The organism is candidate division WOR-3 bacterium (genome assembly GCA_016926475.1).
In the GTDB taxonomy this organism is placed as follows: domain Bacteria; phylum SDB-A; class SDB-A; order SDB-A; family SDB-A; genus JAFGIG01.
On the sequence record JAFGON010000093.1, the window covers coordinates 1 to 40903 of the forward strand.

General features: G+C 42.7%; 40 protein-coding genes and 1 tRNA gene. 35 read left to right on the top strand and 6 right to left on the bottom strand.

Annotated features, from left to right (window positions below):
* The 14 genes from JXA84_09045 to mreC all read left to right on the top strand — a co-directional run.
* Positions 1-1128, top strand: a 1128-nt coding sequence (locus JXA84_09045; GenBank protein MBN1151350.1) for a radical SAM protein, incomplete at its 5' end; no start/stop codon positions are given.
* Positions 1129-1244: 116 nt separating this feature from the next.
* A complete protein-coding gene (locus tag JXA84_09050; GenBank protein MBN1151351.1) occupies positions 1245-2465 on the top strand; it encodes a MiaB/RimO family radical SAM methylthiotransferase in 1221 nt (406 codons plus the stop codon).
* Positions 2449-5007, top strand: a complete 2559-nt coding sequence (mutS, locus tag JXA84_09055) for a DNA mismatch repair protein MutS (protein MBN1151352.1) — start codon at positions 2449-2451, stop codon at positions 5005-5007. Before JXA84_09050 ends, mutS begins: the two co-directional genes overlap by 17 nt.
* A 1-nt stretch (position 5008) precedes the next feature.
* On the top strand, positions 5009-5908 hold the full coding sequence (locus JXA84_09060) for a hypothetical protein (GenBank protein MBN1151353.1): 900 nt from the start codon (positions 5009-5011) through the stop codon (positions 5906-5908).
* A gap of 4 nt (positions 5909-5912) precedes the next feature.
* Positions 5913-7157 (top strand): hypothetical protein, encoded by a 1245-nt coding sequence (locus tag JXA84_09065; GenBank protein MBN1151354.1) that lies wholly within the window; start codon positions 5913-5915, stop codon positions 7155-7157.
* 26 nt (positions 7158-7183) lie between these two features.
* On the top strand, positions 7184-7402 hold the full coding sequence (gene xseB, locus JXA84_09070; protein ID MBN1151355.1) for an exodeoxyribonuclease VII small subunit: 219 nt from the start codon (positions 7184-7186) through the stop codon (positions 7400-7402).
* On the top strand, positions 7399-8280 hold the full coding sequence (locus JXA84_09075) for a polyprenyl synthetase family protein (GenBank protein ID MBN1151356.1): 882 nt from the start codon (positions 7399-7401) through the stop codon (positions 8278-8280). The genes xseB and JXA84_09075 overlap by 4 nt, the downstream gene beginning before the upstream one ends.
* A gap of 20 nt (positions 8281-8300) precedes the next feature.
* Positions 8301-8753 carry a divergent PAP2 family protein gene (locus tag JXA84_09080; protein MBN1151357.1) on the top strand — a complete coding sequence of 151 codons (453 nt, stop codon included), beginning with the start codon at positions 8301-8303 and terminating at the stop codon, positions 8751-8753.
* Positions 8750-10648 carry a 1-deoxy-D-xylulose-5-phosphate synthase gene (locus JXA84_09085; protein MBN1151358.1) on the top strand — a complete coding sequence of 633 codons (1899 nt, stop codon included), beginning with the start codon at positions 8750-8752 and terminating at the stop codon, positions 10646-10648. The genes JXA84_09080 and JXA84_09085 overlap by 4 nt, the downstream gene beginning before the upstream one ends.
* Entirely contained in the window at positions 10645-12717 is a 2073-nt protein-coding gene (locus tag JXA84_09090) for a diguanylate cyclase (GenBank protein MBN1151359.1), read from the top strand. The genes JXA84_09085 and JXA84_09090 overlap by 4 nt, the downstream gene beginning before the upstream one ends.
* Before the next feature lie 13 nt (positions 12718-12730).
* The gene (locus JXA84_09095) at positions 12731-13420 is read left to right on the top strand and encodes a hypothetical protein (GenBank protein ID MBN1151360.1); all 690 of its coding nucleotides are present in this window, start codon (positions 12731-12733) and stop codon (positions 13418-13420) included.
* Complete coding sequence (udp, locus tag JXA84_09100; GenBank protein ID MBN1151361.1) at positions 13417-14178, top strand: uridine phosphorylase; 762 nt, start codon at positions 13417-13419, stop codon at positions 14176-14178. Before JXA84_09095 ends, udp begins: the two co-directional genes overlap by 4 nt.
* Positions 14179-14303: 125 nt before the next feature.
* A complete protein-coding gene (locus JXA84_09105; protein ID MBN1151362.1) occupies positions 14304-15317 on the top strand; it encodes a rod shape-determining protein in 1014 nt (337 codons plus the stop codon).
* Positions 15318-15370: 53 nt separating this feature from the next.
* Positions 15371-16186 (top strand): rod shape-determining protein MreC, encoded by an 816-nt coding sequence (mreC, locus tag JXA84_09110; GenBank protein ID MBN1151363.1) that lies wholly within the window; start codon positions 15371-15373, stop codon positions 16184-16186.
* Here mreC and JXA84_09115 read toward each other — a convergent pair whose 3' ends face one another.
* Positions 16187-16774, bottom strand: a complete 588-nt coding sequence (locus JXA84_09115; protein ID MBN1151364.1) for a class I SAM-dependent methyltransferase — start codon at positions 16772-16774, stop codon at positions 16187-16189. It abuts the gene before it with no gap.
* The gene (locus JXA84_09120) at positions 16771-17532 is read right to left on the bottom strand and encodes a hypothetical protein (GenBank protein ID MBN1151365.1); all 762 of its coding nucleotides are present in this window, start codon (positions 17530-17532) and stop codon (positions 16771-16773) included. Before JXA84_09120 ends, JXA84_09115 begins: the two co-directional genes overlap by 4 nt.
* Positions 17533-17642: 110 nt before the next feature.
* Between JXA84_09120 and recJ the strand changes: the two genes are divergently transcribed.
* Genes recJ through JXA84_09140 form a run of 4 tightly spaced genes read left to right on the top strand, consistent with a single transcriptional unit; the run spans position 17643 to position 21465 of the window.
* Entirely contained in the window at positions 17643-19334 is a 1692-nt protein-coding gene (gene recJ / locus JXA84_09125) for a single-stranded-DNA-specific exonuclease RecJ (protein ID MBN1151366.1), read from the top strand.
* The gene (gene pgeF, locus JXA84_09130; protein ID MBN1151367.1) at positions 19331-19969 is read left to right on the top strand and encodes a peptidoglycan editing factor PgeF; all 639 of its coding nucleotides are present in this window, start codon (positions 19331-19333) and stop codon (positions 19967-19969) included. Before recJ ends, pgeF begins: the two co-directional genes overlap by 4 nt.
* Positions 19966-21252 (top strand): TonB family protein, encoded by a 1287-nt coding sequence (locus tag JXA84_09135; protein ID MBN1151368.1) that lies wholly within the window; start codon positions 19966-19968, stop codon positions 21250-21252. Before pgeF ends, JXA84_09135 begins: the two co-directional genes overlap by 4 nt.
* 27 nt (positions 21253-21279) lie before the next feature.
* Positions 21280-21465 (top strand): 4-oxalocrotonate tautomerase family protein, encoded by a 186-nt coding sequence (locus JXA84_09140; GenBank protein MBN1151369.1) that lies wholly within the window; start codon positions 21280-21282, stop codon positions 21463-21465.
* An 8-nt stretch (positions 21466-21473) separates the two neighbouring features.
* Here JXA84_09140 and JXA84_09145 read toward each other — a convergent pair whose 3' ends face one another.
* The 4 genes from JXA84_09145 to trmFO form a co-directional block, all read right to left on the bottom strand.
* Entirely contained in the window at positions 21474-22901 is a 1428-nt protein-coding gene (locus JXA84_09145; GenBank protein MBN1151370.1) for a transglutaminase domain-containing protein, read from the bottom strand.
* A complete protein-coding gene (locus JXA84_09150) occupies positions 22898-24172 on the bottom strand; it encodes a serine hydroxymethyltransferase (GenBank protein MBN1151371.1) in 1275 nt (424 codons plus the stop codon). Before JXA84_09150 ends, JXA84_09145 begins: the two co-directional genes overlap by 4 nt.
* Position 24173: 1 nt before the next feature.
* Complete coding sequence (gene rpiB, locus JXA84_09155) at positions 24174-24620, bottom strand: ribose 5-phosphate isomerase B (protein ID MBN1151372.1); 447 nt, start codon at positions 24618-24620, stop codon at positions 24174-24176.
* Positions 24621-24723: 103 nt separating this feature from the next.
* Complete coding sequence (gene trmFO / locus JXA84_09160; GenBank protein ID MBN1151373.1) at positions 24724-26052, bottom strand: methylenetetrahydrofolate--tRNA-(uracil(54)-C(5))-methyltransferase (FADH(2)-oxidizing) TrmFO; 1329 nt, start codon at positions 26050-26052, stop codon at positions 24724-24726.
* Positions 26053-26345: 293 nt separating this feature from the next.
* Here trmFO and JXA84_09165 point away from each other — a divergent pair, with 293 nt between their 5' ends.
* The 17 genes from JXA84_09165 to JXA84_09245 form a co-directional block, all read left to right on the top strand.
* Complete coding sequence (locus JXA84_09165) at positions 26346-27050, top strand: tyrosine-type recombinase/integrase (protein MBN1151374.1); 705 nt, start codon at positions 26346-26348, stop codon at positions 27048-27050.
* 40 nt (positions 27051-27090) lie between these two features.
* The gene (locus JXA84_09170; protein ID MBN1151375.1) at positions 27091-27903 is read left to right on the top strand and encodes a rhomboid family intramembrane serine protease; all 813 of its coding nucleotides are present in this window, start codon (positions 27091-27093) and stop codon (positions 27901-27903) included.
* A 73-nt stretch (positions 27904-27976) separates the two neighbouring features.
* Positions 27977-28903, top strand: coding sequence for an AAA family ATPase (locus JXA84_09175; GenBank protein ID MBN1151376.1), 927 nt, complete (start codon positions 27977-27979; stop codon positions 28901-28903).
* Between the two features lie 2 nt (positions 28904-28905).
* Positions 28906-29622, top strand: a complete 717-nt coding sequence (locus JXA84_09180; protein MBN1151377.1) for a DUF3108 domain-containing protein — start codon at positions 28906-28908, stop codon at positions 29620-29622.
* Entirely contained in the window at positions 29622-30665 is a 1044-nt protein-coding gene (locus JXA84_09185) for a mannose-1-phosphate guanylyltransferase (GenBank protein MBN1151378.1), read from the top strand. The genes JXA84_09180 and JXA84_09185 overlap by 1 nt, the downstream gene beginning before the upstream one ends.
* The gene (gene rdgB / locus JXA84_09190; GenBank protein MBN1151379.1) at positions 30640-31248 is read left to right on the top strand and encodes an RdgB/HAM1 family non-canonical purine NTP pyrophosphatase; all 609 of its coding nucleotides are present in this window, start codon (positions 30640-30642) and stop codon (positions 31246-31248) included. The genes JXA84_09185 and rdgB overlap by 26 nt, the downstream gene beginning before the upstream one ends.
* An 11-nt stretch (positions 31249-31259) precedes the next feature.
* A tRNA-Pro gene (locus tag JXA84_09195) sits at positions 31260-31332 on the top strand.
* Between the two features lie 30 nt (positions 31333-31362).
* Positions 31363-31767, top strand: a complete 405-nt coding sequence (locus JXA84_09200) for a hypothetical protein (protein MBN1151380.1) — start codon at positions 31363-31365, stop codon at positions 31765-31767.
* A 2-nt stretch (positions 31768-31769) separates the two neighbouring features.
* Positions 31770-33833, top strand: a complete 2064-nt coding sequence (locus JXA84_09205; protein MBN1151381.1) for a DUF1926 domain-containing protein — start codon at positions 31770-31772, stop codon at positions 33831-33833.
* 13 nt (positions 33834-33846) lie between these two features.
* Positions 33847-34611: a HEAT repeat domain-containing protein gene (locus JXA84_09210; protein ID MBN1151382.1), complete on the top strand. Its 765-nt coding sequence runs from the start codon at positions 33847-33849 to the stop codon at positions 34609-34611.
* Positions 34612-34735: 124 nt separating this feature from the next.
* The gene (locus tag JXA84_09215) at positions 34736-34894 is read left to right on the top strand and encodes a hypothetical protein (GenBank protein ID MBN1151383.1); all 159 of its coding nucleotides are present in this window, start codon (positions 34736-34738) and stop codon (positions 34892-34894) included.
* A gap of 260 nt (positions 34895-35154) precedes the next feature.
* On the top strand, positions 35155-35862 hold the full coding sequence (locus JXA84_09220; GenBank protein ID MBN1151384.1) for a hypothetical protein: 708 nt from the start codon (positions 35155-35157) through the stop codon (positions 35860-35862).
* 16 nt (positions 35863-35878) lie between these two features.
* The gene (locus JXA84_09225; protein ID MBN1151385.1) at positions 35879-37117 is read left to right on the top strand and encodes an amidohydrolase family protein; all 1239 of its coding nucleotides are present in this window, start codon (positions 35879-35881) and stop codon (positions 37115-37117) included.
* On the top strand, positions 37117-37866 hold the full coding sequence (locus tag JXA84_09230) for a L,D-transpeptidase (protein MBN1151386.1): 750 nt from the start codon (positions 37117-37119) through the stop codon (positions 37864-37866). Before JXA84_09225 ends, JXA84_09230 begins: the two co-directional genes overlap by 1 nt.
* A gap of 1 nt (position 37867) precedes the next feature.
* Positions 37868-39022, top strand: a complete 1155-nt coding sequence (locus JXA84_09235) for a CapA family protein (GenBank protein ID MBN1151387.1) — start codon at positions 37868-37870, stop codon at positions 39020-39022.
* Positions 39019-39582 (top strand): VTT domain-containing protein, encoded by a 564-nt coding sequence (locus JXA84_09240; protein MBN1151388.1) that lies wholly within the window; start codon positions 39019-39021, stop codon positions 39580-39582. Before JXA84_09235 ends, JXA84_09240 begins: the two co-directional genes overlap by 4 nt.
* A gap of 78 nt (positions 39583-39660) precedes the next feature.
* On the top strand, positions 39661-40903 hold a 1243-nt coding region (locus tag JXA84_09245), incomplete at its 3' end, for a hypothetical protein (GenBank protein ID MBN1151389.1).

Consider the following 40903-nt stretch of genomic DNA (forward strand, 5'->3'; position numbering starts at 1 on the left):
AACGCTGAGAAGGTAGAAAACGCGCTCTTATCCGCTGGTTTTGAAAAGACAGAAGGGCAATCCGATTTTTCCATAATCTTCGCCTGTTCCGTGACCGAACAAGCTCAAAATGAATCGGAAGCTTGGATCAGAAAAATGGGCAAGACTTCAAAAAAAGTATTTGTAAGCGGTTGTCATGGGAAAAAAGCCGGGGATGGCAATGAAATTTTAGCAGAACTCGCGGTTTCGTCGCCCTCGACGTTTTCAAAGCGGAAAAGAGCCAGACCCGTCGTTTCAATACAAGAGGGGTGCAATTCGTTTTGCTCTTTCTGCGTGATAAACAGTTTGAGAGGAAGACCAATTTCGCGAGATGTCGATGATGTGGCTTGTGAAGTGCAAAGCCTCGAAAAATCAGGATATTCTGAAGTCGTATTGTCGGGTATTAGTCTTGGAAAAATTAAAAATGGACTGGGCCGTTTTCTGAAAGAGCTTCTTTTAAAAACCGGCAATATCCGTTTTAGACTGGGTTCACTTAACCCCCAGGATATAAAAGAAGACGGGGATTTTATCGAGGTTTTCGCTCAAAACAGGATAATGCCTTATGTTCACCTATCACTGCAGAGCGGTTCTGACCGAGTTCTTAAAGATATGATGAGGCGTTACAATACTTCCGAAGTATGGGAATTATTGAGTGTTTTCAGAAAAAACCGATCAAAGCCGGGCATCGGAGTGGATGTAATTGCCGGCTTCCCGACTGAAACAATGGAGAATCACATGGAGACAGTCCGTTTTCTGGAGAAAACCCAGCCGTCTTTCGCTCATGTCTTTCCTTATTCAGCGAGAAAAGGCACCCTCTCTAATCTTTACCCGGATGAAGTAGGCAAAGATGACAGAAACCTGAGAGCGTTTCATTTGCGTGATTTTATGCGAAAATCAAATTTGGTTTTTCTAAAAAACCTTGTCGGGGAAGAAAGAACCGCGATTGTAGAGAGAAAAAACGGGGAAAGTTACGTTTTAAGAGTCGACAACTTCGCTGTCGCAGAAACTTTCACGAAAGAGAAAGTCAAAGTTTCTTCCGCAGTCAGAATCAAGATATTTTCTTTTGATGAAAAGACAAATACTCTCAAAGCGGAGATACTCGGTTTTTAAAAAGTTCCTCCGAACTCGACATAAAATAATACTCATTTCAGAGTTTCGGAAAATTCGGCTTTTTATGGTAATAATTTTATTAGAACAGCAGGGATATTTTGCTATAATCTTCTCTCATGAAATTTTACATCAAGACATACGGTTGCCAGATGAATTTCGCAGAATCAAGGTATGTTGAGGAAAAATTGCTCGGGATGGGTTATGAGGAGAGTAAAAGCGCCGAAGATGCAGACCTGGTTGTAGTCAACGGTTGTTCGGTTAGAGAACACGCTCAAGAGAGGACTCTTGGATGGCTGAAATCACTTTCGAAAGAGAGGAAGAAAGTTTTAGCGATGGGGTGCCTTGCTGCTCATGTCCCGCAAAAGTTGTATGAAACGGGAGCCGATACGGTTTCATACATCATAGACTTTTCCGAATTTGAAATTTCAGATGGTCAAAAAACAAGGGTAAATCCGAAAATACCCGAAGACCGACTTGAATACGAAATCCCTATTGTCCGGGGCTGCGACAGATTCTGCACTTATTGCATTGTGCCTTACCTGAGGGGTAAAGTCGTCTCCAGAAGACCGGAAGAGATCTTGAGAGAGATAGAGTCCTGCGTCCTGAAGGGAGGGGCGGTTTTCAATTTGCTGGGCCAGAATGTCAACAGGTATGATTACGGGGGGTACAAATTGTCAGACCTTCTTAGAGACGTGTCCGATATTTCGGGTGTCATGGGCTTGACTTTTACGACTTCGCATCCTGCGGATCTAACCGAGGGGACAGTTCGGGTCGTGGCCGAAAAAGACAATATTTTTAAGTATTTTCATCTGCCTTTTCAAAGCGCTTCCGACAGGCTTTTAAAGAGAATGGCTAGGGGTTACGACTCAAAAAAATACCTGGCTGACATAGAAATGATAAGGGATATATATCCAAAAATGAGGATTTCAACCGATGTAATGGTCGGTTTGCCTGGAGAAACTCAGGAAGATTTTATCCAGACGATAGGTTTCGTTGAAAGATTGAGGTTCGATGAAGCTTATATGTACGCGTACTCTCCGAGAAAAGGCACTCTTGACAACCTGGCCCCTGATCTTGTGGAAAAGAATATTCGTAAAAAAAGATTGGTAAAGCTCATTGACGTTCAGAGGAATATTTCTCTGGAGAAAAAGAAGGAAAAAATCGGTACATTCGGCAGGGCTATTTTAACTTCGAAGTCGAGGTTCGGAGGGTATTCATTCGGCATGCTTTTTGACATGTCTCCTGTTTTAACAGACGCAGAATTCAGGATCGGCCGGATGTTGGATTTAGAGATAAAAGAGCTGAAAGGAGGGACTCTTTTTGGACAGCCTGTTTGAAGACGCTCCATCGGTTCCTCAAACTCCTTTTCTCAAGCAGTATTTCAGGGAAAAGAAAAAATTCCCGGACGCAATACTATTTTTCAGGATGGGCGATTTCTACGAGACATTTTTCGACGACGCGAAAACCGTCTCAGATTTGACAGGCATAGCGCTGACTTCAAAACCTGCGGGTAAAAACACGAGAGTGCCTCTGGCGGGAGTGCCGGTTAAAGCAGTTGAAACATACATCAACAGCATCATAGGAAAAGGATACAAAGTAGCCGTCTGCGAACAGCTTGAGCCTCCAGGTAAAAAACTGATAAAAAGGGAAATCGTCAACCTAATAACTCCGGGCACGGCAGTTGAACCTTCTCTTTTAAACCCTGAAAAGGACTTGTATGTTTGCTGTGTGGTCACCGGGAAAAAAACATCCGGAATCGCGTACGCAGAAGCCCTCAGTGGTGAATTCAGGGCAGGGGAAATTTTAACTCAGAACTTAGAGGAAGAACTTTTGAGAATATCGCCCAAGGAAATTCTTCTTCCGGAAGCCGCCGAATTCAATTCCGGTGAATGGTTTATATCCCGTCTCGACTTGACGTATTTCAGCCCCTCGATTTTGGCGAAACTCAAAAAGAATCTGGGGACGAAAACTTTGCTCGGATTCGGGATAAAAGACGAATCTCAAGCCGCCATAGCCGCCGCAGCACTTTATGAATACTTATCGAGGACGACAAACAGTTCTTTGGACCACATGAAAAAAATCCGAAAACACGATTTTTCAGAATACATGAACCTCGACATGACCACATTGAAAAACCTCGAGATCACGGAATCTTCATCTGGTGAAAAAAAAGACTCGCTCCTGGGCACGCTTGACATAACTCAACTGGCATGCGGAAGAAGGCTTTTGAAAAAATGGATATCGGAACCTCTTTTGGAAAAGGATAGGATTGAAGAAAGATACGACGCGGTCGAAGAGCTTATAAAAAATAAAGACGCCAGAGAAGACATCTCGAGTATTGTAAAAGACCTTCACGACCCTGTCAGGATGTCAGGAAGGCTCGGAACAGGAAGAGCCACAATTTACGAATTGATGAAGTTTAAAAATTTGCTGTCTTCCATTCCGAAAATCAAAAAAGCGATGATGCCCCTTCAGTCAAAAATATTCAGAAGGATACTGGAAGGACTCGACGAGCAAAAAGAGCTTCACGAAGAGCTGGAAAAATCCCTGACAGATTCCGTCGAAGACATAATCAAAAGGGGTTACGACCCGGATTTGGATCGTATTAAAGAAGATGTCAGAGAAGCACTCTCATACATAAGCATCCTGGAAAAGCGGCGCAGGGAACAGACCGGAATCTCTTCCATCAAAATAAAATACAACGCGGTAATAGGTTATTATTACGAAGTGACAAAACCGAACCTTGACCTGGTTCCGGCTGATTTCAGAAAAAAGCAGTGGCTTTCAAACGCCGAAAGGTTCAGCGACCAGGAATTGGACAAGCTCGAAGAGAGGATAATATCTGGACAGCAAAAGATAAAAAACATCGAAGACAGAATAATCGGCAGAGCGAGAGACCTATGCCGTCAACACTCGACTTTGACGAGGGAAAACGGAGAATTGATTTCAGAGATTGACGTTCTTGTCTCGTTTGCCAAAATCGCCGAGAACAACGGATACACAAGACCAAGTTTATCTGAAAAACCGATACTTTTCATCAAAGAATCAAGACACCCGGTTGTCGAAAACAACATCAGCTCCGGTTATTTTGTCCCCAACGACATCTCGCTTGACGTCGAAAACGGGCCTTCTCTGGCGATTATAACCGGTCCAAACATGGCGGGTAAATCGACCTACATGAGACAAGCTGCTCAGACAGTTGTGATGGCTCAAAGTGGATGCTTTGTCCCGGCTCAATCGGCGGTCGTAGGACTGACGGACAGGATATTTTCGCGAATAGGGGCAAGCGACGACATTTCCAAAGGGATAAGCACCTTCATGGCAGAGATGATAGAGACAGCGAACATCACCAACAACGTCACAGACAAAAGCCTTGTAATCTTAGACGAAATAGGCAGGGGGACAAGCACCTTTGACGGTATTTCAATAGCTTGGGCTGTAGCGGAGTACCTTTTGGAAAACGTCAAATGTAGGACTCTTTTTGCCACTCATTACCACGAATTGACTGCCCTGCCCGATAAATTCAAATCCGCAGAAAACCTGAACATCTCGGTTAAAAGGTCGGGGGAAAAGATACTTTTCACGAGAAAAGTCGAAAAAGGTTCAAGCAGCCACAGTTATGGAATAGAAGTCGCCCGTCTCGCGGGTTTGCCGCCTGAGGTTATCGAACAAGCCAGAGAAATTCTCCGCACCCTGGAAAAACATGAGGTAGTAATTCAGGACGATAAAGATAAAACTCCAAGAAATGAAATCAAACGGCCTGTGAGCGATAAAATAAGGGAGTATTTGTGGAGTATCAACCCGGAAGAATTGACTCCCAAAGAAGCTCTTGACAGGCTTTTTGAACTGAAAACATTTATCTCTGAAGAGGACGGTTAAATTGCTGGTTTTTTTGTTTTCTATCTGGGCTATTCTCAATTCTCAAAATGTTTCCTGCTTGGATTATTACGCGGGCAGGGTCTACGCCGGAACTTTGGGTGACGGGCTTTACATTATCGAGACCAAAGATTTTCTCGTCAGAAAATTCTCGGACTCTGTCGTCACTTGCCCTTACATCACGGAATTGGAAGCCTCGGAAAGGGGTCTGCTCGTCGGAACTTACAACGGGTTGTATTGCATTGACGGAGAAGGGCATCTCCTCTACTCTTATGTTTCAGATGACTACTATGACAGGTTTGTCACTTCAATAGGTTATTTTAGAAGTTTCAGTGTAGTCGGAACTTCATCGGGAATATCAATAATCCGCGATGGGATTGTCGTAAAAAGACCTTTTTACTCACCTGTCTCGTGTGTCTCGGTCGCCGGGGATTCCGTTCTGATAGGATCCATTGAAGGTTTATTCGTGATGGAACAAGATTTGACTGTCAGAAAAATTCCTGTTCCTGTTGAAAATTTCCCTGTTAGTTGTGTTTTTGCAGACAGCGGATGGATCTGGATAGGTCTTGAAGACGCCTATGAAGACTATTCTCCCGGAGGGCTTTATCTTTTCGGGGGAGGCTCGCTTTTTTGGAGAATCGATGTCATTTCAGCCATGAAATATTACGGAGTGAGCGATATTTGTAAAGTAGATGATTCTCTTTTGATATCTGTCTACAAGATGCTGGACGGCTTGAAATTAGGTTACAACACCGTCCTTTTTCACGGTGTCGTATCCCGTCTATCTTTAGACGAAGACCAAACACCGCTAAATGTAGCAGTGAACGATATTCTTTTCATTCCCGAGAGAAATGAAATATGGCTGGCGACAGTCAAAGGAATAGAAATAATCGGTTTGGATTGAAAAGATGAATTTCAGGCAATCTAAAACTTTTCTCAGAGAACTTCACGACAATGAAAATTCGGTTCAAAAATATTTCGAGCCCGATCTTTTCGGATTGAAAAAAGCGGTACCTCTTTTTGACACCCGAGGTATGATAAAAGTCAAAATCGTAGGGACAAACGGAAAAGGCTCCGTTGTTTCTATGCTCGTTTACGCTCTGCGCGAATGCGGTTTGAAAACGGTTTCATTTTCGTCTCCACATCTTGTAGACGAACTCGAGCGAATCTGCATAGACGGTGAAAAGGTTTCCCATGAAAAGTTTTCGAGCGCACTATCAGAGGTCATCCTCAGATTTGACAAGAAGTTTACATATTTTGAGACGATGCTTTTGACCTGTTTGGCTATTTCTGTCTCCGAGAAGCCCGATGTTTTAATTCTCGAAGCCGGGATGGGAGGCAGATACGACGCCACAAACGCTGTACAATGCGGTATCGTCGCCTGTACTTCGATTTCTCTCGATCACGTGGAATTTTTAGGGCATACGGAAAACCAGATCGCCCTTGACAAAGCCGGCGGGTTTTCCGGTCCCTGCGATGTGGTCGTTTCTTTTGAAGGCACTAAGTTCGATATTTTCCGGATAAGGGCACATATAAACGGCGCAAAAATCCACAGAGCCGATGAATTGATAGGCTTTAAATCAGGTTTTTCTTTGGAAGGCGGGACAGGTTGCCGGACCGATGAGTTCGGCACGGCGACAACGCTTTTAAAAGGCGATTATCAGATAGAAAATTTAAAATTGGCGCTCTCTATTTTGAAATTGCTAAAAAAAGATTTCGATATTGAGAATTGCCTGGTAGTTAGCGGTTTAATGAACGCAAGACATAAGGGAAGGCTTCAGTACATTTCACAAAAACCACTGAAGATAATCGACGGCAGCCACAATGTTCAAGGCGTCCGTGAAACAGTCCGTTTCCTGGAAAAGACACACCGGGTCAAATTCAAAGTTTATTTCTCATCGATGAAAGACAAAGATTATTTTGGAATGATTCAGGAACTTGACAATATCGCGTTGTGTTTTGTGATAACAGGCACGGGTGGTGAAAGGAATCTCGGCGCGAACGAGATGGAAGAAGTATTTAAAGCAATTCCGAAAGAGCACATTTATACCGACAAGGTGGAGTTTATACGGAATTTTCTGAAAGACAGGTCTGACTCTATCGCGATAGGAAGTCTTAAAACCGCCGGGGACATCCTTAAAGCGTTGACATAAAATAACAATGGTGATAGCTATAGTCTATGGAAAAACCCAAAAAAATGACGTTTGAAAAGATGATGTCTAGAATCGGAGAAATTGTCGAAGCTCTTGAAAATCCTGAATTGCCTCTCGAGAAATCAATCGAACTCTTCGAAGAAGGTATGAACCTCATAAAGAGCACACGTTCCTATCTTTCTGAAGCCGAAAAGAAAATTAGAATCATATCCGAAGATGACAAAATAGAGGAAAAAGATATTTGACGTCAATTGAAATTCGGCTAAAAGAGAACAAAGAAATCGTAGAGAGTTGGCTTGACGACAACCTTCCGAAAGAAACTGAATTTCCCGAAATAATACACAGAGCAGTAAGATATTCTGCTCTTTCGGCGGGAAAGTATCTTAGGTCTTTTCTCGTCCTCGAAGCTTGCAGGATAACCGGGGGAGATTATAGAGAAGCGCTTCCGGTAGCGGGAGCAATCGAAATGTTGCATTCCTACAGCCTAATACACGATGATTTACCGGCGATGGACAACGACGATTTGCGAAGGGGAAAGCCGACTTCACACCGGCAGTTCGGAGAAGACATGGCGATTTTGGCCGGAGACGCCCTTTGCACTTTTGCATGGCAGATTATAGCCGACAAGACAAAACCCGACATTTGTTCAAAAGTCGAAAAAATACTCGGAAGAGCTGTAGGAACTAAGGGAATGATAGGCGGTCAAGTCGCCGACATGCACTGGGACCAAATGTCATTTGGCAGATCGAAAATTTTAAGATACATCCACAGGCATAAGACCGCCGCTTTGATATCTGCCTCGCTTTCCACCGGAGCAGTATGCGGTGAAGCGGAAGAAAAGATTGTTGAGCTTTTTTTCAAGGCGGGTGTCTGTCTCGGAATGGAGTTCCAGATCGTCGACGATATACTCGATGAGACGGGTGACGAGGAAAAAATGGGCAAAAAACTCAAAAAAGACTCTTCGAGCAACAAGCTTACATATCCTAACCATTACGGGTTGAAGACTTCTCGGCTGATGGCGAGAAAATACGCCGACATGGCGATAAAAAATTTTTCAAGAGTCGGAGAAAAAACCGCTGATCTGGCAAAACTTACCGAATACATTCTTGAGAGGTCCAATTGATAAAAGTTCCTCAAAACGGCGTGAGCATAGTCCTGATAACGCTTTTGTCTGGTTCTCTGGTTCAAACCATCAAAATTATCATAGGGATAATACAGGATTACTCGAAATACAAAAAATTCATTCTCGGAAAAAACATAAAAAGAATAAACGAACCCGGCGGAATGCCTTCTTCCCACTCGTCGTCAGTGATCACGTTGTCTTGCCTTGTAGGCTTTTGGGAAGGTTTTACCAGCGTTCTTTTTGGCATCACCCTGTTTTTTTCACTTATCGTGATATACGACGCGGCTGGAGTAAGACGTTCTGTCGGAAAACAGGCGCAGATCTTGAATAGAATTATAGATGAAATGAACAGACTTGGTCATTTGAAATCAGGCAGGTTAAAAGAGCTTCTTGGACACACAATGTTTGAAGTTTTTATCGGTTCACTGATAGGTTTTATAGTCGCTTGGGTCGTCGGGAAGTATTTGTCATGAAAAGAGTAGAGGAAAGCATTTTGGACAAAATAAACAACCCTGACGATGTAAAAAAACTCGACAACGACCAGCTGGTTCAATTAGCTGAGGAGTTGAGAAAACTCATAATAGAAGTAGTCGAAAAAAATGGAGGTCACCTCGCTTCGAACTTGGGAGCCGTGGAACTGACTTTGGCTCTTATGAGCGTCTATGATTTGAACAACGACAAGTTGGTATGGGATGTGGGACACCAGTGTTACGCCTATAAAATTTTGACCCAGAGAAAGCAACTCTTTCACACTATTAGAAAGTTCGGCGGAATCAGCGGCTTCCCGAAAATCAGCGAGAGCCCTTTCGATTGTTACGGAACAGGCCACGCCTCCACGTCCATTTCCGCGGCTGTGGGGATGGCTGTGGCGAGAGACGTTCTTTCTCAAAAACACGAAGTAATCGCTGTTATTGGAGACGGATCTCTCACTGGAGGGCTGGCGTGGGAAGGTTTGAATCATGCGAGCAGTTTCAAGGGCAACATAACCATCATAATCAATGACAACGGAATGTCTATAAGCGAAAACGTGGGTATGGTTTCGGAGTATTTGAATAAACTCGTCACAGCTCCGGTTTACAACAGAATGAGAGACGATGTCTGGGAACTTTTGGGGCTCCTTCCTCCTTTTTTAAGCAAAAAGGCACGGGACTCCGCCAGAAGAGTTGAAGAGGGCTTTAAAAACCTTTTGGTTCCTACGATACTTTTTGAAGAACTCGGTTTTAGGTATATAGGACCGGTCAACGGGCATGACATAAAATCATTGCGGGATGTCTTCAAAGGCGTCAAAAGATTGAAAGGACCGAAAGTTGTTCATGTTTTGACTCAAAAAGGAAGAGGTTATGAAAAAGCGGAACAAGACCCGGAGGTATTTCATGGAGTTGGCCCCCAGAAAACCGCGCAGGCAAAAGAAGAAACTTTTTGGAAAGACTATACATGGACCGACAGAGTTTCAGACCTCATTGTCGAACACGCTGAAATCGACACAAAAATCGTCGCGATTACAGCCGCTATGCCTCTTGGAACAGGACTCGACAAATTCAACGCAAAATTTCCAGACAGGTTTTTTGATGTCGGCATAGCTGAATCTCACGCGGCTGTTTTTGCCGCCGGTCTGGCAGCGAGCGGATTAAAACCAGCTCTGGTTCTATATTCGACTTTTTTGCAGAGAGCTTTCGATCCTGTTGTCCACGACATCGCCCTGCAAAAATTGCCGGTCTCGTTTTTCATAGACAGGGGCGGTCTGGTAGGTGAAGACGGACCGACTCATCATGGATTATACGATATAAATTACCTCTTGACAGTACCTGAAATCATCATGATGTCTCCTGCCGATGAAAACGATTTAAAGCAGATGGTAGATATTTCTCTTAACTGCAAAAAGCCCTCTTTTTTGAGATATCCAAGGGAGAAGATGAGAGATAACCTCAAAGGCTTCACTCCGGGAAAGGTAAAAATCGGTGAATCCTCGGTTCTAAAGGGTGATTTTCCAGTTGCCATAGTAGGAGTAGGAGTATGCGCGCACACGGCTGTCGAAGTGAGAGAGATGGTGTATGAAAAGTTTTCAGTAAAACCCTGGGTAATCAACGCGCGCTTTCTAAAACCTTTCCCTGAAAATATTTTGGGATTTTTAGAGGACAAAAAACTTGTCGTCACCATAGAAGAAGCCTCGAAAATAAACGGATTCGGTGCTTGTCTATCATCTTTTCTGGCTGAAAGGGGTTACGGGGGCAAATTTATGGCTATTGGGGTTGAAGACGAATTCCAGCCTCACGGTTCAAGAAAAACGCTTATAAAAGAGGCAGGTCTTGACGCATTGTCAATATTCCATAAATTGTCAGGTGTAATATCAGTTATAAAGAACGGATGAAGTTCTTAAAAACACCGGAAAAGGTACATTATTATTTAGCGCTTTACGCGCTCGTTTTTTTTTCTGTATTTTTCTCTTCAAACGGTTTTTTTTACGACTTTGGAAAGCGGAATTTCAACAGAGTTCTGATTCTTCTCTTGCTGATTCTGTGCCTGTTCTTTTTGATACTTCTTTTCCTGAAAACCCGGAAAAACTTCTACAGACCTGTTTCCTACCATGGTGTCGTCATACTGATTTCGGTGTTTATTCTTCTAGTTCAACTTTCGAGCGGTTCTCTATGGGGATTTTACTTTCCGATAATGATTTTGCTGTCTTTCAGGTGCGAGAAGAAAAAAATTCTTTTGGCTTTCTTGCTGGTTTCTTTTGTTGAAATCTCTTCATCAATATTTTCAGACCCGGAAAATATCTTCGGTCCAGATCACAATCCGATTTCCATGAGGGTGATACAGTTGATTTCTTTGCTGGTGACAGTTGAACTTTTTCAAAGAATTTTCGTTTTTCGAAAGCCGTTGCCGAAAGAGAAGGATTATATGAGCACTTTCAAACCGCCCCTTGAAAGGATCGACCCTTCCAGGAAAATAATCGCCCGTAACGTGTCTCATATTCTCGGGTTGATATTCAACTATCCAAATGTAAGAACCGTCGCCCTGCTCTTTGTTGAAAATACAATAGAAGGTACTGCCTTTAAAATTTTCGATTTCCGGTCTTCGGCTTCTGAATTCATCGACAGCTCCAAGACCATTGCTTACGCTGGGAGCATTCTCGCCATCGCTGCGAGAGAGCCAAATCCATTCCTTTCGAGAAATTTCACCAGACCCGCTTTCAACCTCGGTTACTATACGGACGATGTTTCGGTTAAATCTTTTTGCGCTTCACCTGTGAGGGTAAGTGAAGAAACGGTAGGGGTTTTGTGTGTCGACAGCGATGTAGAAGGAGCTTTTACAGAAGACACCGCATCCGACCTTCAAAGATACTCATCCCTGATTTCCGAAATTCTTCGGATTTCAACCCATTTGGAGAAAAAAGAAATAACTTCAACTTCACTGGAAATTGTAAACGATTTGGCGGACAAATTTGTCAGGTCGATATACTTCAAAGACGTGGTTGAAATATTCACAGAGAAAGTCAGAGAAACTTTCAATTTTGACGATTTCTTGATTATCCTTATCGACAAGTATGGTCTCATAAGCTACGCAAGATCCAGAAATAACTTGATTTTCTGCGACAATCTGGAAGCCGGGATGGCGCTGAGTCCCAAATCTATAGCAAAACTTGTCGTCAAAAACAACAGGAGCCTGAACCTTCCTGATTTTCAGAAAAATGTGTCCGTGGCGAGATACATACTGCACCCTGAAGATGGAAGCGTCAATGTAATGTCTTTTTTGGCTGTCCCGATACCTTCAAGAGATGAACCCTGTGGGGCGGTTTTTTTGATGAGCAACTATCTAAACAATTACGATAAAAAAGACCATGAACTTCTCGAAGTCTTCACGCGCCTCTTCGGCGCGGCTCTTTCACGAGCGAATTTGTATGAAGAAAAGGAGAGGTTATCCTTGAAAGACGGTTTGACAGGATTGTTCAACCATAGATATTTTCAAGAACTTTTGAGCGATGAAATAGCGAGATCCGCAAGATCGGGTTCTGTTTTGAGCCTGTTGATTATTGATATCGATTTTTTCAAAAAAATAAACGACACCCACGGACATAGGACGGGCGACTCTGTTCTAGCGGGTATTTCATCATACCTTCAAAATTCAGTGAGAAAATTCGATTCGGTATGCCGGTATGGAGGGGAAGAGATGGCGGTCATACTTCCGGATTGCCATTACAAGGAAGCTGTGATGATCGCTGAGAAGTTGAGACAGGGAATTGAGAGCCTCGAATGGCAATCTCCAGGCGGTGAATCCCTTAGAATTACCGTGTCTATAGGAGTGAGTTGTTATCCGCTAAGGGCTCAGGACAAAGAAGAACTCATAGAAGACGCGGATAAGTCTTTGTATTGGGCCAAGGACGGAGGTAGAAATTCAACTGCGTATGCCAGAAAAATTTACAACATAAAAATCAATTGACGCGAGGTGAGATATGAAAAGGTTTATGATGATTTTGTTTGTTTTGTTGATTTTCGCTTTGGGAGCCGTTTCGGGGTTTATATTTTCGCTTGTCAAATTCAATTCTGCCGAAAAAGTCATAATTATGGATGTAGGCAACGCTCTTCCTCTGAAAGCGGAACAGGCGATTTCAAGCTTGAAAAGCTATATTTCACTCTGGAGGGGAAGGCTGGAAATCATTGAAAGTTTTGGGCTTAGCGACAGTTCAATCTTATCGTCTTTGAAATACGTTGAACCGGTGGATGTTGAAGGGGTGATGATTTCAGACTCCTTGTCAACCAGGTATTATCCGGATTCTTTGGTTTTCGATGTTGAAAATACCGATTATAATTTCCATTTCAGACTTTCTCCTTTTTACGTCTCGTACTCGAGAGGCAATAAAATTTCAATTCTGATCGACGAAAATGTTCTAGAAAAGCGGATAGCCCTTCAAGCTCTTTCGAGTTCGGCGACACCCTTTACGACAGTTGTGTTTTACCAAAATGAAAAGGTTTTCGCGAGCGAAGAAGAATTTGAATGCGATTTTGATTCGATATACCTGTCTTCGGACACTGGAAGTGTTTGGGATGAAGATGAAGCAGCAGGTAAATTTTGGAAGAATTTCCAGATAGAAAACGTGCCCCTTACAATAGTCATTTACTACGACAAAGAGAAGACAAAATGAAAACCGCTTACCACATAAAATTATCGGCTAAAGACATAAGCGGCGCTAAAACAGCTCTTTTGCCTGGAGATCCGGGAAGAGTAGAAAAAATTGCAAAAACATCGCAGGGAAAAAAAATATGGAACCTGTCTTTCAACAGAGAGTACAAAAGCGCTCTTTGTGAACACTTGGATAAACCGATTCTCGTTGTTTCGACGGGAATTGGCTGTCCGTCGCTCGCTATTGCGGTTGAGGAGCTTGCCCAGTTGGGAGTTGAAAATTTCATCAGGGTCGGAACAACGGGAGCTATTCAGACCCGTATAAAACCCGGAGACATGATAATAACCACGGCGGCCGTCAGGTTGGAAGGTACTTCCGAGCATTATGCGCCTTTGGCTTTTCCGGCTGTCGCTTCATACGAAATAGTAACTGCGCTTGTCGAAGCGGCTAAAAAAATGAAATTCAGTTATCATACTGGAATTACTGTGACAAGCGACACATTTTATCCCGGACAGGAAAGATACGACTCTTTTACAGGACATGTAATCCGGGAATACAGAGGGTCTTTGTCTGAATGGCGCAAATTGGGTGCTTTGAACTACGAGATGGAGTCTTCGGCACTCTTCGTGATAACGAGTGTTTTTGGCTTGAAAAGCGGAACTGTGTGCGGAGTAATAGTAAACAGGGCAAAAACCGAAAAACCTGACGATAAAATAATTCAAAGAGTTGAAATGCGGTTGGCAAAAGTAGCCGTTGAGGCTGCTTCGAAATTAAAATAACTTGACATAACTGATAATAGACTATATAAGCAATCGTCGTAGTCCAGCAATAAATATACTTGTAGGAACGGAGTGATATTTTAATGGCTTTTCAGATAAACAGGTTGAGAAAATCTTTCTCAAATATGATGTCCAACGACATGGCGATTGATCTCGGAACCGCTTCCACTTTAATTTACATAGAAGGAGAAGGAATAGTTTTAAACCAGCCCTCGGTGATAGCCTACAGGGTAAGCGACAAAGGCATTGTCGCTGTCGGGGATGAAGCGAAAAAAATGTACGGAAGAACCCCGGGGGGGCTGGAGTCTGTAAGGCCTATGAAAGACGGCGTCATAGCTGATTTTTCGCTTGTGGAGGAAATGCTGAGGTATTTTATACACCAGCAGCAGAAAAAAGGTTTGATGGGGCATCCGAGAGTTCTCGTCTCGGTGCCGACAGGAATAACAGCTGTAGAGAGCAGAGCGGTAAGGGATTCAGTTGAACACGCTGGAGCACGAGAAGTATTTTTGGTTTACGAACCGATAGCAGCGGCAATCGGGGTCGACATAGACGTCACATCTCCCAACGCGAGTATGATTATCGACATCGGCGGCGGAACGACTGAAATCGCGGTCATAGCGCTTTCCGGGCTTGTGGCGAAAGGTTCGGCGAGAGTCGGAGGGGATGAAGTCGACGAATACATACAGAGGTGGTTAAAAAACAATTTTCATTTGGATATCGGACTCAACACAGCGGAGGAAATCAAGAAAAGAATCGGTTCCGCTTTTGTCCTCGACGAAGAAAGGGAAATGGAAGTCAGGGGGATGAATTACGATACAGGAATACCCAAGAGTATAAAACTCCGCTCGAGTGATGTAAGAGAAGCGACAAGAGAACCCGTAAAACTTATTGTCGCGGCTGTACAGGAGACTTTAAAGAAGACAAAACCGGAATTGAGTTCCGATATTGTGGACAAGGGAATACTCATGACCGGCGGCGGTTCTATGTTGCACGGGTTGTCTTCTCTTATTCAGGAGGAGATAAACATAAGAGTTAAAGTCGCGGAAAACCCCATTGAATGCGTCGTCCGAGGAGCCGGAAAGATTCTCGCGAATTTGGAAAAATACGAAAAAGTAATCAAGAAAGGCGATGAAGAATAGAACAGGAGACACAGTCAACTTTAAGGGCTGACACCTTTAGCCTCGTGTTGATATTGGTTTTCTCTTTTTTCCTGATAATCCTCGATTTCCAAGCCAGACACCATGTTTTGTCAGCAGTTTCGCCGAACCCCGTCACAAAGATACTGAGCATTGTATCAACGGTAAAAGAGTATAAAACCGTGAAAGAAGAGAACGAAAGGCTCAGGAAACAGCTGGCTTATATGGTTTTAAACAGAATAACATACGAAGAGCTGATCAGGGAAAATGAAAACCTGAACAGGCTTCTTGGCTTCAAGCAGTACAGCTCCTTCAGGCTTATACCCGCGGAGATAATATCGAGATCGGAAGACTACGCGAATTTTTCTCTGACGATAGGTAAGGGGTACAGAAACGGTCTTTACCGGAACTCGGTTGTGATAGGTGTAAACGGGATAGTCGGAAAGCTGATAAAAGTGATGGCAAATTATTCTATTGTTCAGACCTACTACGACCTAAATTTCAGAATAAGCGCGATGGATATTAAGACAAACCAGATTGGAATAGTCAGTTGGGACGGGAGAGGAAAAAATCTAACTTTTCAGGTTTCCGCGGATGTCGACATATCCGAAGGGAGCAGGATAATTTCAACTGGAATAGGCGGAATCTACCCAAGAGGATTGGACATTGGAGTTGTGGGGCCGGGACCATACGACAGAAGCACGCTTTTTTTGAAAGTCCCAGTCATTCCATCGCAGAGTTTATCGGCGATGGACAATGTTTTCGTGATATCCGGAGATCTTGTGGAAAGCGACAGTCTTGAAATGTCCGATTTTCAAGGCGAATTAATTTTTGAAATCTCGGACTGGAGACTTGTCTTCACGGTAAATTAGTCACCATTTTCTGCATTTATAGACAATACTGTTCCATTTTTCCCCTTCTTTTACAACGTCGAACCTCGAAAAATGAAAATTGTTTGTCTCCAAAAGATTTTCTATTTTTGAAGGGGAATGAAACCAAGATTTTATTGTAAATTTTTTGTTTAACACCGTTAATGTAGGCGGCTTTTTTTGGGGTATTATGTTGAAAACGAAAATCCCGCCTTCCTTTAAAACAGATCTGACCTCGTCAAACAAATCCTTAGGGTACTGTATGTGGACAAGTAGGAAGGAAGCGATTACGAGGTCGAAGGTATTCTTTCTGAAAGGCAGCGCGAGGACATCAGACACTACGGGAATATTAGCCCTGTGGCGATTTTTTTCTAACATTGCCTTTACGAGGTCGACGCTTACAATGTTACGCGATTTCTTTGTCAGCTCGTTGAAAAGCCTTCCGTCTCCCGCGCCGGCGTCGAGGGTAAAAAATGAATTTTCAATACATTGAACAAATTCATATCTGTCAAAAGAATCGAGATACTTGTGCTGAGAAGAGTATATGCCGCTATATAAATTATAACCAGTCCTGGAATTTGTCTTCTTCACTTTGTCCAGGATACAATATACGCGCCGGTAAGAAACTCGCTTTTTATCTTCAACGAAGCCAGAGGGGGAAAACCCATATAATCTGTTATTTTTTCGAGAAGGGGATGGTACCGGGTTGGAAAACGCCTGAGGTTGTATGGCAGAGATATTCTTTCGACACAGCTTAAAACTTCTTCTAAAGCCGACAAAGACAGAGAAGGTTTCGATTTTAGTTTTGAAAGAAGAGCCTTTTTTATTTTGCCCCTTGACAGCAGTCTGTCCAGAGAATAAGGGTTTGTTTTAAGCATGACGGTCTGAAGCTTTCCCATCGATCTTTTACAGCATGGTTTATCGAAAAAAACGACGAGATCTGGGGAGTTTGAGAGGATTAGATCTGATCTGAAACTTTTCAAATCCCATTTGCTTTTTTCGGAGTAAAGTTTGTACGTTTTGACGTATGGATTGACAATACTCTTTAAAATTCGAAAGGTTTCATTTTTGTCAAAAAGGTTGTCCGGAGCTTCAAACTCCGCTTTACTCTTTTCTATCATCAGGCGGAGTGGATCTTTAGGCGAAAGCAAAGGGGCTATTGAATTTTGCAGAAAAACTGACGCGTCTGGTTCCCCGGTGAAGAAGTTATCCATAGAAAAGTTGAAGTTTTTTTCTCTGACTTTCAGGTTTCTTCCCAGGTGTGTTTTCCCGGTTTTATACCCGGGGTATATGTACCATAGAACAGGATCCAAAAAATCATATTTTTCCGAAAACAATTTTTCTTTCATGCAGACATAAATATATCAAACCTAAAAAGATTTGTTAATCTTTAAAAAGGTTTATTAACCCTAACAAAGATTTGTAAATTTTTAATAGTGTTGACTTTGAAAGTCATATAATGCACTCTTTTGTTATGAGAGGGTTTATCTACACATGGACTTTTTCCCTTGATGTCTCCGCAACGCAAGCTACAGTATTGTCAAAAAAATACGGAGTTCATCCTGTTGTGGCAAAATTGTTGCTTCAGAAAGGATTTGAGGAAACGGATTTCGACAAATTTCTGAAGCCCACTTACGATCAATTATCTTCGCCTTTCGTATTTAAAGAAATGGAGACAGCCGTAGGTAGAATCAAAAAAGCGATAGACGAAAGAGAGAGAATCGTTGTCTACGGAGATTATGACGCCGACGGAGTATGCGCCACAGCTATGTTGACAAAGGCGTTGAACAAATCCGGAGCCGATGTCATCCCTTACATACCAAACCGCCTCGAAGAAGGCTACGGCCTTTGCGTTGAAAACATCAAAAAGTTAGGTGATTTTTCGCTGATTATAACAGTCGACAACGGAGTTCGTTCTCTGAACGAAACTGAATTCGTCAGGTCCATGGGAAGAGATATTATCATCACGGATCACCACCCGCCGGGACCTGATCTACCGAACGCTCTTGCTGTCATAAACCCTCATCTTGAAGACGGGGTGACGCCTTTTGCCGGCTGCGGAGTGGCGTTTCAGCTTTTAAGAGGTCTCGAAGAAAAATTTGGGGGTTTTGAACCAGAAAAGTATCTGGATATCACAGCTATAGGAACTTACGCGGACATAGTACCCCTTGTTGGTGACAACAGGATCATTGTTCACGAAGGTTTGAAGAAAATCGCTTCTCAAAATCACGCCGGTATAACAGCTCTTTTGCAAATCGCGGGAAGGAAACCGGAGAATGTCGCTGAATACGACCTCGGCTTCGTGCTTGGACCAAGGCTCAATTCAGCAGGAAGAAAAGGAGACGCGAGCGCAGCTCTTGAAATACTGTCTGTTTTCGAAGATTTCAAAGCCGCTTCAATTTTCGCCAGAGAACTTGAATCCTACAACGATTGGCGCAGGAATGAGATGGAGAGCATTGAAAAAAGCGCCAGATCAATGCTCGAGAATCTTGGGAATGTCCCGCCGGCGATAATTCTCAAAAACCAAAACTGGCACCTCGGCATATTGGGCCTGGGAGCTTCAAGACTCAGCGAAAATTTCAACAAGCCGGCGATATTGCTCAAGGAATCGGGAAATTTACTTAAAGGCTCCGGCAGAAGCCCGAGCACCGATTTTGACATGATAAGGAGCCTCGAGAAATGTTCTGATCTGCTTAAAATATACGGAGGGCATTCCCAAGCAGTCGGTTTGACAATGGAGAAAGATCGTTTTGACGAATTCAAAGAGCTGTTTTACTCGATAGTATCTAAAAACGATTCTTTTGAAAAAAAGATTGTGATATCCGGGGAGTATGTGCCTGCGTATGACGATTTCAGTCTTTTTGAAGACATGTCAAAATTGGCTCCCTTTGGGCACAGCAACGAAAAACCCTTGTTCCTCGCCAGCGATGTGGTCTTTGAAGAAGTAAAAGAGGTGGGCACAGGCCATCTAAAAGCCACGTTATTGACAAAAAGAGGTAAAATTGATTCAATCGGTTTTGGTCTTGGGAATTTTCAAAATGATATTAGAGGAAAAAAAGGCGACCTGATTTACACTTTGAATTTGAATTATTTCAACGGAAAGAAAAAAATACAGGCGAATATAAAAGACTTCAGAACTGAAAATTTATGAAAGACGCAATAGAAGTAGCTACAGTCAATGGAGCTGCTTTTTATACCGGCACCATGGATTTTAGCGTAAAAAGCCTCTCTGAAATTTATGGAAGTAAAAATGTTTTTATCCCCGCGAAACAGATTCATTCCTCAAAAATAGCAATTGTACCAGATGACGATCCAAATGAATGCGACGGCATCCTTACGAAAACGCCTCAAATAGCTATTTGCGTTCAAACCGCTGATTGCCTGCCTCTTTCTCTTTACGATAAAAAGAAAAGAATAATCGCCGTTTTGCACTGTGGCTGGAGAGGTATTTTTTCAGGTATAATAGAAGCTGGACTTGAAAAAATGTCTGATTTGGGGTCTGAAGTTGAAACCACTATAGGCGTTGTGCACCCTCATATCTGTTCCATGTGTTATGAAGTAAAACAAGACGTCGCTTCAATTTTTCCCAAAGAAGCCGTCTTGAAGTCTGAGGATAAACTTCACCTCGATTTGGCGGGATTGGTCAGCACAAAACTGAAAGACCTGGGTATTGAAAGGGTAATATTTTCAAGTCTTTGCACTTGCCATAATCCGGGGTTGTTCCATTCCTATAGAAGAGATGGAGAAAAGGCGGGAAGAATCATTTCCTGGGGAATAATGACGTGATAGAGGAAAAGAAAAACGAAGAAGAAATTTCGGAACTTTTATCCTTGCTCGAACAGTCTGCCGATGCCCCCAAAAAGCAGGGAATGACCCCTAAAAAGAAAAGAAAAAAAACCGCTGAAAAAAAATCCGCAAAGAGCGAAGAAGAAATTCAGTATGTAGCTGAACACGACAAGGTCGCCGAAGAGGAGATTGAACACTCTGAAATAAGTTCGGAAGTTATTTGCATAGAAGATCTTTTGGAGATGCCTTCTGTCGAAGAGTCCCCAGGACAGGAAGATATTTTTCTTGAGATCATGACCGAAAAACAGTCACCCCAAAAACCGCCCCAGGTTTTCACATTGACTGATTTTGCCCAAAGGCCACACGATAAAATGATGTCGAAATTGTTCATGGAGGCGAAAAGAGAAGAAGGTTTCAACTCCATCATTTTAGGTGTGACCTTTTCTGTCTGGATTTTGTCGTTGTTGATATTTTTTCTCATACCCGTCTCCTCGATGGAGATAAAACTCGAAACATATTACGAGTGGAAAATAAGAATGACAGATGACGATGTTTTTGGAGAGATGCTCAGAGACCAGCTCAACACTAATGGAAGCCGGAGGGTTATCGACGGCCAAAATATTTCTCTGGCGGGTGTCGGTCTCGCCTCGTCGGCTCCCAACAATCAAAATAACTCAGGAGGAGTTTCCCAGCCGAGGGTTCAGAGAGCTTTAAGAATACTTTCCACCACATCTGTTATGTCTTCTCAAGGTGCTTTATCATCAGGAGACGCGACACTGCAAGATTTTTTAAGAGATCCTTCTTCGATTTCACTCACTTCAGGCGCGTCCCTCCCGGTTTTTTCCGGAGGCAATGCTGTTATGGCTACTGTCGGAGCTGACACGGCGCAGTTGAATTTTCAATCTACCGGAGGGGAACTTGTCCATTCCACCCGGATAGAGATGTCGCATCTTCCAACATTGACAGGAGATCCGGTCGCCATTTCACAGAGGTCGAGTGAATCTATAGCGAATGTGATAACGAGACATTTTTCCGAAATCAGGCATCTTTTCAATTCCGCAAGAGAGGTCAACCCTGTTCTTTCCGGAAAAGTCGTCATTTCAATTACAATCGCGTCTAACGGAGAGGTTTTAGGCGTTTCCGTTTTATCCTCCACTCTCAACGATCCTTCTTTCGAAAGAAAACTCATTGATCTGGTCTGCAACTGGAAGTTTCAGTCCCTTGAAGACACGACACTCTCTCCTTTAACGGTGGATGTTCCTTTCAATTTCATAGATTTTTAATCGGTTTTAAAGTCGAAAGGGGAGACGATGCCATACGTAGAAATCAAAGTGGCAGGAAAACTGGATGACAATCAGAAAAAACTGATAGCGGGAGGTGTTTCCAAAATACTCGAAGATGTCGCGAAAAAACCCCAAAACGCCACTTATATTGTTTTCCAGGAAATTGAGAGAGACAACTGGGCTGTCGGCTCAAAAATGCTCTCGGAAAGCTGAGTTTTATATCAGTAATCTATCTCCTGAATTTCGATAAAAAGTTTGCCCATGACTGTCATGATTTTTGCCTGTTCTGCGCTGTTCCCTCTTGAAATGGTTAAATGCGTGGCGTCTGCGGTGTTTTGACCAAAAGTGGGATCCACAGAAATCCAGGTTCCTATATAGGCTTCGCACCAAGCGTGGTAATAAAAACCGTCAGAGTTGGCGTAAACGACTCCAACGGCGATTCTCGCTGGAATACCGCTGGCTCTGAGAAGAGCGCAGAGCAACGTCGAATGTTCGTTGCAGTCGCCTTTCATTGATTTCAGGATGTCGACAGATGACGGAACGGTAAAAGTGGGCTCCTTCCTGAGGTTCTCAAAGACCCACTGGTTGATTGCGAATAACTTCTCCCTTTGGGTCCCGATTCCCCGGGTAATTTCATTTGATTTTTCGACTATATCCGGATCTTCGGATTGAATCAGTGGAGAAGGCCTGAGATAAATGGAGACAGAGTCGGGAAACGAAGAATTGGATGGAATGTCCGAAATACGAACAATCTCCACAGTGTCGTATTTTTGGGTTTGATTAACTGAAGAAATGTCTCTTTCCAAACCCTTTGCCACTATCAAAAGACGCGTTACGTCGGTCGGATTTTCTATTGTGCTGTCCGTTCTGACTCTGAATTGTCTGTAGATATCAGGAGAAAGCCCCGAAGAAGAGAGATCCTGTGCGACTTCCCGCGGTTCGGCTTTTAAAACCATCTGAAGCGCGGTTATTTCCTGTTTGACGAACATATCCCTTTCGTCGAGCCAGAGTTCGACAGGAATACCCAGTAGGTCCACTGTGAAATGGCGTAGTTCTCCGTAGTCGTAGGTCGTGTCTATGCCTTTATACATAATGCTGATTTCTACTACTTCCTGTGTGCTCGGTTCAAAAAGCTCAAGAGAAGTAATGCTGCTCTCTTTTCCGAAAAATCTTATAGCTTCTACTATGTTCAAAGGCAGTGGATCAGAGGGGATTGTTCTGGTTTCTTTGGAGTTATCGGTGAAAGATGAAATGGTCAAACTCTCATTTTGATAGAAGCCCCATATCAGAAGATTTTGGTCCTCAGAATTTATACTGTAGAAAAAGCTGTCTATGTATCCTTGATCTGAGCCGAAAGCTATTCCTTTGGTCGATATCTCCATATTTTTTGAGCCGGCGGTCAAGTTCATGAACATGAACTCTCTTTCGGAAAATCTCCCGTCGGACAATGTGTCAAGAGAATAAACCGAATAACCGACTTTGTTTCCGGCTATATACAAACCAAGCCATTCGTCCTGATCCTTGAATTCAAAGTTCATAGCCCTCTCGATGGAGAGTATTGCCGGGTCTGTATTTTCTGGAGCTTTCGAGCAATTGTTGAGGAGAAAAACATAAGACAAAAAAATCGCGGCAATTTTTAAAACTTTCATTGTTCAAGTCTCTTTTCGTAAAGAGGAAAAGAAGACGTGAGTTCGAAGACTTCGGCTTTTATATTTCCGAGTTTCACCTCGTCTCCGGCCGCCGACAGCGCTTTGTCTATGAGTTTTGCTATAACATTCATCTCCTTTGTACCCATGCCCCTCGTAGTGACCGAAGGAGTGCCAAGCCTCAACCCGCTCGCTATGAATGGCTTTTCAGGGTCAAAAGGAATCGTGTTTTTGTTGGCAGTTATTCCCGCTATATCGAGTGTCTCTTCAGCCACTTTTCCCGTCACGTTTTTGGATCTCAGGTCGACGAGAATTAAATGAGTGTCAGTTCCTCCAGCCACAAGCCTGAATCCGAGATTTTTCAGTTCTGCCGACAGAGCTCCTGCGTTTTCCACTATCCTTTTCTGGTATTGTTTGAATTCGGGTTTTAGAGCTTCCCCGAAAGCGACGGCTTTTGCAGCTATGATATGTTCGAGCGGACCGCCCTGGACTCCGGGAAAAACCCATCTGTTAATGTCGTTGTAATTTGTTTTGTTGCAAAGTATAAGGCCTCCTCTTGGACCTCTCAACGTTTTATGGGTTGTGGAAGTCACCGCGTCGGCGTAGGGGATTGGAGAGTTATGAATCCCGGCTGCAACTAACCCGGCTATATGTGCCATGTCGACGACTAATTTGGCTCCGACTGAGTCGGCGATTTCTTTGAATTTTGAAAAGTCCATTTCTCTCGGGTAAGCGCTCGCGCCGGCAATGATAAGTTTGGGTTTTGTCTCTTCGGCGAGCTTTTTTAAAGCCACGAAGTCAATCTGCTCTGTTTTTGGGTCGACTGTGTAGTGGACCATCTTGAAAAAAACTCCGGAAAAACTGATTGGGTGGCCGTGAGTTAAATGGCCGCCGTGCGTGAGATCTAAACCCATGACTACCGGTTTTGGGGACCCTTCGGGCCACTCTTCGGGTTTTAACAGTGCGAAGTAAGCCGCCATGTTCGCCTGGCTTCCCGAATGGGGCTGAACGTTTGCCCTTTCGGCGCCAAAAAGTTCTTTCACCCTATCCCTTGCGAGTTTTTCCGCCACGTCGACAAATTCACAACCCCCGTAATAACGTTTTCCGGGGTATCCTTCGGCGTATTTGTTCGTCATAACGGAACCCATGGCTTCGAGTACCGCTTCGCTGACAAAATTCTCGGAGGCTATAAGTTCGAGGTTATTCGCTTGTCGCTTAGTTTCTCCTGCTATAGACTGGTAGATTTCCGGGTCGCTTGTTTTGAGAACTCCCATATCAACCTCCTTGAGTTTTATTATTTTCAAGCTGCTGAACTCTTCTCAGGTGCCTTCCTCCGTCGAATTCTTCTTTCAGCCATATATCTATCCATGTGTTCACGAGATTTTCGGCGGTTAAATCACCCGCGAAAACAATAACGTTGGCGTCGTTGTGATGTCTGCTTGATACGACTTGCTCTCGAGTCATGCAAAGAGCAGCCCTTATTCCCTTGTGTTTGTTCGCAGCTATGCTCATTCCAAGACCTGAACCGCATATCAGTATGCCGTAATCAGCTTCCCCATCGGTAATCCTTCTGCAAACCAAATCGGCGTAACGAGGATAATCCACGGGTTCGGGTGCGCCAGGTCCTTCGTCGGTAAATTTTATTCCGTTTTCAGAAAGGTGCGATTTCAGAGATTCTTTCATTTTAAATCCTCTATGGTCGCTTGCGATGGAAACTGTCATGGCGGTTTTCCTCCAGCTTTTAAATTGAATTATACAATTTATACACCAATATTTCGAAGGTCAAGTTGTTTTACCTCTTGAGGGTTTAAACCTCTATAAAAGTTTACCGCGGATTTTTACCGGTCAAAAACGTCTCTACAAAATGCTCTTTCCAATTTTCCATAGACTCGAGAGCTATGTCTGAAAGGAATTTCTTCCTCTCTGTTTTTTTTATGAAAATTTTCGAAAGACCCTCCAAAAGAGAAAAGTTGGCGGCTGAAGGTTGAAAATTTCCCTTGACAGTGTGGATATAATTTAAAAGCCCTCCTGACATTGTATCCTTGGGAGGGGGATGAAAAGGCACTTTTTTTAAAATTGACAAAACTTCGAAAGCGGATAAAAGACCGGTTGCGGCGGATTCGGAATATCCTTCAACACCGCAGAGCTGACCGGCTATGCTGTATGTCGTGTTTCCTATGAAGAAAGAATTTTCCCTTAAAATTCTCGGGGAGTTTATATATGTGTTTCTGTGGGCTTGGCCGTATCGGACAAACCTTGCCCTGTCCAAACCCGGAATTTTCGAAAACACCCTTTTTTGTTCGGGCCACTTCAGCCTCGTCTGAAAACCGACCAAATTCCATCTATGCAAATCCTGGTTTTCTCTTCTCAATTGGCAGACAGCAAAAGGTTCTTTGCCGGTTTTGGGGTTTATCAAGCCTTTTGGTTTCATGAGGCCAAAACGGAGTGAGTCGGAACCCCCTGCGGCGATTTCCTCTACCGGCATACAGCCCTGGAAGAAAACATTTTCGTCGAAATGAGATTCGATTTTTTCCGCTTTGACTATTTCATGCCAAAACCGATTGTAAGAATTTTCATCAAAAGGGCAGTTGAGGTAGTCGTCTCCGAATCCGTATCTCCCAGCCATGTAGCAGGTTTCCAAATCAATCTCATCTAATTCTACAATAGGCGACATGGCGTCGGTGAAGTAAAGGAAATCTCTGCCGGTCAATTCCCTGAGCCATAGGGAAATGGACTCTGAAGAGAGAGGACCTGTCGCGATAATCCAAAGATCTCGCGATGGTCTTTTGACTTCTTCCCGGATAAAATTGATCTTTTTGTGTTTAATGATTTCACTTGTCACAAGATCAGAAAATTTCTCTCTGTCCACGACGAGAGCTTTGCCGCCAGGAATAGCAGTTTTTTCAGCGCAATTCAGAATCAGGGAATTCAGGATTTTCATCTCTTGTTTCAGCAACCCGTGGGCGTTGGTGTTTTGGGTGCTTTTAAAAGAGTTAGAACAAACGAGTTCAGCCCCTGAATCGGTTTTATGAGCGCCCGTGTTCACTTTAGGCCTGCTTTCGAATAAATTGACCTCAAATCCGGCTTCTGCGATTTGCCATGCCGCTTCGCAACCAGCCAAACCCGCACCCGCTATGTTTACCGTTTCAGGCATTTATCTCTTCCTCTGCAGATTTTGATAATTTTGTGGCTATATGAAAAACCGTCACGTATAATTTTATGAATAACAGCGCTTAAAGAGAAGAGATAAATATTATGAAAAAATACATAACTGAAATTGACGGCTACCTCAGGCAACTTTCCATCTCGAAAGGTTCTTCCGTTAAAACAATAAACGCTTACAGAACGGATTTGACCTTATTTTTCGAATATCTACAATCCATTATTGAAGATCCGGGCGTTGAAGACGTCAAAACAGAACATCTGAGAAACTACGTCAAAAAACTCATGAAAGAAAATTACAGGAAAACCACAGTGTCGAGAAAAATATCGGCTCTTAAAAATTATTTTAGGGCAAAATTGAAAGACAAAAGCCCAGCGGATAGAGTTAACCCTTTGAAAAAAGACCAATACCTCCCATCCTTCGTCAGTGAAAAAGACATGGAATCACTGATCTCAAAAAAAGCCCCTTCATCTCCGGATAATTTCAGGGACGAAGTCATTATTGACCTTTTATACAGCACAGGCATCAGGTCTGAGGAGCTTGTAAAAATCGACATAGAAGACGTCGACCTCACGGAAAGGGAAATAAGGGTTCTGGGAAAAAGGCAAAAGACGAGAATAGCTCCTTTTCCCGAAGCTCTTCTGCAGAAACTGACGCTTTATATTTCTCAGAGAAAAAAAATCGATTCAAAGGATTCATCTCAAGCGCTTTTTCTCGGAAAGCGCGGTAGAAGGATAAACACGAGAGAAGTCAGGAGAATAGTCCACAGAGCGATATCTCCTTTTGTGAAAGCCGACAGAATGGGAGCCCACGTCTTGAGGCACTCCTTCGCGACGCATCTACTCGACAACGGAGCCGATTTGAGGTTTGTCCAGGAGCTTCTCGGGCACGCGAGCCCAACCACGACACAGATTTACACCCACGTATCCCTTAAAAGACTCAAACAGGTCTACAAGAGAGCCCATCCGAGGTCCGGCAAAAAGGATTAGAATGAATTTTGATTCCAATTTACAAAGAAACATCAGGATTATGAACAGCTTTGGCCCTGTCACCAAGGGATTCTTGTTTCTGTGCGTGATTGTTTTCATCGCGCAGATATTTCTTGGTCAGGAAGCCGGTTTGAATTTTTTGGCTCTCAAATTCGGTCTTATTCCACTGAAAGTTTGGAAGAGTTTCGAGGTCTGGAGGCTGGCGACATACAACTTCATACACGGAGGTTTTTTCCACCTCTTTCTCAACCTCTTTGTTTTTTGGATGTTTGGAACGGAGCTCGAAAACAGATGGGGCAGCTTTGAATTTTTAATATACATCGCCATTGGAGGGTTCGGCGCCGGTTTGCTTCATGTAGTAGTGAGTTACAAATCCCTGATACCCGTCATCGGATCTTCGGGGATTGTTTTCGCCCTCTTGTTGGCTTATGGACTGGAGTTTCCGAACAGAAAATTATACCTTTATTTCCTGTTTCCGATTAAGGCAAAATATTTAGCTCTTCTTCTCGGTGTTGTTGAGATTCTGATGATTTTCTCAGACAATTCCTCAAACATAGCCCATCTGGCTCATTTGGGGGGGATGGTCTTCGGGCTCGCTTATTTAAAGGTTTTCAAAAGACAAAAGCCTTCTTCCAGGCAGTCTTATTACAACGTTCCTTACAGAGTATTCAACCAGGACGAAAAATCGATTAAGACGGGAGGACTCATAAAATTCTATGACGATGAGACAATCAAAAGAGAACTCGACAGGATACTCGAGAAGATAAATTACCAGGGAAAAGACTCTCTTACAGTAGAAGAAATAATGATTTTAAAGGAAGCGGGTAGGCGGTTCAACAGGAACTATTCCTGAAAAAGTGAGGCAAGAAATAAGCGACGTAGAAACATTGAGAGGCTTGTCAGAAGCATATCTAAAACTCAAAAAGATGGTCGATGAAATTGTCATTGGCCAGTCCCGGATGACAGACGTCATAATATATTCGCTTTTCTGCGGAGGGAATACCCTGATAACGGGTGTTCCGGGCCTGGGCAAAACATTGACAGTTCATACTATAGCGGCTCTTCTCGATCTCGATTTCAGGAGGATTCAATTCACCCCGGATTTGATGCCGTCCGATATAACAGGATCGGATGTTTTGGAAGAGGATGCCTTGACGGGGAAAAGGGAATTCAGGTTCATAAAAGGGCCGGTGTTCGCGAACATAATTTTAGCCGATGAAATCAACAGAACTCCTCCTAAAACTCAGGCGGCTCTTCTCGAGGCGATGCAGGAAAGACAGGTGACCGCTTCCGGAAAGACATTCAAACTGTCGGAGCCTTTTTTCGTAATGGCGACTCAAAACCCTATTGAGCAGGAAGGCACATACCCTCTTCCTGAGGCCGAACTCGACAGGTTTATGTTCAGCTATAACATGGATTATCCAACTTCAGCGGATGAAGCGAGGATAACACTTGAAACTACAGCCGAGAGAAAAATCAAAATTACCCCCATACTCGGAAAGCAAGATCTTGAGAAGTTCAAAAAGCTTATTGAAAGAATACCTGTTTCTTCGGATTTGATAAACAAGGCGGTTGAAGTCACCGGGTTGACTCGGCCAAAAAATTCGCGCCTGGATTGGGTTAAAAAATATATACTTTGGGGAGCCGGTACAAGGGCATGTCAAAATCTCATTTTTGGCGCGAAAGCCAGGGCGGCTTGTGAAAACCGGCCGACGCCGGATGAGGAAGATCTCTTTTATTTTCTCGATTTCGTTTTACGCCACAGAATTGTCTTGAGCTTCGCGGCTGAAGCTGAACAAGTAACGCAGGAAGATATTTTGGGAATGTTGAAAAAAGAATTCAAACGGAGGTAGAAGTGAAAAATATAGTTTTTACTGCATTGATATTTTTTTCAGGAGTCATGAGAGCTGAAGTCCCATGGTCTGTCGGTGAAAACCTGAGATTTTCGGTTCAATACGGAGCTGTTACGGCAGGTGAAGCTGTCATGGAAGTTCAAGGCTATGAAACAATCTCGGGAAAACAAACTTATAAATTCGTCAGTTATCTCAGGACCAACGATTATTTTTCGAAAATTTTCAGGATTGAAGATACTTATCACAGCTATATGGATATAGATCTTCTGTCTTCTAGAAAATTCGTCAAGCACATAGAAGAAGGCTCCTATACCGCAGACAGGGAAATTCTGTTCATCCCGGAAATGAACGTTGCCATATACGACGATGAAAAGTTTACAATCGAATCGAACACCCAAGACCTGTTGTCTTGCATCTATTTCGCCAGAACTCTACCTCTGACAGTCGGAGAGAGATACCCGATAAACATACACGACTCAAAGAAGAACTTCTCCGGTTACATAGACGTCTTGCGTTCGGAAACAGTAAGTACTCCTCTTGGCGAATTTGATTGTGTCGTATCCAGAGCCACAGTGGAAGGAGCGACAATCTTCGCGAGCAGGGACGGGCTTGAAGTCTGGTACACGAACGACAAATGGCACATTCCGGTTCTGATCAGCCTGAAAATCATGATCGGCTCTATCCAGATGGTTCTCGTCGATGCAGACATGGGGAACTGATGACAGATTGTTTTACTTCGATAATCATCGCGGGGGGGAAAGGCGAACGTTTCTGGCCTCTGAGCACACCTGAAAGACCGAAACAATTTATATCTATCTGGAATGACCGAAAAGAGAGCATGCTCGACTTCACATACAGAAGACTTGAACAGTTTTCTCCGGGAAACACGTGGATACTGACCACGCGTCTGCTGGAAACCACACTCGATTCGGCTGGTTATGAAAAGAGTAAATTGATGTTTGAACCCTTCGGAAGGAACACTGCTATGGCGGTCGCATACGCTTCGGTGATGTTTGAAGATTCTATTTTGGGTGTTTTTCCGGCGGATCATGTCATTGAGGGAAACGACGGATTTTTTCGATCGTTGGAAAGAGCAGTTGATTTGGCTAAAAACGGAGAAATAGTCATATTCGGAATGGAGCCGAACAGACCGGACACTGGTTATGGATACATTGAGATTGGGGAGAAGACCGGTATCATCTCTCACCGTGTTTCATCCTTCAAAGAAAAACCGGACGTTAAAACCGCTGAACAATACCTTGAAAAAAGGGGCTACCTCTGGAACGGGGGAATGTTTGTGTTCAATTCAAGTGTAATGCTCGAATCTTTTAGAAAAAATGCCCCTCAATTTGAAAAATCGCTTTCTTTGCTCAAAGAATTCAAGACGGCAAAAGATGATTGTTTGCTCGAAGAGGCTTACGCTGAAGCCCCTTCTCTGCCTATAGACATTGCCATAATAGAAAAAGCTAAAAACGTTCAATGCGTTACCTGCGATTTTTTCTGGGACGACGTAGGATCTTGGCTTGCGTTGAAAAGGCTAAAAAAGTCTGACTCAAACGGAAATGTCATAATAGGGAAAGTGTCCGTCAGAGACGTCAGAAATTCCATACTGCTTGCAGAAGACTCTCTGATAGCCATGGGCTTGGCAAACACGGTAGTCATACAGGGAAAATCAGGAACTTTGGTTTCGAGTATTGAAAACATAAATGATTTGAAAATGTCGGTCGGAAATCTTAATGAAGATACTTCTGGCGACAAATAACCAAGACAAGAGAAAGGAAATCTCCGAAGTACTGTTTTCTTGCCCGGTTGAAATCGTCTTACCGGAGACTTGGAGAACAACCTCTTTACCAGATGTGATCGAAGACGGCAAGACATATGAGGAAAACTCATTGAAGAAAGCCAGATCATATTCTCTTTGGTCGGGTTTGAATTCTCTGGCAGACGACACGGGACTGGAGGTAGAAGCGCTAAAAGGAGAACCTGGAGTTTATTCGGCGAGATACGCAGGAGAGAACGCTTCTTACAAAGACAACATCGATCTCTTGCTCGAAAAATTAAAAGGCGAAGAAAACAGAATGGCAAAATTTGTCTGCGTTGTCTGCCTGTTTCTTGCAAACAGTGAAAATTATTTTTTCAGGGGGGAAATAAGAGGAAGAATTACTTATTCAACTCATGGTAATAAAGGTTTTGGATACGACCCGATTTTTCTTCCCGAGGGACATGCAGAAACCTTTGCCCAAATGCCGCAAAAGCTAAAAAATTCCATCAGCCATAGAGCGCTGGCTTTGAAGGCATTTTCAGATTGGCTAAAATCCTTTGACCTCAATTATATTGACAATTAAAATAGTATTATCGGGGTGTGGCGCAGCTGGAAGCGCACCTGCTTTGGGAGCAGGGGGTCGTTGGTTCAAATCCAATCACCCCGATATATAACATTTTGAAGAATAGGAAAAAAGTTGAGAGCGAAACCCGTAATACCGATCGTTTTAGTTTTGATTTTTATTTCGGGTTTCATGATTGGTTTATCCCAAAAACCTTGGAATAATAGTTATAGCGAAATTTCCACTGGATCCCCGACATACGCGGAAGATTCAGTAGAGATGACGTTGGAAGAGGAAGATTCAGCACTGGTTTACGATTCTTACGCCCGTGAAACCTTGTTGGACACAACTCTTATTGAATCCCTGACTGTTGTAGAAGACACAACTTTTCAAGAACCTGAGGTTTCTGAGGTCATTATGGAAATTTCTGAAGAAGTTGAAGTATCCAATGTCGAGGTTTTACCTGAAACTACTCCTGTTGTTTCAGCCACCGATACGCTATACGTCCCTATAGTCAATGATACTCTTGAAAGGTTTTAGCTTTGTCTAAATCTTATTTTCTTTTGGGTGTCCATTGCCATCAGCCTGTAGGGAATTTCGATTTCGTCTTTGAAGAAAATTACCGAAAAGCGTATCTTCCATTTATTGAAATGTTAAGGGATTTCGAAAAAATAAAAATCGCTGTCCATTATTCCGGCCCTCTTCTGGAATGGATCGAAGACAAACACCCGGAATTTTTAGAAATTTTAAAATCACTCCTGGAAAAAGAGAGGATAGAACTCATTTCAGGCGGCTTTTATGAGCCCATTTTACCTGCCATTCCTTACAAGGACGCCATTGGGCAGATAAGCTACATGAGCAGCTGGTTGCAAAAGAGGTTTGGTATAACTCCCAGAGGGCTGTGGCTTCCAGAGAGAGCGTGGGAACCGCATCTGCCTTCGTTGCTTAAAGACGCCGGTATTGATTTCACTTTTCTCGACGATTTTCATTTTTTAGGAGCCGGGGTGGCAAAAAGCAATTTGAGCTCTTACCATATTACTGAAGATCAAAATAAAAAAATTGCTGTGTTTCCGATACTGAAAAGCTTGAGATACGCCGTACCTTTCAAATCTGCTGAGGAAACAATAGGTGTTGTCAAGTTCAAATCGGAAGGAAATGATGGCGATTCGTTGGCAGTGCTTTTCGACGACGGAGAGAAGTTCGGAACTTGGCCTGGAACCTTTCAACACGTGTATGAATTTGGATGGCTCGAAAATTTTTTCAGGGCTGTTTCTTCCGATGATGAAATTGAAATGATACTTCCGTCAGATGCTTTAAAAAAAATACCGCCCAACGGGCTGACATATTTTCCCGCTTCGTCCTACTTTGAACTTACTCAATGGTGCTTGCCGACGAAAGCGAGAATCGCCGTTGAAAACCTTTATGAATCTTTGAGGGAAAGGGGGGAGTATGAATGTTACGAGGGTCTTGTCAGAGGAGGCTTCTGGAGGAATTATCTCTCAAAGTACCCTGAAGCGAACCACCTGAACAAAAGGGTGGCGGCTTTGTCCGAATTGGTTGACGCGAAAGACATTAGCTTGGATGAAAAGAAAATACTGATCTGGAAATCTCAGTGTAATTGCGCATACTGGCATGGAATTTTCGGAGGCATATACCTTCCTCATTTGCGTGAGAGCCTATACAGGAATTTACTGGCGGCGGAAAATAAATATTTGTCTGAAGTTAAAGGCGATTCCGGTTGGTCCGAAATCTCATACTTGGATTTGGATTGCGACCAGATAGACGAATTGGTTTATCAGGATTCGCTTCTGACAGTTGTCGTGAACCCTCAAAAAGGCGGAATGATCACTGAGCTCAGCGACAAAGAAAAACTTTTTAATTTCGCAAACTGCCTTGCAAGACGCGAAGAATCTTACCACAGTCTCCTGAAGAACGTTTCATCTGAATCTTCCGAAAACGTCGCCACCATTCACGACAAATACTCGGTAAAAGACAAGAACGTTCTCGACTTTCTTTTTTACGACACTGATTCTCTGGGAGTCTTTTTTGAAATCATTTCGCATCAGGAACAGTCCGAAGATATATTCAGATCGGATTTGATTTTTGACAGCAGAAAAGTTAAAAGAGATTTCAACGTATTAAAAAAGGCCGAAGCATGGGAACTGGATTTCGTCACTGACAAGAATATACTTTTTAACTTAAAAAATAAAAAAATAATATTTTCAAATTCAAAAAAAATTGTTTCTGAATACCACCTTGAAAATTTCACGGACCACTGCTTGTATTTCAGGTGCATAATGTGCCTGTTGTGCCCAGAACCTTTCAGCGACAGGAGGTATTTTTCTTTCCCTGGCGACGATGAAAAATATTACCCCGGCAAACAGAACCAAAAAGCCGGTTTTGGACTGAAATACACGGACGAAGTCGTAGGATCGGTTTTGTTTTTTTCATCCGCGCTTTCTATGGATTGGTCTTATTTTCCTGCTTATTCGGTGAATCTGAGCGAAGAAGGTTTTGAAAAAAATCTTCAGTCAGTTATTGTTTCCGCTGGAAAATGGTTTTGTCCAGACAGAAATGAAAACCTGGAAATTGAAATAAAATTATAAATCGGGAGGATATATGGAAAACGAAGACATAGGATCAATATACACCGTCCTCAAATACGGCTCAGACAAAGAAAAAAAATCCGTGTACATTAAGTTTGGCACTGACGAAAAACTAATTGATGAGTTTCTCAAGAACGCCAGGAGTTCTGATTATCTCGACAGGATAGCTATTGCCAAAGCCGCGGCGTACGTCCAGTCGAAAAAATTCCTCGGACCTGTCATGGGCTTTTTAAGCGATGAAAACAAATATGTAAGACAAGCCGCCTGCGACGCCTTGGGTGAGATGGGATACAAAGAAGCCATACCTTATCTCACAAAAGAAATGTATTCCGACGATTCTTTTATCGTCTGGACAAGAGCCGCGGTCGCTCTCTACAAACTCGGTGAAGAAAAAGGCGTAAAAATGCTTTTGGAGAATTTCAATTTCGGCGAACCCATGAAAACAGAACCGGCAGTTCAAGAAGCGCTGAATGAGTTGAAAATAGACCCTTTTTCCAAGAAGAATAAAAAGAAAAAATGTTTTGTCGTCACAGCTTGCGAAGGAGAGAATTCACCTGTCGTTGAGAGCCTTTCAATTTGGAGGGATTACACGCTGAGTAAAACTCTATATGGGTCATTATTGATATCCTTATACAATATTATGGGTCCGATCTTTGCAAAGATAATAGCTAAATCAGATGTCCTCAGATACGCGATAAGACATCTTCTGATTATGCCTGTATTTCATGTAGTATCGAAGTATTTAAACGATTATGACGATCGTTTTAAAGCATTCTGAGAGATGTATTTGTTATATATGTATTTCTAACAAACTTTATTTGTATGCCTTTATGAATAATTATTATTGACTTTTTTTCGAAAAATGATATAAAGAAAATAGTATAAATAAAATGGAGGCAACAATGGCAGTGAAGAAAGCGACGACAGCGAAGAAGATGACGAAAAAGGCGGCAAAACCCGCGGCCAAGAAAACAGTGAAAAAACCCGCGGCTAAGAAAGCTACTACAAAAGCCAAACCAGCGGCAAAAAAGACAGCAAAAAAGAAAACTGTTAAAAAGTAAGAATTTTACCGAATGAAATCAAACGGTTTTAGAAGTATTTGCTGGCTTTACTTGAACCGTTGATTGTTTTCTGAATTTGCTGCTATCTCTAAGGGGTTCTCCATCGGAGAACCCCTTTTTGACATTATAATTCCTGCAGAAAATCTGCAGTTCTCCGTGGTTGAATAAAAAACAATCGAACTTCCGGAATCAATTTCTTTGTAGACCGAGATAGTATAAAATTGAATCTGGCCTATGAATTCAGATAAACAGGGGAGTGTATGAGGAAATTCATGTTTGTGGTATTGTTCGTTTTATTGAAAACTGGTTTTCTTCAATCTCAATTTTCATTTATCGAATCTTTACAGCAGAAAAGCTACGTGTATTTTTTTGGAGGACTAAACCAGGCAAAACTGGAAGGGTTGAACAGGGAACTTGAAAAGTTCGGCTATCCTAGTTTCGAAAACGTTTTTTATTCTTACGGCATAGGTTATTGCTACAACCTATCGGATAATTTTGAGATGAGATTGGCCGGAAGGAAATATTTGTACCAAAATGAAAATTCAAACTCAAACAAGATGAAACTCGGTGCTGAATGGCTATACGCTGAGTGCCAACTGGGCTGGACTTTTTTCAAGAGTGAAAATTCAGAAATGAACCTGCTTTTCGGTACGGGTGTAGAAGACGTGTGTTTGAAAATTTACGATTCTGAAAAAACCAGTTTCGATTCACTTCTTTTAAACCCGCAGAGAGGAGTTGAATTTTCCGGGCACAACATTGAACTGTCTCTTTCCATCGGTGGAGATTTTTTTATTGGACCTTTGAACATTTCCACGGGTTCTGGCCTGATACTCGGTTTGAATTTCGGTTATCGCTACACTCCATACAATTTCCCATGGAATACTCCCGGGTATCAAATTGAAGATGGTCCGAAAATGGATTTAGGAGGAGCCTATTTGGAATTCACTTCTGGTTGGGGTAAGTTATAGGACATAGGAGGAAAATATGAAAAACGAGAAAAATATTGTCATCCACGCCGAGACTCTATTCGATGGAGAAGAAAAAATTAAAGGCGTGGCAATTGTAATCGAAGGGGGTTTGATTACAGACCTGTCGAAAAGTTCTGCGAAGGCTGATTTTTCTGGAGTCGTCACTCCGTCTTTAATAGATGCTCATTCTCATATAGGAATGGCGAGGGAAGGAGAACCGGCTGACGAAGAAGAGACAAACGACATACTGTCCCAGTTTCTTCCTCTCAACGACCCATTGAACAGCATCTATTTCGATGACAGAGCTTTCACAGACGCCGTGGATTTCGGGGTTCTCTACAGTTGCGTGATACCAGGGAGCGGCAATTTGCTCGGTGGAAAGGCGGCTGTGATCAAAAATTATTCGTCAAACAGAAAAAACGCCCTGTTGAAGGATTACGGCTTCAAGATGGCTTTAGGCTACAACCCCCGTTCCACAGGTCAATGGAAAGGCGAACGCCCCAACACGAGGATGGGGATATACGCATTGCTGGAAAGTTATTTTGATGAAGTTCTGAGAAAACAAGAAAAATCAAGACTCAACGTGGAAAAGGAAAAATCCGCTTTGGTCAGGTCATCGTCGGAGAAGAAAATTTCCGAAAAAGAAATGAGCGAAGAATTGTCGAGAATTGAAAAACTGTATGAATGCGAGTTCAGCTCTTCGGAAAAGGAGATCATTAAAATATTAAACGGAGAAAAAACAGTCAAGGTGCATGTTCACAAAGAAGACGATGCTCTTTATCTTGTCCATCTCGTTCAAAAATACAAGATCAGGGCTACAGCGGACCACCTGGGCGACGTTTTTCATAAAGAGATATTCGATGAACTCGCTGAAAACGGCATACCCATCGTCTACGGTCCTTTGAATTCCTTTTCTTACAAAGTCGAACTAAAGCACTCATACTATCAGAACGTCAAACTTCTCATGCAGTCAAAAGCTTTTTATGGTCTTATGACCGACCACCCGGTCATTATGACCAATTCTCTGCGTGACAGCCTTAAATATTTTCTCATCTACGGTATGCCCGAGGAAAAAGCGATAGGGATAATAACAAAAAATAACGCGAAGATATTGGGTATAGACAATGATTTTGGAACAGTAAAACCTGGAAAAGTAGCCAGCTTGGTTGTCTGGGATGATAATCCTCTGAGTTTGTCTGCTTTCCCTGAGGCGGTATTTGCCGAAGGAAAAATCATCAGGCGCAGACACAAATAATGGCGCTGACCGTACTTTTTTTGCTTTTTAAAGTTGTCAACGCCGAGGTCGATGTTCCGCGCGGCGTCAGAGATAGGATGCGAACCATTGTGAACTCCGTCATGACTCACTGCGAGAGGGGAGAGCTTTCTTGGGACGGTTACATTTTTTATATCGATCCTTCGGAATACATACCTGCTGATTCAACGTATCCAAGACTTGGAACGTCGAGAGGAGACGACGAAGGTATTTCGGTTCAAAGGTTGGTCTGGGGAATTGATTACGAGATAAAAGGCGAAGAAGTCCACTACGCGGTGGAGAGTTTTTTCCCTGTTCGGACAGGAAGGCTGGGATTTGGCTTCGAAAAACGGTCGGGGAGAACTCCTACTGGATTTTATGTTCTCGGCGATTATTATTTAGCTGAACAAAAATACACAAACCTCAGTATTAATTACCCCGGTGAAATAACAACCGGCAGAATATTGCTTTTGAATGTGATGAAAAATGGACACTCGATATACACAGAGACAAGAGGCCAAAACAATCCGCTCCTCAGAGGAATATTGATTCACGGTTTCGGACTGTCCGAACAGCAAGAACGAAATGAAGACGAAGGATCCAAAGGATGCGTCCACGTGACCGCGGAGGGAATAATCAGCATAATAAATATTTTGAAAACAAACAGAGGCAGAACCTACATCTTCATATCGGGGGCTGACACGAATTTTTCGGATTTACCCCAATATGAAAAGAGTATTTTGGAGCAGTAAAATGATTTATTGGATGTTATTTTTGACTAAAGTCTATCAAGTTTTTTTTGATCCGGTGCTAATAACTCAAAGTTTTATTTTCGACAATTTTCAGCTCAGGGAATATTTGGAAGAACCGCGGAAAGAAAACACTTCAATAATCATAACCTTATCAGGCGATGTCAACATGTCTGTGTCAAAAACCTGGGTTGATTCCTCGGGAGCAGTTTCAAACCGTGGAGTTTTGCCTTTTTCGATTTTCACCGATTCGATAAAGGAATACATCGAAGGAGATATCAACTTTTGCAACCTTGAGACCACTGTCCTGAACGACAATTCTCTTGCCAATGCTGATAAAAGCTACTGTTTCCGAATGCATACTAACGCGTTGAAGCATTTAGCTCAAACCGGATTCAATCTTTTCGCCCTCGCGAACAATCATATGGAAGATTACGGAACAAGGGGTGTGCTTCAAACTCTTGAAAATATAAAAATCCTGAGCTCTGAATGCACATTGTTTTTTGCAGGAGCTGGAGCAGACTACGATGAAGCCGTCATGCCTTTCATATTTGAAATTAAAGGCCACAGATTCGCGTTTTCGAGCCTTGGTATTTCTGGACTTCCCGCGACTTCAAGCTCGCCGGGTGTGGCTTTAACTTCTTTCAGCGAAAAGGTTTTGGGAGATCTTTCTTCAGTTGAGGCGGACTACAGAATATTGGCTCTTCACGCCGGAAACGAGAGAAACGAATATGTGACCTACCTCCAGAATTCAATAATCAAGAAAGCTCTGGAGGAATACGAAATCGACCTTGTAGTAGGCACGCATCCGCACATTGTTCAAGGCGCGGAATACTATGAAGGTAGAATGGCTTTTTACAGCCTTGGCAATTTTTTGATGCTCGGGGCACGCAACATGTCGACGGTTGAAAACTCACTCTACAAAAAGGATTTCGGGCTTTTCGTCAAAATATTTCTGTCGGATTCTCTTGAAATCGATTCGGTCACAGTTCACCCTGTCTTCAACATGCATTTTCAACCTTATTTTCTTTCCGACTCTGTAGATGTCGCAATGAGAGTAGAGTGGCTGAATAAAATTTCCAACCGACCCTACATGACACCCATTGAAGAGAATATCATTTTCCAATGCGATGGAGTCAGGGGAATCTTTGTTCCTTGAAAAGAAGGATTAAGAAATATTTAGAGGGTGTTTCCACAAAGCAGAAAATATTCCAGATATGCTCGATAATACTCGTAAGTTTATTGAGCGTGTTGATTATTCTCCTCCGTTCAAAACTGGAGGGTTTGAAAGATTACGGTTACGCTGGTCTTTTTCTGGTGTCGACGATTTCGTCAGCGAGTATAATACTTCCAGTTCCCGGTCTTTTTCTCGTTTTTTCATTTGGAGCTGTTTTAAATCCTCTGATTGTGGGAATCGTGTCGGCTTTTGGTTCAGCTCTCGGTGAAGTGACAGGTTATATCCTTGGATACGGCGGAAGAATCGCAGTGGAAGACAGGGATAAATACGAAAAGGTCTCTGAAATGATGAGGAGGTGGGGCAGTTGGACGATTTTGTTTCTTGCGCTTATTCCCAACCCGCTTTTCGACATAGCCGGAATTATTTCCGGAATGCTCAAATATCCTCTTTGGAAGTTTCTTCTCTACACACTCATAGGAAGAATAATAAAGCACATCGTTTTCGCATACGCAGGATTCTACAGCTTGTATTATTTCTTTTGAATCAAACCCCATCTTTCCGACAGTGGGCTGATGTGATATTCTAATAAATAAGGAGTGACGATTTACAAAGGGAAAGGTTTGAGAAGACTCGTTCCGGAAATAATTTGCCGAAATTATGTTGAGAAAAAATTCGAAGGCGAATTCGAATCATTTGTCCTCACTTGCGATATTTCAGGCTTCACTTCGATAACAGAATCTCTTTCTGAAAAATCATTTGAAGGCTCTGAAATAATAACGGATACCATAAACAGAATATACAAACCTGTTATTGATTTCATAAAAGCTTCCGGCGGATTTATATCTTCTTTCGCCGGGGATTCTTTCGCCTCCCTTTTTCCAGTGAGTAATATTGGGTCAAATAAGAGCATAACTGAAGTTTCCGAAAACATTTCAAGGCTTCTTTTCAAAATGGAAGAGGTCAAAACAAAATTTGGAGATTTCAAATTTAAAGTAAAAATAGGGCTTTCCAAAGGAATCGTTTCGTGGCGTATCGTAGAGAGTGATTTTGGAACGGCGTTTTACTTTTATAGCCAAGCGTTTAAGAAAAGTTATGACATGTTGAAATATTCTTCGCGAGGTTCTGTTGCAATAGACGATTCTGTCTATACAGAAACAAACTTTGATAAAGATTTGACGGATTCAGGATTCATGACGCTTAATCCAGAAAATAAAAAAGCGGATTTAAAAGAAGTAGAAAGTCTTTTTTTTGATGAAGAAACTTTGACAAAAAAATTTTTCCCTGAAAGCGTTTTGAAAATGAGCGTTTCAGGGGAATTCAGGGGAATCATTGCCAGTTTTGTGTTCCTTGATGAAAAATCTGTGGTAGACCGTAACATAATAAAAGCCATGGAAATCACTTCCAAGTATTCGGGCTATTTCAATAAAATCGACTTCGGAGACAAAGGATGGGTCATCCTCGTAGTTTTCGGAGCTCCGTATGGAGTTGAAAACATATATAAAAAAGCCTGCAATTTTGCTTTTGAAACAGTTCTGTCTTTGAGGGGAAACGTAAAAATTGGAATGACATCCGGTACAGCTTACGCCGGTTTTTTGGGAAGCGAAAAAAGAGCCGAATACACCGTTTTGGGCACTACTGTCAACCTCGCCTCAAGAATAGCACAAAACTCTGAATGGGGAGAAGTAACCATTGACAAGAGCATGCTCAAAGACATGTCCAGGTATTGCTCGGTCAAAAAAGAGAAGAAACAAACTTTCAGAGGTTTTGAAAAAAATGAAATTATTGTCTGCTCCATAACTCAAGGTGACTTGAGCCAGCAGGCCGAAGTTTTCGAAGGGCCGTTCATCGCCAGAGAAGAAGAGA

Excerpts from the sequence above, each read along its gene's own strand:
- rpiB (MBN1151372.1), bottom strand. The coding sequence starts at position 24,620 with ATGACAGTTTCCATCGCAAGCGACCATAGAGGATTTAAAATGAAAGAA.
- JXA84_09185 (MBN1151378.1), top strand. The coding sequence starts at position 29,622 with ATGACAGATTGTTTTACTTCGATAATCATCGCGGGGGGGAAAGGCGAA.
- JXA84_09225 (MBN1151385.1), top strand. The coding sequence starts at position 35,879 with ATGAAAAACGAGAAAAATATTGTCATCCACGCCGAGACTCTATTCGAT.
- JXA84_09215 (MBN1151383.1), top strand. The coding sequence starts at position 34,736 with ATGGCAGTGAAGAAAGCGACGACAGCGAAGAAGATGACGAAAAAGGCG.
- JXA84_09235 (MBN1151387.1), top strand. The coding sequence starts at position 37,868 with ATGATTTATTGGATGTTATTTTTGACTAAAGTCTATCAAGTTTTTTTT.
- xseB (MBN1151355.1), top strand. The coding sequence starts at position 7,184 with ATGGAAAAACCCAAAAAAATGACGTTTGAAAAGATGATGTCTAGAATC.
- JXA84_09105 (MBN1151362.1), top strand. The coding sequence starts at position 14,304 with ATGATGTCCAACGACATGGCGATTGATCTCGGAACCGCTTCCACTTTA.
- JXA84_09065 (MBN1151354.1), top strand. The coding sequence starts at position 5,913 with ATGAATTTCAGGCAATCTAAAACTTTTCTCAGAGAACTTCACGACAAT.
- udp (MBN1151361.1), top strand. The coding sequence starts at position 13,417 with ATGAAAACCGCTTACCACATAAAATTATCGGCTAAAGACATAAGCGGC.
- JXA84_09220 (MBN1151384.1), top strand. The coding sequence starts at position 35,155 with ATGAGGAAATTCATGTTTGTGGTATTGTTCGTTTTATTGAAAACTGGT.
- JXA84_09230 (MBN1151386.1), top strand. The coding sequence starts at position 37,117 with ATGGCGCTGACCGTACTTTTTTTGCTTTTTAAAGTTGTCAACGCCGAG.
- JXA84_09140 (MBN1151369.1), top strand. The coding sequence starts at position 21,280 with ATGCCATACGTAGAAATCAAAGTGGCAGGAAAACTGGATGACAATCAG.
- rdgB (MBN1151379.1), top strand. The coding sequence starts at position 30,640 with ATGAAGATACTTCTGGCGACAAATAACCAAGACAAGAGAAAGGAAATC.
- pgeF (MBN1151367.1), top strand. The coding sequence starts at position 19,331 with ATGAAAGACGCAATAGAAGTAGCTACAGTCAATGGAGCTGCTTTTTAT.
- JXA84_09165 (MBN1151374.1), top strand. The coding sequence starts at position 26,346 with ATGAAAGAAAATTACAGGAAAACCACAGTGTCGAGAAAAATATCGGCT.
- JXA84_09050 (MBN1151351.1), top strand. The coding sequence starts at position 1,245 with ATGAAATTTTACATCAAGACATACGGTTGCCAGATGAATTTCGCAGAA.
- JXA84_09150 (MBN1151371.1), bottom strand. The coding sequence starts at position 24,172 with ATGGGAGTTCTCAAAACAAGCGACCCGGAAATCTACCAGTCTATAGCA.
- JXA84_09145 (MBN1151370.1), bottom strand. The coding sequence starts at position 22,901 with ATGAAAGTTTTAAAAATTGCCGCGATTTTTTTGTCTTATGTTTTTCTC.
- trmFO (MBN1151373.1), bottom strand. The coding sequence starts at position 26,052 with ATGCCTGAAACGGTAAACATAGCGGGTGCGGGTTTGGCTGGTTGCGAA.
- JXA84_09120 (MBN1151365.1), bottom strand. The coding sequence starts at position 17,532 with ATGAAAGAAAAATTGTTTTCGGAAAAATATGATTTTTTGGATCCTGTT.
- JXA84_09175 (MBN1151376.1), top strand. The coding sequence starts at position 27,977 with ATGGTCGATGAAATTGTCATTGGCCAGTCCCGGATGACAGACGTCATA.
- JXA84_09085 (MBN1151358.1), top strand. The coding sequence starts at position 8,750 with ATGAAAAGAGTAGAGGAAAGCATTTTGGACAAAATAAACAACCCTGAC.
- JXA84_09090 (MBN1151359.1), top strand. The coding sequence starts at position 10,645 with ATGAAGTTCTTAAAAACACCGGAAAAGGTACATTATTATTTAGCGCTT.
- JXA84_09210 (MBN1151382.1), top strand. The coding sequence starts at position 33,847 with ATGGAAAACGAAGACATAGGATCAATATACACCGTCCTCAAATACGGC.
- JXA84_09095 (MBN1151360.1), top strand. The coding sequence starts at position 12,731 with ATGAAAAGGTTTATGATGATTTTGTTTGTTTTGTTGATTTTCGCTTTG.
- JXA84_09170 (MBN1151375.1), top strand. The coding sequence starts at position 27,091 with ATGAACAGCTTTGGCCCTGTCACCAAGGGATTCTTGTTTCTGTGCGTG.
- recJ (MBN1151366.1), top strand. The coding sequence starts at position 17,643 with ATGCACTCTTTTGTTATGAGAGGGTTTATCTACACATGGACTTTTTCC.